This window comes from Stenotrophomonas sp. HITSZ_GD, from assembly GCF_029543105.1.
In the GTDB taxonomy this organism is placed as follows: Bacteria; Pseudomonadota; Gammaproteobacteria; order Xanthomonadales; family Xanthomonadaceae; genus Stenotrophomonas_A.
Genome location: NZ_JARQXB010000001.1, coordinates 219,785 through 277,455, shown reverse-complemented (window position 1 = coordinate 277,455; position 57,671 = coordinate 219,785). Strand labels below are relative to the sequence as shown.

The following is a 57,671-nucleotide window of genomic DNA, read 5'->3' as shown; positions in this document are numbered from 1 at the left end:
CGGCGCGGCGGTCTACGAGAACAAGGACTGAGCGCCGCTAGGCCGCGAAGTCCTCCACCGCCAGGCTATCCCACGGCGGCACGTCGCCCAGCTGCGCCAGCAGGTAATCGACGAACGCGCGCACGCGCGGCGGCTGTTGGCTGCGTGCGGGCATCACCGCGCTGATCTGCGATTCCGGCGGCGGCCAGCCCGGCAGCAGCACCTTGAGCCGGCCTGCGCGCAGGTCATCGGCGACATGCCACAGCGAATGCAGGGCAATGCCCTGCCCGGCCAGCACGGCCGCGCGCAGCAGTTCGCCGTGATTGCTCTCGAACCGGCTGTGCAGGCGCACGCGCAGCACCTCGCCGTCGGGCGCGACGAGCGGCCAGGTGTCCTGCCGCCCATCGCGGCCGACCAGCAGGATGCCGGCGTGGCCGGCCAGCCCATCCGGGTGCTGGGGCACGCCATGCGTGCGCAGGTAGTCCGGCGAAGCCACCAGGACGCGCCGGTTGCTGGCCAGGCGCCGGGCCACGAGCCCGGAGTCCACGAGCGGGCCGATGCGGATCGCCAGGTCGTAGCCATCCTTGACCAGGTCGACGAGGTGGTCGCTCAGGTGCGCGCTCACCGCCACCTGCGGATGCAGCCGCTGGAAACCGGGCAGCCAGCCGGAGACGTATTGCAGGCCGAACGAGGCCGGCAGCGTCATGCGCAGCGTGCCGGCCACCGCCTGGGCGCTTTCGCGCAGGCCATCGGCCAGGGCTTCCAGGTCCTGCACCAGGATGCGGCCGCGCTCGGCCAGCGCCTGGCCTTCGGGGGTGGGATGCAGGCGGCGCGTGGTCCGGTGCAGCAGGCGCACGCCCAGCGCGCGTTCCAGCCGTTGCAGGCGCTGGCTGGCTACCGCCACCGACAGGTCCAGGCTGCGCGCGGCCGCGGAAATGGAGCCTTGGTCGAGCACCCGCAGGAACAACGCGATGTCGCCCAGCCGATCCATCATTCTCAACCGAATCTTGAAGATGATTCAGGATAGCAAGGGTTTCCGCGCGAATGTGGCGGGCGCAGCCTAGGCGCCTTCCCCACACCGGAGCTGGCCATGTCGCCCGCTGCTTCCGCGTCGCGCACGCCCGTGGCGCTGTACGCCCTGACCGTCGGTGCCTTCGGCATCGGCACCACCGAGTTCGTCATCATGGGCCTGCTGCAACAGGTCGCCGCCGACCTGCACGTCTCCATTCCCGCCGCCGGCCTGCTGATCAGCGGCTATGCGCTGGGCGTGTTCGTCGGTGCGCCCGTGCTCACGCTGCTCAGCGCGCGCTGGCCGCGCAAGGCCGTGCTGGTCGCGCTGATGGTGATCTTCACCCTGGGCAACATCGCCTGCGCGCTGGCGCCGGGCTACGCCAGCCTGATGGCCGCGCGCGTGCTGACCTCGCTGGCGCACGGCACCTTCTTCGGCGTGGGCGCGGTGGTGGCGACCTCGCTGGTGGCGCCCGAACGCCGTGCCTCGGCGATCTCGTTGATGTTCGCCGGCCTGACCGTGGCAACCCTGCTCGGCGTGCCCGCCGGCGCGTGGCTCGGCCTGCACCTGGGCTGGCGCGCGACGTTCTGGGCGGTGGCGGTGGTCGGCGTGATCGCCTCGCTGGCGGTAGCCGCGTGGGTGCCGGCCAACGTACGCGGCGGCGAGCCGGCGCCGTGGCGCGAGGAAGTCGCGGTGCTGGCGCGGCCCCAGGTGCTGCTGGCGTTGCTGATGACCGTGCTTGGCTTCGGCGGCGTGTTCGCGGTGTTCACCTACATCCAGCCGCTGCTGGTGGAGGTCACCGGTTTCAGCCAGGCGGCGGTGTCGCCGATCCTGCTGCTGTTCGGCGCGGGAATGATCGCCGGCAACCTGCTGGGAGGCCGGCTGGCCGATCGTCGCCCGGTCGCGGCGTTGCTGGGCACCCTCGCCGCGCTGGCCGTGGCTTGCGTCGTCCTCGCGCTGTCGGTGCATGCGCCGGTCGCGATGGGCGTGTCCGTGGGCCTGCTCGGCGTGGGCGCCTTCGCCACGGTGGCGCCGCTCCAGCTGCGGGTGCTGCAGGAGGCGCGCGGCGGGCAGAACCTGGCATCGAGCCTGAACATCGCCGCGTTCAATCTCGGCAACGCGTTCGGCGCGTGGCTGGGCGGTGTGGTGGTCGCCAGTGGCGCGGGCCTGCCGGCCACCCCTTGGGTGGCGGCCGGCGTGACGCTGTCGGGTCTGGCGGTGGCGGCGTGGAGCGTGCGTTTGGCGCAGCGCGATCGCACCCCGGTGGCCTGCGCGCAGGCCGGTTGAGCAGAGGAGATGACATCATGGAAACCCGACTGCTGGGCCGCTCCGGCTTCAAGGTCCCCGTGCTCGGCTTCGGTGCCGGCACGTTTGGCGGCAAGGGGCCGCTGTTTTCCGCATGGGGCGACACCGGCGTGGCGCAAGCCCGGCGAATGATCGACCTGTGCCTGGACGCCGGCGTGAACCTGTTCGACACCGCCGACGTGTATTCCGATGGCGCCTCGGAGGAGATCCTCGGCGCCGCGCTGCAGGGCCGGCGCGATGCCGTGATCCTCTCCACCAAGACCGGCCTGCGCCTGGGCGAAGGCCCCAACGATGCCGGCGCCTCGCGCTGGCGCTTGTTGCGCGCGGTGGAGGCCTCGCTGCGCCGCCTGCGCACCGACTACATCGACCTGCTGCAGCTGCACGCCTTCGATGCCCTCACCCCGCTGGAAGAAACCCTCTCCACGCTCGACGACCTCGTGCGCGCGGGCAAGGTGCGCTATATCGGCGCGTCCAACTTCGCGGGCTGGCAGTTGATGAAGGCGCTGTCGATCAGCCGGGCGCAGGGTTGGCAGCGGTTCGTCGCCCACCAGGCGTACTACTCGCTGGCCGGGCGGGACTACGAGTGGGAGCTGATGCCGCTCGGGCAGGACCAGGGCGTGGGCGCGGTGGTGTGGAGCCCGCTGGCCTGGGGCCGGCTCACCGGCAAGTTGCGCCGCGGCCATCCGCTGCCAGAGCGCAGCCGGCTGCACGACACCGCGTCGGTCGGGCCGGCGATCGACGAGGGGCGGCTCTACGACATCGTCGACGTCCTGCTGGAGATCGCCGGGGAAACCGGCCGCAGCGTGCCGCAGGTGGCGATCAACTGGTTGCTGCAGCGCCCCACCGTCAGCACAGTGCTGATCGGGGCGCGGGACGAGCAGCAGCTGCTCCAGAACCTGGGCGCAGTGGGCTGGTCGCTCGATACCGGGCAGATGGCGCGGCTGGACGAGGTGAGCCGGGTGGATCCGCCCTACCCCTACTACCCCTATTGGCGAGGCCAGTTCTCGGAACGGGCGCCGGTGATCGCGGATCGAGGCCGATAAATCGTGACATGCCTGCCGATTCCGCAGTGCGCGCGCCGGCATCGCGCCGGCGCGCCTGCGCGGCTCAGGCCTTCGCTTCGTCGAAGGCGAGGTGGTACTTCACCGCCTCGGTGACTTCCTGCTTGGACCCCAGGAACACCGGTACGCGCTGGTGCAGGCCGTCGGGGTGGATGCCGAGGATCGGCGTGCGGCCCGTGCTGGCCAGGCCACCGGCCTGCTCGACCAGCATGCCCATCGGGTTGGCCTCGTACATCAGCCGCAGCTTGCCGGCCTTGGACGGATCCTTGCGGTCCCACGGGTAGATGAAGATGCCGCCGCGCGTGAGGATGCGATGCACGTCGGCCACCATGCTGGCGATCCAGCGCATGTTGAAGTCCTTGCCGCGCGGGCCTTCCTTGCCGGCGAGCAGATCGGCTACGTAGGCCTGCATCGGCGCCTCCCAGTGCCGCTGGTTGGACATGTTGATGGCGAACTCCTTGGTTTCCTCCGGAATGCGCATGTCCGACTGGGTCAGCAGGAACGAACCTTCTTCCCGCTCCAGCGTGAAGGCGTGCGTGCCGTGGCCCAGCGTAAGGACCAGCATCGTGCTCGGCCCGTAGATGCAGTAACCGGCGGCGACCTGCGCGCTGCCCGGCTGCAGGAAGTGCTCGTCGCCGGGCTTGTCCACGCCGGGCGGGCAGCGCAACACCGAGAAGATCGTGCCGACCGAGACGTTGACGTCGATGTTGGAGCTGCCATCGAGCGGATCGAACAGCAGCAGGAAGTCGCCGCTCGGGTAACGGTCCGGCACCGGCGTGCTGTGCTCCATCTCCTCCGACGCGCAGGCCGCCAGGTGGCCGCCCCATGCATTGGCTTCCAGCAGGATGTCGTTGCTCAGTACGTCGAGCTTCTTCTGCGCCTCACCCTGGATATTGCCGGTGCCGGCATCGCCCAGCACGCCCCCGAGGGCTCCCTTGCTCACCGCGATGGAGATGCGCTTGCACGCCCGCGAGACGATGGTGACGAGCTGGCGCAATTCCGGGCCGATGCGGCCGGCTTGCTGTTCTTCGATCAGGAATCGGGTCAGCGAGGTTCGCGACATGGAGCGGACAGCCTTGCGTAGGAAGTGAGTCGCCATTGTCTCATCCCGTTGCCGCGACAGGACAGGCGCGTCATCGGGCGATGTATCGGCGAGTCATTGACCGCGCTGTCATGTCACAGGGTTTTCAGCGGCCGACGCGCGCAGGCACAATGAGCGCCCTCCGCAGGACAGGAAGGACACACGAATGGAAGCATCGAAATCGCATCGCGCGCTGTGTGGGGCTCTGCTCGCGCTCGCGTTCGTGGCACCGCATGCGGGCCCGTTGCATGCGCAGCAGGCGCCCGCCGACCCCGCCGTTGCCGCACCTGCCGCCGCCGGGCGCGTCGTGCAGGCGCTGTATGTGGAAATCCCTTCGGGCAGCGCGCTGACCAACGCGATGATGGCACCGGCAATCGGCACCAGCCCGGCGGTGAAGCAGCTGATCCAGGTGATGGCGCTGGGCGAGAACGCCGACCTGCAGGTGGTGGTGTTCAGTGGCAGCGAAAAGCTCGCGCTCAAGGCCGCCGAAGCGGCGTTGAAGTCGTTCGAGGGCAAGCGCCTGGAGCATCTCACGCTCGGCGTCGTCGCCGAGGCCGGCAAGCTGGAGGCGCTGCGCCCGCTCGCCGAGCCGCTCGGCGTGACGCTGGTGGCCGCCAAGCCGCTGCGCTGAAAAGCAAAAGCCTCCGGTGTCGCCACCGGAGGCCCGCGTGTACCGCATCGCGCGAGGCGTCAGCCCTTGGCGACGGTGGCCACCGCATTGGCCACGTAGTCCAGGTTCTTCTGGCTCAGCGCAGCCACGCAGATGCGGCCGGTGCCCACGGCGTAGATCGCGAACTCATCGCGCAGGCGGTCCACCTGCGCCCGGCTCAGGCCCGAGTAGGAGAACATGCCGGCCTGGCGCTCGATGAAGGAGAAATCCCCCGCGCCCAGCGCATTGAGCTTGCCGACCAGGCCGGCGCGCAGCGCATGGATGCGCTCGCGCATCTCGGTCAGTTCCTCTTCCCAGGTCTTGCGCAGCTCCGGGCTGTTGAGCACGCCGGCCACCAACGCGGCGCCGTGCGTGGACGGGCTCGAATAGATCGTGCGGATGATGCGCTTGACCTGCGACTGCACGGCTTTGGCCTGCTTCGCATCGGCCGACACCACCGACAGCGCGCCCACGCGCTCGCCGTACAGCGAGAACGACTTGGAGTACGAACTGGCGACGACGAAATCCATCTCCATGCCCGCCAGCAGGCGGATCGCGTAGACATCTTCCTCGATGCCCTTGTCGAAGCCCTGGTAGGCGATGTCGATGAACGGGAACAGGCCGCGCTCCTTGAGCAGTTCGGCGACGACGCGCCACTGTTCATGGGTCAGGTCCGCGCCGGTCGGGTTGTGGCAGCACGCGTGCAGCAGCACGACGCTGCCGGGCGCCAGCTGGCGCAGGTCGGCGAGCATGCCCTCGAAATCCAGCCCATGGCGCGCGGCATCGAAATAGGTGTAGTCGACGACCTCGAAGCCGGCCGCGCTGAACACCGCGCGGTGGTTTTCCCAGCTCGGGTTGCTGATGGCCACGGTGCGCGTGTCGAGCAGCTTGATCAGCAGGTCCGCGCCCACGCGCAGCGCGCCGCTGCCGCCGATGGTCTGCGAGGTGCTGACGCGGCCGGCTTCCAGCAGCGGCGATTGCGCGCCGAACAGCAGCTTCTGGGTGGCCTGGTCGTAGGCGGCCAGGCCGTCGATCGGCAGATAGCCGCGCGGCTTGGCGTCCAGCGCGAGCTGCTGTTCGATCTGGTACACGGCGCGCAGCAGCGGAATGCGGCCGTTTTCGTCGTAATAGATGCCCACGCCCAGGTTGACCTTGTTGGGCCGGGCGTCGGCGTTGTAAGCCTCGGTCAGGCCGAGGATCGGATCGCCCGGGACCTGTTCGACATTTGCAAAGAAAGACACGGCGGTACTCGCTGGAGACGGAATGAGGGGGTGCTTCCGGATCGCTTCGCGCGCGGCGCGGCAAAGCGGCTCATCGTAACAAAGCGCCGCCCCGGCCGGGGGCGTGAACGGCGCGGGATGGGCCTGCGGACAGGCTTGGGCCACAATCGCCGCATGCCCCCATCGTGTCGATTGAAACCGCTGGCTGCCGCGCGCGGCAGCCTCGGCCTGCCGCTTCTCATCACCCTGCTTCCCGCACAGGCCGCCGCGCCTGCCGTGGCCGAGCTGCCGGCCGTGCAGGTCGAGGCGGCGCGCGTACGCGGGGTGGATCCATTCGACCTGCCCGCATCGTTCAGCCAGGTGGATGCCGGCGACGCCGCAGACCGGCGCGGCGCGCAGGCGTCCGAGCTGCTCGGGGGCCTGCCCGGCGTGGTGGCGCGCGACCGCCAGAACTACGCGCAGGACACCCAGCTCTCGATCCGCGGCTTTGGCGCGCGTTCCACCTTCGGCGTGCGCGGCGTGCGCCTGTACGTGGACGGGGTGCCGGCGACGATGCCGGACGGGCAAGGCCAGCTCTCGCACTTCAACGTGATGGGCGCCGAGCGCGTGGAGGTGCTGCGCGGGCCGTTCTCGGCGCTGTACGGCAACGCCTCCGGCGGCGTGGTGCAGTGGTGGAGCGGGGCGGGCGCCGCGGACGACCCCTGGCGGCTGCGCGCCACCTGGGGCAGCGAAGCGACTTCCACCGTCGGCGCCCAGCTGCGCGGCGCGCGGGGGCCGTTCGACTACAACCTCGCCGCCAGCCATTTCCAGACCGACGGATGGCGCGAGCACAGCCGCGCCCGCCGCGAATCGCTTAACGGCCGCCTCGGCTGGACGCTGGGCGAGGGGCGCACGCTGTCGCTGGTGGTGAACGCCTTCGATGCGCCCGACGCGCAGGATCCCCTCGGCCTGACCCGCGCCCAGTTCCAGGCCGATCCGCGCCAGGCCACCGCGGTCGCCACGCAGTTCAACACGCGCAAATCGGTGCGCCAGTCGCAGGCCGGCCTGGTCTACGAGCAGCAGGCCGGTGCCGGCAGCCTGCGCGTGATGGCCTACGGCGGCACGCGCGCGGTCGAGCAGTACCTGGCGGTGCCGGTGGCCGTGCAGGCCAACCCGCTGCACGCCGGCGGCGTGGTGGACCTGGACGGCGATTACGGCGGCGTGGACGCGCGGTGGTCGTGGCAGGGCGAATGGGCCGGGCGCCCGTTCGATGTCACGGTGGGGGCGAACGCCGACCGCCAGCGCCAGGACCGTACCGGCTACGAGAACTTCGCCGGCGGCCAGCTCGGGGTGAAGGGCGCCCTGCGCAGGGACCAGCGCGACACCGTGTCCAACCTCGACCAGTTCGCCCAGGCTTGGTGGCAGTGGAGTGCGCGCTGGTCGGCGCTGCTGGGCGTGCGGCACAGCGAAGTGCGCTTCCGCTCGGCCGACCACTACATCACCCCGCGCAACCCCGACGACAGCGGCCGCACCGACTATTCGGCCACCACCCCGGTGGCCGGCGTGGTGTTCCGCGCCAGCGAGCACGTGCGCCTGCACGCCTCGCTCGGCCGCGGCTTCGAAACGCCCACCTTCAACGAGCTCGGCTATCGTGCCGATGGCGGCGCCGGCCTGGCGCTGGACTTGCGGCCGGCCAAGAGCCGCAACTACGAAGTGGGGCTGAAATGGCGCGGCGACGCGCAGGCCGCGCTCGCGCTGGCGGTGTTCCGCGCCGATACCGACGACGAACTGGCCGTAGCCAGCAATACCAACGGCCGCAGCACCTACCGCAACATCGGCCGCACCCGCCGCGAGGGCGTGGAGGCCAGCTGGACCCAGCCGCTGGCCGCGCGCAGCGAGCTGGCGCTGGCGTATACCTGGCTGGAGGCCACGGTGCGGCAGGGCTACCTCGTCTGCGCCGCCAGCGGTTGCGCCACGCCGGATACCTGGGTGGCGCCCGGCACCGCGTTGCCGGGCGTGCCGCGCCAGCAGTTTTCGGCGAAGTGGTCGTGGTATCCGGCGCCGTGGCGTTTGGCCGCCGAGGTCGAGGCCGCCGACCGCACGCCCGTGAACGACCTCGGCCGCGAGGCGGCGCCGGGCTACGCGCTGCTGGCCTTCGAAGCTTCCCGCGAATGGGCGCTGGCCAGCGGCGCCTTGCGTGCCTTCGCCCGCGTGGACAACGTGTTCGACCGCGCCTACGTCGGCTCGGTCATCGTCAACGACGGCAACGGCCGCTATTACGAACCGGGCCCGGGGCGGGCTTACCTGGCCGGCGTGGAGTGGCATTTCCGGCCCTGAGCGGGAGGGGGCGCGGCGATTGACCGAGATCAAGGCCGCGTCACCCGCGCCGGCGCATCCTCACCGCTCCCCCGTGAGGAGACCCGGCATGGACAAGACGATGAAGGCAGCGGTGGTGCGCGCGTTCGGGCAGCCGCTGGTGATCGAGGAAGTGACCGTCCCGCGGCCTGGCGCCGGCGAGATCCTGGTCAAGATCGAGGCGTGCGGCGTGTGCCATACCGACCTGCACGCCGCCGAGGGCGACTGGCCGGTCAAGCCGAACCCGCCTTTCATTCCCGGCCATGAAGGCGTGGGCCACGTGGTGGCCGTGGGCGCCAACGTGGATTACGTGAAGGAAGGCGACCGCGTCGGCATTCCGTGGCTGTATTCGGCCTGCGGGCATTGCGAGCATTGCCTGGGCGGCTGGGAAACCCTGTGCGAGACGCAGAAGAACACCGGCTATTCGGTCAATGGGGGCTTCGCCGAATACGCCTTGGCCGATGCGCGCTACGTCGGCCACCTGCCGAAGAACGTCGGTTTCGTGGAAGTCGCGCCGGTGCTGTGCGCGGGTGTCACCGTCTACAAGGGCCTGAAGGTGACCGACACCCGGCCCGGCGAATGGGTGGTGATCTCCGGCGTCGGCGGCCTGGGCCACATGGCGGTGCAGTACGCCCGCGCCATGGGCCTGAACGTGGCGGCGGTGGATATCGACGAGGACAAGCTGGCGCTGGCGCGCAAGCTCGGCGCCAGCGTGACGGTGAACGCCGCCCAGCAGGACCCGGCCGCCTACCTGAAGAAGGAAATCGGCGGTGCGCACGGCGTGCTGGTCACGGCCGTCTCGCCCAAGGCGTTTTCCCAGGCACTGGGGATGGTTCGCCGCGGGGGCACGGTTTCGCTCAATGGCCTGCCGCCGGGCGACTTCCCGCTGGATATCTTCGGCATGGTGCTCAATGGCGTGACCGTGCGCGGCTCCATCGTGGGGACGCGGCTGGATCTCCAGGAATCGCTGGATTTCGCCGCGCAGGGCAAGGTGGCCGCCACCGTGCATACCGACCGGCTGGAGAACATCAACGACATCTTCGCGCGCATGCACGCCGGCAAGATCGAAGGCCGCGTGGTCCTCGACCTGGCCGCCTAGGCCTCGTGTCAGCCCGGCGGCTGTCCCGGCAGCCGCGCGGGCGATTCCGCATCGCCGGGGATCAGCTCGTCGGGCCGCTCGCCCGCACCGCGGTCCTCCATCTCCTGGCTGTCGTGCTTGCCGCGCTGCTCGCCGGGCACCGGCGGCGTGTTCTCGCGCAGGGGGTCTCGGGTCATGGCCAGGCTCCGGAAAGGGGGAACCCGAGTTCACCGCGCACGCCGTGAAGGGCAGGGCAAGCGGCCGCTCACGCCTGTCTAACGGCAGCGGCGTTACTGCTGTGCGCCCTCCCCGCCGATGCCGGAGCCGCGCCGTGCGCCCCTTCGAACGTCGTCCCGACCGCCGCCTATTCGCCCCGCCGCTGGACCCGCAGCTTCCGGCGATGTTGCCGCCGCTGGAGCACGGCATCGCGCAGGACTACCGCCACTACAGCCTGGTGGACTACCAGCGCCGCCGCCGCCGCGGCGGGCCGACCTGGCGCGATCTTTACCCCGCCTACGAATTCGCCCGGCGCACCCACGCCGCCGACTGGCCCCGCGCGCCGGACATCGACGATGCCCTGGCCGCGCAGTGGGAGCAGATGCGCGGTGCCTCGCGACTGAGCTGGCGCCGCGCACGCGCCATCGTCGAGGACGCGTGGCGCGCGCTGGACCACATGCCCGAAGCCGCTGTCCATGGAGTCGCTCACTGATGGCCCGTCCTATCTGGTCCGGTACGTTGTCCTTCGGCTTGTTGAACGTGCCGGTTGCGTTGATGTCGGGCGAGCGCAGGACCGACCTGCACTTCCGCATGCTCGATTCGCGCGACAAGAAGCCGATCCGCTTCGAGCGCGTCAATGCCGACACCGGCGAGGAAGTGCCATGGAAGGAGATCGTCAAGGCGTTCGAGTACGACAAGGGCAGTTACGTCGTGCTGGAGGAAGCGGATATCCGCTCGGCCGCGCCGGAGACGCACGAGACGGTGGAGGTCGAGACCTTCGTCGATGCCGCCGACATCGACCCGCGCTACTACGAGAAGCCCTACATCCTCGTGCCGGGCAAGAAAGCCGAGAAGGGCTACGTATTGCTGCGCGAAACGCTGCGCGCGACCGGCAAGGTCGGCATCGCGCGGGTGGTGATCCGCACGCGCGAATACCTCTCGGCGGTGGTGCCCGAAGGCGACGCGCTGGTACTGCTGCTGCTGCGCTACCACCAGGAGCTGGTGGACCCCGAGGAATACAAGCTGCCTACCGGATCGGCCAAGGATTACCGCATCAACCCGCGCGAGCAGGAAATGGCCACGCAGCTGATCGAGTCCATGGCCGGCGAATGGAAGCCGCAGGATTTCCACGATGAATTCCGTGCACGCCTCGAAGCGGTGCTGAAGAAGCGCATCAAGGCCAAGGGCGGCACGACCCGCATCGAGGACACCCCGGCCGCGCACGAGGAAGAGACCACCAACGTGGTCGATTTCATGTCGCTGCTGCAGAAGAGCCTGCAGGCCAACAAGCGCACTCCGGCCAAGAAGACGGCCGCCAAGAAGGCCCCGGCGCGCAAGACGGCGGCGAAGAAGGCGACCAAGGCCGCCAAGAAGGCGCCGGCCAGGCGCAAGGCGGGCTGAGCCATGTCGCCAGCGCGGGCGGCGGGCGAGGTGGCGATCACGCATCCGGAGCGGGTGGTGTATCCCGCCTCCGGATTGACCAAGGCCGACGTGGCCGACTATTACCGCGCCGTCTCGCGATGGCTGCTGCCGGAGGTGGTGCGCCGGCCGCTGTCGCTGCTGCGCTGCCCCGATGGCGTCGGCGCCGAATGCTTCTTCCAGAAGCACCTGGGCCGGGGATTGGGCGCGCATGTGCACGAGGTGCCGCTGAAGCAAAAGAGCGGCGTGGAAGACTACCTCTACATCGAGGACCTGGCCGGCCTGCTGGAGCTGGTGCAGATGAATTCGCTCGAGCTGCACCCCTGGGGCGCGACCGTGGACGACCCCGAGCATCCGGACCAACTGGTGTTCGACCTGGACCCGGGCGAGGGCGTGGGCTGGCGCGAGGTGAAGCTGGGCGCGCGGCACATCCGTGCCGAGCTGCGGCATTTCGGGCTGGAGAGCTTCGTGCGCCTGTCCGGCGGCAAGGGATTGCACGTGGTGGCACCGCTGCGCCCGCGCGCGGGCTGGGACGCCGCGCGCGAATTCGCTGACCTGCTGGCGCACCGCCTGGCCGAGCGCCACCCGGATCGCTACGTCGCCACGATGAGCAAGGCCAAGCGTGAAGGCGTGATCTTCATCGACTGGCTGCGCAACGCGCGCGGGGCCACCAGCGTGTGCTCCTGGTCGCTGCGGGCGCGCGAGCACGCGGCGGTGGCCATGCCGCTGCGCTGGGAGGAACTGTCCCGTATCGCCTCGCCGCAGGCCTTTCCGCTGCCCAAGGCCCGGCAGCGCGCGGCGCGGCTGAAGGTCCATCCCTGGGGCGACTGGCGCAAGCTCAAACAGGCCCTGCCTGAACGCTGAGGCGCCAACACGGCGCGGCCAGCGCGGCCGCGCCGTGTAAAATCGCCTTCTTTTTGGCTGGAATAATGGCGGAAAGCACGACAAGGGCGCTGGTCTCGGCCCCGCCATTCATTCGCCTGCTCGCCGGCCTGGGGCAAGCCGACGCAGGCCGCTCGCCGCCCGTGCTGACCGAGCGCCTGGAGCAGTGGATCGACTGGAACCACGCCGTATCGCTGGCCCGCGCGCTGGACCAACCGCCGCCGCCCGCCCCCGAGTCCGTCGAGGACGCCGTAGGCGAGGCCGATTGCGCCCGCGCCCGCGAGGCGCTGGTGCAGTCGATCAACCAAGAACCCTTGCTGGCCCGCCGCCCGCCGCCGGGCAGCCTCGCCACCCGGGATTTCGCGCCCTACCAGGAACGTTGCCTCTCCCTGCAGCGCGCCATGCACAGCGCCACCGGCCGCCTGCGCGGCCTGCTGCGTGACCGCCTGGCCGCCGGCCCCGAGCCATTGGCGCGGCTGGCCGAGGTGGATGCCCTGATGGAACAGGTCCTCAGCCCGCGCGAGCAACGTTGGCTGGCCGCCGTGCCCTCGTTGCTGGCCGAGCGCTTCGCGCGCCTGCGCCCGGGGGCCGACGACGCGGCCGCGGGCCCACCTTCCCTTTCAGACGACGCACTGGACGCCTTCCGGCAGGAAATGCGCGACGTGCTGCTCGCCGAACTCGACTTCCGTTTCCAACCGCTGGAGGCGCTGCTGGCAGCGCTTCGCGCCTGAATGACCACCATGCTCAGAAATCCGCTCAACCTCGTTGTCTTCCTCCTCGGCCTGCTGGCCATCGGCTGGACCGGTGCCGGCTATGTCCTGACCCATCCGCTGGCGGCGCTGGTCGCCGCGGTGATCGGCGCGTGCTACCTCGCCGGCGTGCTGGAGCTGTCGCGTTACCAGCGCGCCACCGTGGGGCTGCGCGATGCGCTGGCCGATGTCGATGCCGCGCGCGAGGACCTGGGCGCCTGGCTGGCCCGCGTTCCGGCCTCGCTGCGCCATGCGGTGCAGCTGCGCATCGAAGGCGAGCGGGTACCGCTGCCGGCGCCGGGCATGACGCCGTATCTGGTCGGCCTGCTCGTCCTGCTGGGCATGCTCGGCACGCTGCTGGGCATGATGGCGACGCTGCGCGGCACCGGCTTCGCGCTGGAGAGCGCGGCCGACCTGCAATCGATCCGTGATTCGCTGGCCGCGCCAGTCAAGGGCCTCGGCTTCGCGTTCGGTACCTCGATCGCCGGCGTGGCCAGCTCGGCGATGCTGGGCCTGCTGTCGGCGCTGTGCCGGCGCGAGCGCGTGCAGGTCGTGGAGCAGCTCGATGCCTGCATCGGCACCTCGTTGCAGATGCATTCGCGCGCGCACGAACAACGCCAGACCTTCCAATGGCTGCAACAGCAAGCCGCGCTGATGCCGGTGCTGGTGGAGCGGCTGCAGGCCATGGCCGAGGGCCTGGCGCAGCGCGCCGCCGCCGACAGCGAGCGCCAGCGCGCGCACCAGGAGGCGTTCCAGCAACAGGCAGAAGTGGCCCAGGCGGCGCTTTCGGCCACGCTCGAACGTGCGCTGCGCAACGCGGTGGCCGAGGGCGCCAGCGCCATCGGCGCGGGCCTGCAGCCGGTGGTGGACACCACGCTGGCCGGATTGGCGCGCGAGGGCGCGGCCACGCAGGCGAGCGTGGCGCAGGCGGCGCAGCAGCATTTCGACGCGCTGTCGGCGGGATTTGCCGCTGCAGGCGATACCGCGGCCGCCGCCTGGCGCACGGCCATCGACGAACAGCGCCAGTCCAACGCCGCGCTGGCCACGGCCCTGGAAGGCGCGTTGTCGCGGTTCAACGACGATTTCGCGCAGCGCAGCGCCGGCGTGGTCGAAGGCGTGTCCACGCGCCTGGAAACCGCCACGCAGGGCATGGCCGACGCATGGCGGCAGGCGCTGTCGCACCAAGAGGCCACGCACGCCGCGCTGACCGAGGCACAGGCGCAGGCGTTGTCCGCGGCCGCCGATACGCTCGAGCGGCATTCGGTCGCGTGGGTAGCGCGTGCGGGCGAAGCGCAGGCGGCGTTGCACGGCGAACTGGTCGCGCGCGACGAGCAGCGCCTGGCGCAGTGGCGCGACACGCTCACCGCCGCCGGTTCCACGCTGCGCGAGGATTGGCTGCAGGCCGGTGCCGAAGCCGCGCAGCGCCAGCACGACAGCTGCGAGGCGCTGCGGCGCACCGGCGAGGCGCTCGCGCACGCCACGCAGGCGCAGGCCAATGCGACCATCGAGGAAGTGGCCCGGCTGGTGCAGACCGCTGCCGCCGCGCCGCAGGCCGCCGCCGAAGTCATCGCCGGGCTGCGCCAGACGCTCTCGGAAAGCATGGCGCGCGACAACGACATGCTGGCCGAGCGCAGCCAGATGCTGGCCACGCTGGATACGCTGCTGGACGCGGTCAACCACGCCTCCACCGAGCAGCGGGCGGCCATCGATGCGCTGGTGGCCACGTCGGCCGACCTGCTCGACCGCGTCGGCAGCCGGTTCGCCGAACGCGTGGAGGCGCAAGGCGAACGCATCGACGCGGCCGCCGCGCAGCTCGCCGCCGGTGCCACCGAAGTCGCGAGCCTCGGGGATGCGTTCGGCGGCACGCTGCAATCCTTCGCCGCCGTCAACGACGCGCTGGCCGAACGCCTGCAGGGCATCGAGCAGGCGCTGGTGCAGTCGCTCGCGCGCAGCGATGAACAGCTCGCCTATTACGTGGCCCAGGCCCGCGAAGTGGTGGACCTGAGCATGCTGGCGCAGCGCCAGATCGTCGAGGAACTGCGCCAGGCCACGGGCGCGGCGGCGGCATGAGCGTCGAGTTCGAGGCCGAGGAGGGCGGCACCGCCCCCGTGTGGGCGGCATTCGGCGACCTGATGTCGGTGCTGCTCGGGGCGTTCGTGCTGATCCTGGTGGGCGTGATCGCCGTGCAGCAGCAGCTCTCCAGCCGGCTGGAGGAAGAGATGCGCCAGCACCAGCGCGAAGTCCAGCAGCGCAAGGCGCTGGAGCAGGCGCTGGCCGCGCCGCTGGCCGCCGGTCGCGTGACGTTCGTCGATGGCCGCATCGGCATCGGCGGCAACGTGCTGTTCGCGCTCAATTCGGACCAGCTGCAGCCGGAAGGGCGCGAAGTGCTGCGCAGCCTTGCCGCGCCATTGAAGACCTACCTGCAGGGGCGCGACGAGATCCTGATGGTCAGCGGCTTCACCGACGATGCGCAGGTGCACGAAGGCAACCGGCGCTTCGCCGACAACTGGGCGCTGTCGGCCGAGCGCGCGCTGACGGTGACGCGCGCGCTGATCGAAGAGGGCGTGCCGGCCTCGTCGGTGTTCGCCGCCGCGTTCGGCGCGCAGCAACCGGTGGATTCGAACGCCAGCGAGGCAGGCCGCGCGCGCAACCGGCGCGTGGAGCTGGCGCCGGTCCCGCGCCAGGGCAAGGCCGGCGCGCATGCGCGCTGAGGACCGGGACATCCAGGCCCGGCTGGCCGCATGGCGTGCCTGCGGCGCGGACCGGTTCGATGGCACGCGCTTTCGCTTCATCGAGGCGCTGGCCGCCCGCGCGGCGCGCCACGACGGCCGTGCCCGCACGCTGATCCAGGCCCGCCTCGCCGAACTGATGGAAGCCTATGACGAAGCCCTCGCGCGGGCAGGGGCATTCGAACGCCCGGACGCGCGCGCGCAGGCTTCCGCCGGTGGCCCGCTCGCGCCGCTGCTGGGCCGGTTGGCCGCCGCGCGCCGCGCGCAGGGGGCGGAGGACACGGAAGCGATGCCGCCGCTGCCGGCGTTGGCCGAATTCCGGCGCCTGTGGGGCGAACTGCTCGGCGAGCGCCGCCTGCGCCAGTCGCTGGCACCGCAGCCGGCCGATGCGGGGCCGCTCAACTCCGGCGTGCTGGTGCACCGCGCGATTGCGCATATGCGCGCGACCAGCCCGGAGTACCTGCGCCACTTTCTCGCCTACGCCGACCACCTGTGCTGGCTCGAACGCTTCCAGGCACGCGGGGCGGGTGTGCCGCAGCCGGCGGCTGCGCGTCGTACCGCGTCGCGCAAGCGGCGCGGCTGATCCGCGCGCGGCCTATTGCGGCGTCTGTGCCCAACCTTCGCGGCGCGGGGTCTGCCCGATGCCCGGGTTGAAGGCGTTGCACGGGTCCAACTGGCGGTAGTGCGCTTCCAGCGCCGGCTTGGCGCGGTAGAGGTGGCCCACGTTGTGTTCGGCCGGATACTCCGCCCCGCGCCGGTCCAGCCCGGCCCACATCGCATGCTCGATGGCGAGCGGGTCGTGGCCCTTGCGCACGATGTAGTCCTGGTGGAAGACGTGGCACAGGAAGTGGCCGTAGTACAGCCTGTGCAGCAGCGTCGCCTCGATATCCGGCGGCAGCGTCTCCACCCACGCGGTGTCGTTGCGGCGCAGCGCCACGTCCAGCGCCACGATGTCCTCCACCGTATCGCGATGCGCCTGCCGGTAGCGCACCGCCGCGCCAGCTACCGCGAAGCGGTGCAGGAACGCCTTGCGTCCTTCTGCCTCGTCGCAACGGAAGAAGCTCCCGCTCTTGCTGGCGTTGAAGTGCTGTTTGAGGAACAGCTCCACTTCCGGTACCTGCGCGCGCCCCACCCGCAGCAGCAGGTGGTGTTCGTAGCGGTCGCGGAAGTCGTACATGCGCGCGGGCAGGTGGCGTGGCAGGATGCCCATCACGGCCTGGATCAATCGGTCCGCCGCGCCGGGCAGCCCGATCGCCTCGCACCAGCCGTCGATGCGGCTCTTCAACGCGAACGCACGCGGCACGCGCGCGGTGCCGAGGTGCTCGATCAGCAGGAAGCTGTCCTTGCCGTACTTCTCGCCGATGTCGAATGCGTCGCGATGCAGGTATTCGCCGGCAATCGGCAGGGTGTCGAACTGGGTCAGCAGGTAGCGGCGCACGGCGGTGAAGTCCTCCGGCGCGTTGGTGCCCAGATAGAACACGCTGCTTTCCTCGCGCGGGAAGGTATCCAGCCGCACGGCGAACACCGCCAGCCGGCCCGCCGAACCGGACGCCTCGAACAGCCGCACCGGATCGGCGTTGAAGCGCGCGGGCGTGGTCGCATCCACATCACGCACGTGCTGGCCGTAGTGGGGGTCGGAGGCCGCGCGCGAAGGGTCGTCGACGATGTCGCCCTCCGTGTACTCGCCCGCCTCCAGACGACGCAGGATGTCTTCCGGTGCATCGCCCAGCGCGATGCCCAGGTGGTTCACCAACCGCAGCTGCCCGTCCTCGCCGAGCTGTGCGTACAGCGCCAGCTCGGTATAGGCCGGTCCGCGGCGCACCAGCGCGCCGCCGGAGTTGTTGCACACCCCGCCCATCACCGAGGCGCCGATGCACGACGAGCCGATCACCGAGTGCGGCTCGCGGTGCAAGGGCAGCAGGGCCTGCTCCAGTTGGTCCAGCGTGGCGCCGGGCAGGCAGACCACCTGGCGGCCCTCGCGGATCAGGCGGATGCCGCGCAGCCGCTGCGTGCTGACCAGCACCACCGGGCGGTCGTAGTCGTCGCCATCGGGCGTGGAGCCGCCGGTCAGCCCGGTGTTGGCCGCCTGCAGGATCACGATGCAGCGCGCCGCCACGCAGGCCTGCAGCACCCGCCACATCTCCACCAGGCTCCCGGGCCGCACCACCGCCAGCACGGGGCCATCGCCGAAGCGGTAGCCCTTGCGATAGCGGCGCGTGGCGCGCTCGCCGGTCAGCACATGCGCATCGCCCACCGTGGCGCGCAGGCGCGCGGTGAGCTCGACGGTGGGCGAGGTATCGGCCATGTCAGGCGTCCCGTACCAACAGGCGGCGGTCGATATCGGCGATCGACTTGGCACCGGTGAGGATCATCGCCACGCGCATCTCCTTCTCGATCAGGTCCAGCAGGTTGGCCACGCCGGCCTCGCCCGCCGCGGCCAGCGCGTAGACGAATGCACGGCCCAGCAGCACGCCATCGGCGCCCAGTGCCAGCATACGCACGACATCCAGCCCGTTGCGGATACCCGAGTCGGCCAGGATGCGCAGCTCGCCCTGCACGGCATCGGCGATGGCCGGCAGCGCGCGCGCCGTGGAAGGTACGCCGTCGAGCTGGCGTCCGCCATGGTTGGACACCACGATGCCGTCGGCGCCGAACCGCACCGCTTCGTGCGCGTCCTGCGGGTCGAGGATGCCCTTGATCACCATCGGCCCTTCCCAGAACTCGCGGATCCACTCCAGGTCCTTCCACGAGATCGAATGGTCGAAGTTGCTGGCGAGCCAGCCGATGTAATCGGCCAGTCCGGTTGGGTGGCCACGGTAGGTGGAGATGTTGCCCAGGTCGTGCGGGCGCCCGCGCACGCCCACATCCCACGCCCAGCGCGGATGCGTGGCTGCCTGCAGCATGCGCCGCCACGCGGCGTTGGGCCCGCTCATGCCCGAATGCGCATCGCGGTAGCGCGCGCCGGGGGTGGGCATGTCCACCGTGAACACCAGCGTGGTGACCCCGGCGGCGCGGGCCCGTTCGAGCGCATTGCGCATGAAGCCACGGTCGCGCAGCACGTAGAGCTGGAACCACATGGGCCGCGCGATGGCCGGCGCGACTTCCTCGATCGGGCACACCGACACCGTGGACAGGGTGAACGGCACCCCTTTGCGGGCCGCCGCGCGCGCCGCCTGTACCTCGCCGCGCCGGGCATACATGCCGGTCAGGCCGACCGGCGCCAGCGCCACCGGCAGCGACAGACGCTCGCCGAACAGCTCGGTGTCCAGGCTCACCCCGCTCATGTCCTGCAGCACGCGCTGGCGCAGGGCGACATCGGCCAGGTCCTGCACGTTGCGTTGCAGTGTGCGCTCGGCGTAGGCACCGCCGTCGATGTAATGGAACAGGAAGGGCGGCAGGCGCGATTGCGCCGCGGCGCGGTAGTCGGTCGAGGCGGAAATGATCATGGACGGCGGGCGACGGGCAAGGGCAGGCGAGAGGCGCGATCGCGGCGCGCCGCGTTGTCGTCGAGCGCGCGCAGCGCCTCGTGGACGAAGGCGAGGTGGTCTTCGGCCGCTTCGCGCGCGGCCGGGGCGTCGCCGGCGAGGATGGCGTCGCATAGCGCCCGGTGCTGCCGCGCCAGCGCCGGGGCGGTGCGGGGGTCGCGGTACAGCGCCTGCCGGGTCTGCGAGATGTTGGCCTGCAGCAGCGCGAACAGGCCGCGCATCACCTGCACCAGCACCAGGTTGTGCGAGGCCTCGGCGATGGCGAGGTGGAAGCGGGCGTCGGCCAGGGCTTCGGCGGCTGCGTCTTCCTGTGCGTGCGCCGCCCCCATCGCTTCGAACGCGTCGCGGATGCGCGCGCGGTCCTCGTCGGTGGCGCGCAGGGCGGCATGCCAGGCGGTCGCCGCTTCCAGCGCATGGCGTGTCTCCAGCACGTCGAAGCGGTACTCGGGGTCGGCCTCCAGCACCTCCCGGAAATGGGACAACGGTTCGACCACGGCGTGGACCGGCGCGGCGGCCGCCTGCACGTAGGTGCCCCCGCCGGCGCGGGTCGCCAGCATGCCGAGGCTGGCCAACTGCTGGATCGCCTCGCGCACGACGCTGCGCGATACGCCCAGCTCCAGCGCCAGCACGCGCTCGGCCGGCAGGCGCTGGCCCGGCTGCAGGTTGCGCTCGACGATGAGCCGGCGCAGCCGCGTGGCGGTGCGATCGGAGAGCCTGTCACTCTCCTGTATTGGTCCGACCGGATGCGGGGGTGATATCGCCATGGGCGCCATTAGGCGCCCATGGCCTTGACGGGATCAAGCAAACACCGCGTTCCCGCGACGAATATTGGTCAGACCAGGCGCCATGGCAGCAGCCGGCCGGTCTGCGCGGCATAGGCGGCATAGGCTTGCGGGAACGCCTCGCGCAGCGCCTGCTCCTCGACCCGGATACGCCGCGCGAACGCAAAGCCGACCGGCACGAGCAGCAGCGGCAGGGCGAGCGCATTGCCCAGGCCCACGCCCAGGCCCAGGAAGCACAGCAGGGCGCCGGTGTAGGAGGGGTGGCGGATCCAGCGATACGGACCACGACGCACCAGTTCGTGCCCCTGCTGCACGCTGACATCGACGGTGAAGAAGCGTGCCAGCACATGGATCGACCAGATCCGCAGCACGAGCCCCGAAGCGATCAGCGCGCAGCCGGCCCAACGCATCGGCACGTGCCAGGACGCCGGCAGGTGGCCGTAACCGGTGAGGGTGACGCCGACCGCGGCGAAGATCCCGAGCATCAGCACGCGCCACAGCAGGCCGAGCGTGCCGGCATCGCGCGCACCGCCATCGGCAGCGCGGCGGCGCAGGCCCAGCCAGACCTCGTGGGCGGCCCAGACCAGGTTGAGGGCCAGGAACAGCAGCTGCGGCTGCACGGGTACGGCATGGGCGGCGATGGCGATCATGGGACGGCCTCCTCTGGGATGTGGTCAGTCTCCGCGTCGCCCGCGGGTGCGTCAGGGGCCGATCGTCACCGAAGCTGCCTGCCGGAAGTCACTTTCTGCGCCGGGCCCATTGCCGCCGCGCCGTCCGGACTGCCAGCATCGGCCCATGCCCCGCTTCCTGCGCGATCTCTTCAAGCCCCTGACCCTCGCCGGCCTGCTGACCCTGGCGGCGATCGGGCTGTCGTTCACGCTGACCGACTCGCCCTACGGGCCGTGGCGCTGGATCGCGCTGGCGGTGTTCGTGGCCGGCTTCCTCGCGCAGCGCGAGGTGCCGCGCCGCATCGACCACGCGCTGCTCGTGCTGCAGGCGCTGCTCGCGCTGGCGCTGGTATGGATGGAAATCCGCACCGGCACCACGCCGGTGCTCACCGTCATCGTCGTGGCGATGGCCGCGCGCCACTGGCCGCGCATCGCCGTGTGGGGCCTGACGCTGGCGATGGACGTGGCGATCTACGTGATGCTGGCGCACGTGGCCGATTTCGGAAAGCCCTGGCTGGTGGTCTCGCTCTACGGCGGCTTCCAGGCCTTTGCCGCGCTGACCACCCACTACGCGATGGAGGCCAGCCGCACGCGCGATGCCCTCATGCACGTCAACGCCGACCTGCTCGCCACCCGCGCGCTGCTCGCCGACAGCGCGCGCGATGCCGAGCGCCTGCGCCTGGCACGCGAGCTGCACGACATCGCCGGCCACAAGCTCACTGCCATGCGGCTCAACCTGCGCCGGCTCTCCGGCGACCCGGCGCTGGCCGGGCATGCGGAGCTGGCCCTGGTCGAGCAGCTCTCGTCCGAGTTGCTGGGCGATATCCGCAACGTCGTGCGCTCGATGCGCGACGACCCAGGCCTGAGCCTGGAGACCGCGCTGCGCGCGCTCGCCGCGCCGTTCCCCCGCCCGGCGTTTTCGGTGCGCATCGACCCGCAGGTACGCATCCGCGACCCGCATGTCGCCGAGGTGGTGCTGCGCATGGCGCAGGAGTCGCTGACCAATGCCGCGCGCCATGCCGATGCCGACCATGTGCGCCTGCACCTGTCGCAACACGACGACACCTTGTGCGTGGATATCGAGGACGATGGCGCCGCGCCGGCGAAGCTGTGCGAGGGCAACGGCATCGCCGGCATGCGCGAGCGCCTGGCCGCGCTGCGCGGCGAACTGGAGCTGGGCCGCGGCGCACGCGGCGGCCTGCGATTGACTGCGAGACTGCCCGCATGACGACTCCCACGCTTCGCCTTGCATTGGCCGACGACCAGATCCTCGTGCGCGCCGGGCTGCGCGCGCTGCTGCAGGACCAGGGCCTGACCGTGGCGGTGGAGGCCGACGACGGCGTCTCGCTGCTGCAGCAGTTGCGGCCCGGCGCGGTGGACGTGGTGCTCAGCGATATCCGCATGCCCGGCATGGACGGCATCGAGGCGCTGCGCCAGCTGCGCGCGCGCGGCGACCAGGTGCCGGTGCTGTTGTTGACCACCTTCGACGACGCCGACCTGCTGCTGCAGGCGCGCGAAGCCGGCGCGCAGGGCTTCCTGCTCAAGGACGCCGCGCCGGAGGACCTGCGCGAGGCGATCATCCGCGTCGCCGCGGGCGAGACGCTGCTGCAGCCGGTGAGTACCGATCCGGTCCGCGCGCGCTACCGCTATCGCGACGACGCGCCGCCCACCGACACGTTCGGCGAGCGCGAGGTGGCCATCCTGCGCCTGCTGGCCGGTGGTTACTCGAACAAGGAAATCGCGCGCACCCTGTTCCTGGCCGAAGGAACGGTGAAGAACTACGTGTCCAACATCCTGGACAAACTCGGCACGCGCGACCGCACGCGCGCGGTGCTCAAGGCGATCACGCTGCGGGTGATCTGAAGCGCCGGGCTGGCCTCAGCGCCTCACGTCCAGGCGCCCTTCGCCGAGCAGCGCATCCACTTCCGCCGCCGACACCGGGTTGAAGTCGCCGGGGATCGTGTGTTTCAGGCACGCGGCCGCCAGGCCGAAGCGCACGGCGCCTTCCGCGCCGCGGCCGTCGATCAGGCCGTGCAGCACGCCGGCGGCGAAGGCATCGCCGCCGCCGATGCGATCGACGATGCCGGTCACCGATTCGGCCGGCGCCAGCGCTTCGGTGCCGTCGCGGCCAAGCAGCATGGCGCCCAGGCTGTGGTGGTCCACGCTCAGCGTCGCGCGCTGCGTGCAGGCCATCCACCGCAGCTGCGGGAACGCCGCGAATGCCTGCGCGGCCGCCGCGCGCACGCGCTCGCGTACGTCCTCCTGCGGAAACTCGCCGCCCAGCACCACGCCGATGTCGCGGTAGTCGGCGAAGACGATATCGGCGCAGGCAAACAGCTCGCGCAGCACGCCGGAGGCGTCGCCCTGCCAGCGCTGCCACAGCTTCGGGCGGAAATTGCCATCGAAGGACACGCGCACGCCCAGTTCGCGCGCGCAACGCGCCGCCTCGACCGTGGCCTGCGCGGCCTCGGCACCCAGCGCCGGGCTCACGCCGGACAGGTGCAGCCAGTCCGCACCGGCGAGCAGGGTGCGCCAGTCGTAATCCCCCGGCGTGGCGAGCGCGAACGCGGAATCCGCGCGGTCATACACCACCTCGCTGGCGCGATGTCCGGCGCCGGTGGTGAGGAAGTACAGGCCCATGCGCCCGGGCACCGCGCGCACGGCCGAGGTATCCACGCCATGCCGGCGCAACTCGCCCGTCGCCGCGGCGCCCAGCGGGTTGTCCGCCACCGTGCCGAGCATCGCCACCTCGTGGCCGAAATGCGCCAGCGAGACGGCCACGTTTGCCTCCGCGCCGCCGATGTGCACGTCCAGGCGCGGCGACTGCAACAGCAGTTCGCGTCCCGGCGCGCCGAGGCGCAGCAGCAGTTCTCCGAAACACACCACGCGGGTACGACGCATTCGGCTTTTCCTTGGACGAGAGGACCGCATGGCCAGTGTGAAACTGACCAGCGGTGTCATTCTAGCGGCGGCATCGAAACCCTCGCCACCCGTGCTGTGGCCCGGCCTTTTCGCCCCGCCGCCGAGACAATACCCATGCATGTGCCCGTATTGGGCGCAAAACGGCGACAAAGCTTGCTGCGCTGCAAGATGTGACCGTGTGAAACAGCTGCTAACGTCTTTTTGACCAGCGGTGTCATCCGCTGGAACAGCCACTGGAAAACCACGTAGTTCATGTACCCTTGGGAGGGGAGGACATGCAATCTCGTATTCCTAGCCGGAAGACACCGGTTACCTTGCTCGCGTTTTCGATCGGGCTGGCGTTGCACGCCGGCACCGCCTTTGCCCAGTCCGCCGAAACCGCGGACCCGACCGGCCATCAGGCGCAGGAAGCGATCGGCGCGGAGCAGTCCCAGGGGGCGGTCAACCTGGATACCGTGACCGTCACCGGCTACCGCGCCTCGGTCGAAAAGGCGCTGGACATCAAGCGCGGCGAGACCGGCATGGTCGATGCCATCGTGGCCGAGGACATCGCCAACTTCCCGGACACCAACCTGGCCGAGTCGCTGCAGCGCATCCCGGGCGTAGTCATCACCCGCGACGCCGGCGAAGGCCGCAACATCTCGGTGCGCGGCCTCGGGCCGGATTTCACCCGCGTGCGCATCAACGGCATGGAGGCGCTGACCACCGTCGGCGGTTCCGACCAGTCCGGCGGTTCCAACCGCTCGCGCGGCTTCGATTTCAACGTCTTCGCCTCGGACCTGTTCACCCAGCTGATCGTCCGCAAGACCGCCTCGGCCGATGTCGAGGAAGGCTCGCTCGGCGCCACGGTCGACCTGCGCACCGCGCATCCGTTCGACTACGACGGCTTCACGCTGGCCGGCAGCGCGCAGGCGGCGTACAACGACATGGCCGAGAAGGCCGATCCGCGCGTCGCGGGCCTGATCGCCAACACCTGGGCCGACGGCACCTTCGGTGCGCTGTTCTCCTTCGCCTACTCCGAGCGCCAGCTGCTGGAAGAAGGCAGCAACTCCGGCCGCTGGGCCGGCGGCACCGCCAACAACGGCTTCAACCCGGCCTCGCCGTTCCAGGCCGCGCGCAGCGCCACGGTGTGGAGCCCGCGCTTTCCGCGCTACACGCTGATGGAGCACGACCAGAAGCGCACCGGCCTGACCGGTTCGCTGCAGTGGAAGCCGGGCGAGAACACCGAGTTCACCCTCGACGGCATGTACTCCAAGATCGACGCCAAGCGCACCGAGAAGTACATCGAAGCGATCTCCTTCTCGCGTGGCGCCTCGCAGGGCGGCAAGCCGGAGATGCTGGTCAACGATGGCTACATCGACCCGAAGACCGGCGCGCTGCTGTACGGGCAGTTCGACAACGTGGACATCCGCTCCGAGCAGCGCTACGACGAGTGGAACACCACCTTCAAGCAGCTCTCGCTCGCCGGCGAGCACCGCTTCAGCGATACGTTCAAGATCAACGGCCAGGTCGGTACCTCGAGCTCCAAGCACGAGAACCCGATCCAGACCACGATCATCATGGACAAGCTCAACGTCGACGGCTACAGCTACGACTACCGTGGCAACAGCCGCTCGCCGGTGTTCAACTACGGCATCGACCCGACCGACGGCACCGGCTGGACACTGGCCGAGGTGCGCCTGCGCCCGCAGTACGTGGATAACGACTACGACATCGCCGACCTCGACTTCACCTGGAACATGGCGGCGAGCTTCACCCTGAAGGGCGGCGTCCAGTACAAGGACTACACCTTCAAGACCCGCGAGCTGCGCCGCGCGTCCGAAGTGTCGGTGCCGAACTTCGCCACGGGTAACAAGATCGTGCCGGTCGATTTCACCGAGCTGGCGAGCCTGGGCGGCATCAACGGCTCGCCCGGCACCTGGGTGATCCCGAACCTGGATGCCATCGCCGACGCGCTGGACATCTACAGCAACAGCGGCACGTTCGCCCTGGCCGAGCGCGCGGTCAACACCCGCAGCGTCGAGGAGAAGGACACCGGCTTCTGGTTGATGGGCGACTTCGGCTTCGACATCGGTAACGTACCCTTCAGCGGCAACATCGGCGGGCGCTACGTCAAGACCAAGCAGTCCTCCACGGGCTATGCGACGGTCGGCAGTGCACTGGTGAACACCACGGTGGACCGCGAGTACAACGATTTCCTGCCGTCGATGAACCTGGTCGCCAACATCACCCCGGACTTCCTGATCCGTTTCGGCGCGGCCAAGGTCATGTCGCGTCCGGGCCTGGGTAGCCTGACGCCGGGCGTGACGGTCAACGTGTCCGGCGGTGCGCGCACCGTCAGCGGCGGCAACCCGAACCTCGACCCGATCCGCGCCAAGACCGCCGACCTGGGCTTCGAGTGGTACTTCGACGAAGGCGCGATGCTCGGCCTGGCGCTGTTCTACAAGGACATCGAAAGCTTCGTGCAGACCGCCCGCACCGTGATGCCGTACTCGGCCAGCGGCTTGCCGGTGAGCCTGCTCGACGGCACCGGCGCGGCCGCCACCGACGACTTCACCTTCAGCGTGCCGCTCAACACCCCCGGCGGCGACCTGAAGGGTGCCGAGTTCAACTACACGCAGCCGTTCACCTTCCTGCCGGGCAAGTGGTCCAACTTCGGCGTGCAGGTGAACTACACCTACGTGGATTCGAAGATCCAGTACCTCACCACGACCGGCGCCAACTCGCTGGAAACCGACCTGACCGGCCTGTCGAAGAACTCCTATAACGGCACGCTGTTCTACGAAGGCGAGAAGTTCAGCGGGCGCGTGTCCTACACGCACCGCGACGACTACCTCACCCAGGTACCGGCGACGGAAGCGGGCTTCGATGTGCACGGCATGACCGCGGTGAACACGGTGGACGCTTCGCTGAGCTACCAGGTCGACGACCACCTGCAGTTCACGCTCGAGGGCATCAACCTCACCAACGAGGCGTCCGACGAGTGGGTGGGCTCGGCCTGGAAGCTGCCGCTGCAGTACAGCGAGACCGGCCGGCAGTTCATGCTGGGCGTGCGCTACAAGTTCTGAAGCAGATGAACCCGTCTCCCCGGCCAGCCCGGGGAGATGGCTTTGATGGTGCGGTGCAGGATGTCGCCTGGCGGCGGGATCGTTAGCTTGGCCCGCCTCCGTGGCCTTCGGGTTGCGGCGGCGCGGGACCGCGCCGGCCGCGCTCGTGGAGCCCGGCCTGGATCCATAGCCGGGGATAGCGTGTTGATGGCCTGCCATTCTTCGTTCCGTATGCGTATGTCGGCGCCGCGCGCCGTGCTGCTGGCCTGCCTGGCCGCGTGCTTGCCGCTCTCGGCGCTGGCGGCAGAACCGCAGCTGCTGTTCCGCGTGTCGGCCGACCGCGGCTTCGACGCCGACGTCGCGGCCGGCGATCCGGTGCCCAACTTCCGCGACAAGGTCGAGCGCGTGCCCACCGGTGTGAAGGGCGACGCCATCGAGTGGGCCGACGATGGCGTGCTGTCGTGGAATGCGCCCGGCAACCTCTACGCCGAGCGCGGCACGCTCGCGTTCTTCTGGCGTTCGCGCTATCCCGTGGGCCAAGCGCCCTTCGTGATCTTCCGCGTCGGCTATGCCGACCACACCAGCTGGGACATGGCCTGGCTGCGCATCGACTGGAACGGGCACGGCTTCGACGCATTCGTCACCGATGCCAACCTGGCGCGCACGCGGGTGTCCTTCCGCATGCCGACGCCGCCGGCGGCCAGCGACTGGACGCATATCGCCTTCAGCTGGGACGAGACGCGCGGCGTGCGCCTGTACGTGGCAGGCCGCGAGGTCGAGCGGGTGGACACCACCGCCGACTACGACGCTGCCCTGGACCAGTTCGGCCTGGCGGGCCGGGTGATGTCGCCACACCAGGTGCAGAGCCGCTACAACTTCCTGCGCGGCAGCGACTTCGACGAGATCCGCGTCTACGACCGCATGCTGGATGCGGCGGGCATCGCCGCGCTGGCGCAGGCGCGCGAGCCGGTGCCCACGAATGGGGAGGGGGAGGGTCGCGCGCAAGCCTGGCGGCATCGCTACGGGTTCGACGGTGCGGCGCCACCGGTGCTGGAGGATGCGGTCACGCGCATTCGCAAGGTGGAGTTCGCCGACACGCGCGACATGAAGGCCTGGATGTGGAAAGCCACCGACGGCATCGCCGAAACCACCTGGCCCGGCGTCTACAACCGTTCGCGCCTGCCCGGCCGCGACGATTACTTCCAGCTGCCGGACTGGAATGTCTATGTCGAAGGCGGCAAGGCACTGACCCTGACGTTGCCGGACGAACCGTTCAACCGCATCGAGATCCGCGGGGCCGCGTACGGGCAGGCCGACTACGCCGCGCCCGGCCAGCCGGCGCAGCCGTTGTTCCAGCGCAAGCAGGGCGTCGTGCGCAGCGTCGACGCCTTTCCGCAGCGCCGGGGCGGCACGCTGCGCTTCACCAACACCGCGCAGGAAACGCCGATCCAGGAAATCTGGGCCTATGACGTGACCCCGGGCGAGGTGCCCGCCGGGACCACCACGCTGCGTTACACCGTGCGCAGTGACATCGCGCCCGACTACGACAACCTGGCGCCGTTGCGCCAGTACATCGCCGGCCGCCATCCGGTCGACGAGCGCGACACCGTGGTCGCCCTGCCCGCGAAGGCACCGGCGCGCAAGCGTACCGACACGCCGCCGGAAGGGCGCCGCCCACTGGTGCACGTGCTGGTGCCGTCCACGCTCGGCCAGCCGCCTTCCGACCAGCCGCTGATGCGCAGCTGGGCCTATGGTTGGGAAAACATGCACGACGGCCTGGACGGCATCGCGCTGGACCTGCCCGCGCTGGACCTGCCCGCGGGCGCCGATGGCCTGATCCCGCTCAATATCCGGGTGAAGGACCCGTTGTGGCCGGCGCGCGACATGATGGACGTGTCGGTGTCGGTGCGTCCGAAGCAGGCGCGCACCCTGTGGCTGGACCTGCGCGATCGCCTGCTCACCGACGACAGCCTGATGATCGATATCGCATCGGCCAACCCGCGCTTCGACGGTCGCGCGCTCGATGGCATGGGCGTGCGGCTGGTGTTTAAGCCGCGCGAGGCGGCCAAGGCCGAACACGTCGCCGACCGATTCAACCAGGTCAAGGATAACTGGGGCTTCCTGGTCGAGGAGCACACCACCTCGCAGCGGCAGCTGCTGTACCGCCGCCTGCACCGCGACATCAGCGACCTGCTGCGCGTGGCGCCGGAGCATGCCCTGGGCCGCGAGTACTGGAACGACATCAGCTACGGCAACCAGTCGCCGTTGCCGGTGGACCTGCCGGAGGTACCGAAGGGTGTGCCGGCCTGGGCGTTCTGGCAACTGGAGAACCTCAAGGCCACCCGCCGCTACATCCACTGGTGGATCGACCAGCGGCAGGTGCCGTATGGCGATTTCGGCGGCGGCATCTCCGACGATACCGACCTCACCCAGCAATGGCCCGGCATGGCGCTGATGGGCGTGGACCCGGAGGCGTTGAACGCCTCGATGACCGCGTTGTCGGACGCGAACTACCGCAACGGCATGTTCACCGACGGGTTGTCCACCATCGAGACCGATGAGCTGCACAGCTACGAGGAAGGCATCAACCTTAACAGCCAGATGCTCTACCTCAACTGGGGCGACCCGCTGACCGTCGAGCGGCTGATGACCACGGTGAAGGCGTTCGAGCGCATCATCCAGGTCAATCCGCAGGGCCACCTGCTGTTCGCCAGCAACTGGTTCGGCGGGCGCAAGGTGTACCGCGAGCCGAACTGGCAGTGGCAAAAGCCCTATTCGTTCCCGATCCTGCACCCGGCCCTGCTGATGGGCGTCTACAACGCCGATGCCGAGAGCCGCCGGATCGTCACCGGGCTCGCCGACGGTTACCTGGCCTACGCCTACACCAACGACCAGGGCCAGTGGGCCCTGCCCAACGAGATCAACTGGGCGACCGGGAAAACACGCGGCGGCGAGCTGTTCGAAGGCAGCGGCGGTCCGGACGTGCTGCACACCTTCTGGGCGGCATGGCGTTTCTCCGGTGGCCAGGCGCGCTACCTGCAGCCGCTGGACTACCGCGTGCGCCGCGCCGGCCCAGAAGGCCTGTCCCTGCTCAACGAGAACTTCCTGGATGCGCTGGACAAGCGCGGCACGTGGGGCGCCGAGCTGGCCCGCGCGGCGGACAAGCCGGACACCGTGCCGGACTTCGCCCATTACGTGGCATGGGAAAACAGCGGCGACAAGCGCTACCTGGAAACGTTGTACCGCCAGGAAACGCGCGAGAAGCTGCAAAACTTCTACATGAACACCGAGGGGCACTGGTGGTCGGACCGGGTCGAATCCCCCACGGTCAACCTGCAGCGCGCCCGCCTGGGCGGCGTGGCGCTTAAGCGTAACCAGACCTATCCCGGCAACACGGTGAGCTGGCGCTTCGAGGACCCCGAAGGCGCCGTGCAGGTGGCGTTGCTGCTGCCGCAGCCGCGGCCGGATCGCTTCAAGGTCATCGCCTGGAATGCCAGTGCCCAGCCGCAGCGGGCAACGATGACCGGGTGGAACGTCACGGCGGGCCAATGGCGCATGCGCAGCGGCACCGATCGCGACGGCGACGACGCCATCGACGGCAAGGCGCAGGTACGCGAGCTGGTGCTCGAACGCAGCGCGCCGGTCGATATCGTCTTTGCGCGCGGCGCGACGGTCATGGAGTTCGAACTGGTGCAGGCCAGCGATCCGGTGGAACTGCGCGCCGACGTGGGCATCGGCCGCGGCGACCTGCGCCGCGACGGCGACACGCTGGTGGCCACGGTACACAGCCTGGGGCATGCGGACGCACCCGCGGGCGTGGCGGTGCTGCTGGACGCGCGCGGGCGGGAACTGGCGCGCGCCGCGTTCGGGCCAATGCCGGCGCCTCGCGACCTGCTGCCGAAGACGCAGGAGGTTCGGCTGGCGGTGCCGTCGAAGGCAGACCTGCGCGGTGCGAAGGTCCGGCTGTCGCTGGAAGGCGAGGTGGCGGAGGTGACGCGCATGAACAACGAGGTGGCCTTGCCGGCGTTCTAGCGCGCACGCTCAGGGGGGATCAACCAGCTGGATCTCCGGTTCGTCCATCAGCAAGCGACGCAGCAGCAGGTCCAGCTCGCGCAAGGCGGCGTCGGCGTCATGCCGGCGCCAACCCATTCGCCACCACGGCGGCCGCTCGCAGGCGGCGTGGCAGTGCCACAGCACGGCATCCCCACGCACCCGCGCAGGCGGCGTCTGCGCTTCGTCCATCAGCGTGCCGCCACAGCCCACCCACAGGCAGCACGGCTTGCGCGCCACCACGATGCACCAACCCCACGGCGCGGGATACAGCCGGGCGCCCCGATGGCCGGCGGCGACGAGGCCATCGCGCAACCAGTGCGCCAGCACGCGGCCGTAGATGCCCGGACCGGTGTCCAGCGCCTCATCGGGCAACACCGGAAACCGGGTGCCCCGAAACCAGTAACACGTGGGTGCGTAGCCTTCCATTTGCCTGCCGTCTCCTTGCCGCGGGCGAATGTTCGCAAGGTGGAACAGCGCGGCGTAAGCGAGCCACGCCGCGCCGTGGCGTCAGAAAGTGCCCCGTTGGATGAAGGGAACTTGCCCAAACAGGCGTCGTTCGCCGCCGCGCGGATCGTCGGCAAGCGTCGGCGTGCTGTCGAACCGCAGCGTCTGGCGCCGGTCGAGGTCGTAGCGTTCCCAGCGCGGCAGGCGGGCGTGGTTCGGGTCGCCGTGGCGCGCGAAGGCGATCAGTGCCTCGCTCATCCGCGACGCCATCGCCTTCGCATCCTCCCCTTGGCCGGTACGGGCTTCGGCGCGGTGGACGTTGTCGAACACCAGCGGGATATCCAGCGTGTGGTAAGCGCCCAGTTGCGGTTGCAGCGGCGAGGCCCAGTCGAGCTGGTAGGCCCAGGTCGGCGCCCGCTGGCGCGCGCGCGCTTCCAGTTCCTCCACCGCGCCGCGCCAGGAACGGCCGGCGGTGGTGGCGGCGAAGAAGACGTCCGAGGGCGAGTAGTGCGGGTACAGCCGCCGGTACTCGGCCATCACGACCTGTGGGGAGAGGTCCACGTATTGCTGCTTCTCCAGGCGGGCGGGCAGTTCGTCCCAGGTGAGGGAGAAGTTGCGCGGGTCGTGGCCGAGGAAGGCGCGCGTCTCGTCGTGCGTGTTGCCGATCACCATCGGGATGTCCGCCGACTGCGGCGGCGCATCCGGCCAGAACGGGTGGCGCGGCAGGCTGCGCGAGTCGAGCACCGGGCCAAGGTAGAGCGCGGTGTCTTCCGCGCGCGAGGGGTCGCGCACCTGCGCGGCGGCGATCAGCTCGGCCGGTGGCAGCGTGCGCAGGCGGTCCACCTGCGCCGGGGTGAGCTTGAGCGCATCCAGCACCAGCGCCGCGCGTTGTGCCGCGGCGCGCGGCCCGCACGCGGTAACCTGCTGCCCGCTCATCGTCCATGCGCGATGGAACAGCCCGCGCGCGGCCGGCATCGCCATCAGCGTGGCGATCTTCGCGCCGCCACCGGATTGCCCGAACACCGTGACATTGCCCGCGTCGCCGCCAAATTCCGCGGCGTGCTCGCGCACCCATTGCAGCGCCTGCACCAGGTCCAACTGGCCGACATTGCCCGAATCGGCGAACTCGGGCCCGCCGAAGGGCGCCAGGTAGAGATAGCCGAAGGCGTTGAGCCGGTGGTTGACCGTCACCACCACCACGTCGCCGCGACGGCACAGCGCGGTTCCGTCATAGAGCGGGCTGCTGCCCGAGCCATTGTTGTAGGCGCCACCGTGGATGTAGAACAGGATCGGCCGCCGGCCGCCGTCGCGCAGGCCGGGGGTCCAGACGTTGAGGCGCAGGCAATCCTCGTCGCTCGTTTCGTCGGCCTTGGGCTGTGGGCTGGCGGGCCCGTAGGCGAGCGCCTCGCGCACGCCCTGCCAGGGCGGCTCGATGCGCGGTGGCGCGAAGCGATGGGCCGAGGTGTCCGCCCCGTAGGGAATGCCTTTGAACACCGCCACGCCGTGGTCGCGGTAGCCGCGGAGCTTTCCGCCGCGCACCTGCGCGAGCGGCGCGGCGGCGGCGCCAGCCGAAGCGCTCCATACCGGCAACGCACTGGCGATCACGCCGGCGGCCGCGTGGCGCAGGAAATCGCGGCGGCCTGGGTCGCGGGCGCTCATGGCGACACCTCGCGCTGCGTGTCGATCCATGCCAGGGCCAGCGTCGGCCATGCCTCGGCGGTCAGTCCGTTCGTGCCGCGAACACCGAAGCCGTGGCCGCCGCGCGGGAACAGGTGCATCTCCACCGGAACATCGGCCGCGCGTAGCGCGTCGTACATCGACAAGCTGTTCTGCACCGGCACGACGTCGTCGTCCTGCGCGTGGACCAGGAAGGCCGGCGGCGTGCGCGCATCCACGTGCCGCTGGGGCGAATAGGCCATGGCGCGCTCAGGCGCTGGCGCGTCGCCCAGCAGCTGTCGCCGCGAGCCGGCATGGGCGTCGGGTCCGGCCATGTCGATCACCGGGTAGACCAGCAATTGGAAATCCGGCCGCGCCGATGCGCGGTCGATGGCATCGACGGGGGCGTGCAGCGCGTCGCCGTACCGCGTGGCGAGGCTGGCGGCGAGATGCCCACCGGCGGAGAACCCCATCACCCCGATCCGGTGCGGATCGAGGCCCCATTGCCGGGCCTGGGCGCGGATTACCCGCAGGGCGCGCTGCGCATCGGCCAGGGGGGCGTCGGCGCCGTCGGCATGGCCTTCGCCGGGCAAGCGGTAGCGCAGCACGAACAAGGTGATCCCGCCGCGCCCGGCGAACGCCGGCGCCAGCGCGGTGCCTTCCTTGTCCAGCACGATGCGCGCGTAGCCGCCGCCGGGAATCACCAGCAAGGCGGCGCCGTTCGGATGGGCCGGCCGCTGCACCACCAGGTAGGGCCGGCCGACACGATCGACGTAGCGGTCGGGCACGACCGGATCGCGGCTGCGTTCGAAAACGCGCTGCGCGTCGGCCAGCGGCCGGTCGCCCGGGGCCAGGCCATCGCCGGGCCAGAGCGCGATGCGCGCCTGCTGCTCGGCGCGGGTTTCCTGCGAGGGCCAGGCGGGCGGTTGGGCGGCGTGTGCCGCCGCGGACAGGACCAGCCAGGCGGCGGCCCCCCAAGGATTCAAGGGGCGCGGCGGACGCGCGGCCCCGACAACACGCTGGTGCATCGGCCCCTCCCAAGGCTTGGAGGGCAACGGCTCGCGGTTATGCCGCACTGCACATTGCCCATGACACCGGTTTACCATATACATCGTTCCGTGCCACTGTCGATGGGCAGTGCAACATCGTTTCTACCGGAGGTCACCCTTGAGCCCACAAGCCGGCCAGCAGGACGCGCAGGCGCTGTCCGCCATCGCCCAGTCCTTCGTGGAGGCCCGCCAGCACGGCCGTTCGTTGCCGGCGTTCCCCGGCGAGATCCCGCCGGACCTGGTGACGGCCTATGCCGTGCAAGACCTGGCGATCGCCCAGTGGCCGGACCGCATCGTCGGCTGGAAGGTCGGCTACATCGCCGCCGAGCGTCGTGACGCCTCCGGCGACGACCGCCTGCTCGGCCCGATCTGGTCCCGCGCACTCTGGAATGCCACCGGTAGCATCAACGAGTTCCCGATCTATGCCGGCGGCTTCGGCGCGGTCGAGGCCGAATACGTGCTGCGCCTGGAGCAGGACGCGCCGGAAGACAAGCTGGCGTGGACGCCCGAGGAGGCCGCCGCGCTGCCGGCGCGCCTGTTCATCGGCGTGGAGATCGCCAGCAGCCCGCTGGCCACGATCAACCAGCTCGGCCCGCGCGTGGTCATTTCCGATTTCGGCAACAACAACGGGCTGATCCTGGGCCCGGAAGTCACCGATTGGCAGGCGCGCGCGGAAGCCGAACTCAAGGCCGAGACGCTGATCGAAGGGCAGCGCGTCGGCCTCGGCGGCGCGACCCTGCTGCCGGGCGGGCTGCGGGCCGCCTATGCGTTCGCGCTGGGCCGCTCGGCGCGGCGTGGCCGGCCGCTCAAGCGCGGCGACCTGATCGCCACCGGCAACGCCACCGGCATCCATGACATCGCGGTGGGCCAGCAGGCCACCGTGCGTTTCGAAGGCATCGGCGAGATCCGCTGCAGGGCCATCGCCGCCGGTTAACGTGCACCCACCCCAGTGAACTGAGCGCGGGAGGGCGCGGATGATCACACGTAGAGGTTTCATTGGCGCCAGCCTCGGCGCCGCGCTGGCCGCGCCGCTGGGTGCGGCACGGGCGATCACGCAGGTGCCCGGCGGGCAGTTGCTCACCGCCACCGATGTCCACGTATCGGACTACCCGACCGTGGAAGCGGTGCGCTGGATCGGCCAGCAGCTCGAACGCGAGACCGCCGGGCGCCTCAAGCTGCGCCTGTACCACTCCGGCCAACTGGGCCGCGAGGCGGAGGCGATCGACATGGCCCGCTTCGGCGCCATCGACATCACCCGCGTGTATTCCGGCGCGCTCAACAACGCCTTCCCCCTGACCCAGGCGCTGTGCCTGCCGTATACCTTCGACTCGGTCGCGCACCTGCGCCGCGCGCTGGATGGCGACGTGGGCGAGGCCGTGCTGCGCGGGTTCGAGGCGCGGGGGCTGGTGGGGCTGGCGATCTACGATTCCGGCGCGCGCTGCTTCTACAACACCAAGCATCCGATCGTCTCGCCGCGCGACCTGCATGGCCTGAAGCTGCGCGTGGCCAACTCGGACATCTTCATCCAGCTGATGCGCCTGCTCGGCGCCAACCCCACGCCGATGTCACTGGGCGAGACGTTCTCGGCGATGGAGACGCACATGATCGACGGCGCGGAGAACAACATGCGCAGCTTCCAGTCCAGCCGCCATTTCGAGGCGGCGCGGTACTGGTCGCAGAGCGACCACTCCTATGCGCCGGACATCCTGGTGATGTCGCGCGCGAGCTTCGAGGCCTTGGCGCCGGCGGACCGCGAGCGCCTGGTGCGCCTTGCCCGCGAATCGGTGCCGGTCATGCGCCAGCTGTGGGACACCAGCGAAGCCACCGCCCGGCGGGACGTGGCCGCGCACGGCATCCGCTTCAACGAGGTGGACATGCCCGCGTTCCGGCAGGCGGCCGCCCCGCTGCTGGCCGAATACCACCGGCGCCCGGACATCGAGGCGCTGGTCAAACGCATCCGCGCAATGGCGTGAGGCAGGCGATGACCGACAGTACCTATTCCCGCAGTCTTCCGCCGGTGCAACGCGCGCTGGATCGCCTGGCCGACGTGGCCATCTGGACCGCCGCCGGCGCGTTGCTCGGGCTGGTGGTCGTGCAGGGCTGGCAGGTGTTCACCCGCTACGTGCTCAACGATTCGCCCAGCTGGACCGAGCCGGTCACGCTGCTGCTGCTGAGCACGGCGATGAGCCTGGGCGCGGCCGCCGGTGTGCATACCAACCGTCACTTCGGCTTCTTCCTGCTTGCCGAGCGCTTTCCCGACGCCGGCCGCCGCGCGCTGGAAGCGCTGCGCGCGGCGGTGATGGCGGCGATCGGTGCGGTGCTGGCGTGGTGGAGCAGCGTGCTGCTGCTCGACGGGTTGGACATCAAGATCGCCGGCGCCTCGATGCCGCAGAGCATCAACTATCTGCCATTGGCCATCGGCGGTGCGCTGATGGTGGTGTTCGCGCTGTACCGCGTGTGGCGCGCGTTGCATCCGCTGCAAATCGAAGGGGAGTACTGAGCCATGGCCATCACGATCCTGCTGGGCCTGTTCGTGCTGTTGATGGCCATCGGCGTGCCGGTTGCCTATGCGTTGGGCGTGGCCGCGCTGGCGACCCTGTTCTACCTCGACCTGCCCAGCGTGGTGCTGGTGCAGCAGATTTCCGCCGGCTCCGGCTCGGCATCGCTGATTGCCATTCCGCTGTTCATCTTCGCCGGCGAACTGATGCTGCGCGGGGGCATTTCCGAGCGCTTGATCGCGCTGGCGGCCTCGCTCGTCGGCCGCCTGCGCGGCGGCCTGGGGCAAGTGAGTGTGCTGTCCTCGCTGTTCTTCGGCGGCGTGTCCGGCTCGGCGATCGCCGACGTCTCGGCGGTGGGCGGCACGATGATTCCGCAGATGGTTCAGCGCGGCTACGACCGCGACTACGCGGTCAACGTGAGCATCACCGCCGCCCTGGTGGCGCTGCTCGTGCCGCCTTCGCACAACCTGATCCTGTTCTCGGCCGCGGCCGGTGGCGGCATCTCGATCGCGGACCTGTTCGCCGCCGGCATCGTGCCCGCGTTGCTGATGACCGTGGCGATGATGGTCACCGGTTATCTGGTGGCCCGCCACCGCGGCTACGGCACCGAGCCGTTCCCCGGCTGGCGCGCCGTGCTGCTGCGCCTGGTCGGCGCGCTGCCCGGCCTGGGCCTGGTGCTGCTGATCTTCGTCGGCATTCGCGCGGGCATCTTCACCGCGGTGGAGAGCGCGGCGATCGCCGTGGTCTATGCGCTGCTGGTCACCGCGCTGCTGTACCGGCAGCTCAAGTGGGGCGAGTTCTTCGCCGCGGTCACCCATGCCGCGCGCACCACCGGCGTGATCCTGTTCGTGATCGCCACCGCGGCGGTCTTCGGCTGGCTGCTGGCCTACCTGCAGGTGCCCACCGCGGCGGTGAACTTCCTGCAGTCCTTCGCCGACAGCCAGCGCACCGTGCTGCTGATGATCGTGGTGATCCTCCTGGTGCTGGGCATGTTCATGGACCTGGCACCGAAGATCCTCATCTGCACGCCGATCTTCCTGCCCGTGGTGAAGGCCTACGGCGTGGACCCGATCCACTTCGCGCTGGTGATGGTGCTGGCCGGCGGCATCGGGCTGGTGACCCCGCCGGTAGGCTCGGTGCTCTTCATCGGCACGGCCATCGGCAAGATCAGCATCACCGACAGCATGCGCACCATCTGGCCGTTCTGGCTGTCGGCGCTGGGCGTGCTGCTGATCGTGGCGTTCTTCCCGCAGGTGTCGCTGTGGTTGCCGGCAATGTTGCGGGCGAGCTGAGCCGTTTCGAGCACGTCAGGTTGCAAGGCACGACACGGGAGAGCATCGGGATGCGCAAGGGCTTGGCGTGGCTGTGGATCGTGGCGCTGCTGTGCGGCAATGCGCAGGCGGCGGAGTGGCGGCGCGGGATCGAACATCAGCGCATCGCCGATCTCGGCGACGGCACCTACCTCAACCCCGTGCTGGCGGGGGATCATCCCGACCCCTCCGTGCTCAAGGATGGGGAGGATTACTACCTCACGCTGTCCTCGTTCGATGCCTATCCCGGCCTGCCACTCTGGCATTCGCGCGACCTGGTGAACTGGCAGCCCCTGGGCCATGCGATCACCACGCAGGTCGGCGCGATCTGGGCGCCGGACCTGGTCAAGCATGGCGGCCGCTACTACATCTATTTCCCGGCGCGGCGCGGGGACAACGGCACGCGCAGCAACTTCGTGGTGTGGGCCGACGACATCCGTGGCCCGTGGAGCGAGCCGGTGGACCTGGGCCTGGGCAAGTACATCGACCCGGGCCACGCGGTCGGCGAGGACGGCAAGCGCTATCTGTTCCTCAGCGGCGGCGACTACGTACAGCTCTCCGAGGACGGCCTGAAGGTGGTCGGCACGCCGCGCCACGTGTACGACGGCTGGAAATACCCGGAAAGCTGGGACGTGGAGGCCTATGCGCAGGAAGGGCCGAAGATCACCCGGCACGGCGGCTGGTACTACATGACCACCGCGGTGGGCGGCACCGCCGGCCCGCCGACCGGCCACATGGTGATCACTGCGCGCTCGCGCTCGATCCACGGGCCCTGGGAGAACGCGCCGAACAACCCGATCACCCGCACCCGCTCGGCGAGCGAACCGTGGTGGTCGCGCGGCCACGCCACGCTGGTGGAGGGCACCGACGGCCGCTGGTGGATGATCTACCACGGCTACGAGAACGGCTTCTGGACGCTGGGCCGGCAGGCGCTGCTGGAGCCCATCGAATGGACGCCGGAGGGCTGGTTCGTCGCCAAGGGCGGCGACCTCGGCCAGCCGCTGCGCAAGCCCAGCGGACAGGCGCTGCCGCATGGCCTGCCGCTTTCGGACACCTTCAACGGCGAGCAGCTGGGCCCGCAGTGGTCGTTCTACGATCCCGGCCCGGACGAATACCGGCGCCTGACGTTCGGCCCCAACGGCATGACCCTGCGCGGCAAGGGCCAGGCACCGCGCGACAGCTCGCCCCTGACCGCGATCGCCACTGACCCGGCTTACGAATTCCAGGTGCGCATGCACATCGCGCCCGGCGCCATCGGCGGGGCGTTGCTGTTCTACAGCGACCGCCTCTACGCGGGCGTGGGCAGCAACGGCCAGGACTTCATCATGCATCGCTATGGCGAGGAACGTCCGAGGCAGCTGGCGGCAGGGCCCGGCGGCGAGCTGTGGATCCGGGTGCGTAACGATCGCCACATCGTGACTTTCCACACCAGCCGCGATGGCAAGACGTGGACCAAGTATCCCGTGCAGATGGAGGTGTCCGGCTATCACCACAACGTGGCCGGCAAGTTCCTCGCGCTCAAGCCGGCGCTGTATGCCGCCGGCGACGGCGCGGTGCGGCTGATCGACTTCCGCTACCGCGCACTGGACTGACCCGCGGCGGCGGAACTTTCCCGCCGGACGCCGGTCTTGGCCTGGGTGCCGGCACGGCGCGGCACGCCAGCCGCCGTTGCCGGAGCAAACCGCTAGAATCCCCCTACTTCCTACGATCCGCCGTCATGCCGCGCAAGAAAGCCGAAGAAGCCATCGCCGGCCTGCCCAAGGGCAAGGTGGCGACCATCAACGATATCGCCCGGCTTTCCGGGGTTTCCAAGAAAACCGTCTCGCGCATCATCAACAACTCGCCGCTGGTGCGGCAGGACACGCGCGAGAAGGTCGAGGCCCTGATGCGCGAGGTGGGCTACGCGCCCGATCCGCTCGCGCGCGGCCTGGCGTTCCGCCGCTCGTTCCTGATCGGCATGGTCTACGACAACCCGACCGCGCAATACATCGTGGACATGCAGTACGGCGCGCTGGACGCGCTGCGCGGTTCCAGCTTCGAACTGGTGGTGCATCCCTGCGATACGCGCAGCCCGGGCTACATCGAGGGCGTGCGCCGCTTCGTGCAGCAGCAAAAGCTGCATGGCGTGATCCTGGTGCCGCGTGCATCCGAAGACCAGGCGCTGGCCGACATGCTGGCCGAGATCGGCTGCCGCTATACGCGCATCGCCTCCGTCGCGCTGGATGCCACCTCGCAGACTGTCATCACCCACGACGCGGAAGGCGCCGCCGAGGCGGCCGATTACCTGCTCTCGCTGGGGCATCGCGACATCGCACTGGTGACCGGCCCGAGCAATTACCGCTCCTCCATCGAGCGCACCAGCGGTTTCGTGGGTGCGCTGCGGCGCCGTGGCATCGAGCTGCCGCCGGAGCGGGTGGTGGAGGCCGGCTACACCTTCGAATCCGGCGTGGCGGCGGCCGAAAAGCTGCTGCTCTCCAAGAAGCGGCCCACCGCGATCTTCACCGGTAACGACGAGATGGCCGCGGGTATCTACAAGGTGGCCCTGCGCGCCGGCATCAACATCCCCCGGCAGCTGTCCGTGATCGGCTACGACGACAGCTCGCTGGCTTCGCGCCTGTGGCCGCCGCTGACCTCGGTGCGCCGCCATACCCGCGATACCGGGCGTACCGCCGCGGCAATGCTGATCCAACCGGAAAGCCAGCCCACGCTGCCCACGGCCAGCGTGCGCCCGCACCTGATCGTGCGTGATTCCTGCCAACCGCCGGAAGATTGACCCGGCGCCGCACCGGCGCACCGCCCGCCGGCTGATTTCCTCGATAAAACCCGTGCCGGCCATCTTGCACTGCGGAATGACACCGGTGGTCATCATGGCTAGAATGCCCGGGCACCCATTCGACGCGAGGCCATGACGCCTCGCCGCCACCGGAGACGCCATGTACGCCAAGACCGTTTACGCCACCCACCCGCAGGCCATCCAGGGCGTCAGCAATGACGAGCTGCGCGACCTCTACCTGCTGGACGGCCTGTTCGCCGACGATGCGGTCGTCCTGAAGTACACGCACTACGAGCGTTTCGTGATCGGCGGCGCGGCCCCGGTGCAGCAAGCGGTGTCGCTGCCGAAGCAGACCGAGCCGGCCTCCGCCGCCGGGCACCCGTTCCTGGAGCGCCGCGAGCTGGGCGTGATCAACGTCGGCGCGGGCACCGGCACCGTCACCGTCGACGGTACCGCCTACACGCTGGCGCCGAAGGATGGCCTGTACGTGCCGATGGGCAGCGCCGAGGTGAGCTTCGCCTCGAACGATGCCGCCACCCCGGCCCGGTTCTACCTGGCGTCCACGCCGGCACATGCGCGCTTCGAAGCCAAGCACATCTCCATCAAGGACGCGGTGCCGCTGGAGCGCGGCGCGCTGGAAACCAGCAACGAACGCACCATCTACCAGTACATCGTGCCGGCCACGTGCCCGTCCTCGCAGCTGCTGCTGGGGCTGACCATCCTCAAGCCGGGCAGCGTGTGGAACACCATGCCCCCGCACCTGCACGACCGCCGCAGCGAGGTCTATTTCTACTTCGACCTAGGCGAGAAGGACCGCGTGTACCACTTCATGGGCGAGCCGGAAGCGCAGCGCCACATCGTCATCCAGAACAACGAGGCCGTGGTGTCGCCGCCGTGGTCGATCCACATGGGCGCCGGTACCGCCAACTACGCCTTCATCTGGGCAATGGGTGGCGAGAACCTCGACTACACCGACATGCACGTGCTGGACATCTGCCAGCTCAAGTAACCGCACACGCTTACGAGGGGAGCACGTAATGAGCCACAACCCGTTCAGTCTGGAAGGCAAGGTCGCGCTGATCACCGGCGCCAACACCGGTCTCGGCCAGGGCATCGCGCTTGCACTGGCCGCCGCCGGCGCGGACATCGCCGGCGCCGGCATCGTCCACGCTACCGACACCGAAGCGAAGGTGCAGGCCCTGGGCCGGCGCTTCCTCAACATCGAGGCCAACCTGATCACGGTCGAACCGATCCAGCGCGTGCTGGACGAAGCGCTCGCCGGCCTGGGCCGGGTGGATATCCTGGTCAACAACGCCGGGCTGATCCGCCGCGCTGACGCGGTGGAGTTCAGCGAGAAGGACTGGGATGACGTGATGAACGTCAACATCAAGTCCGCCTTCTTCATGAGCCAGGCGGTGGGCCGCCACTTCATCGCCAACGGCGGGGGCAAGATCATCAACATCGCCTCGATGCTCTCGTTCCAGGGTGGCATCCGCGTGCCGTCGTACACCGCGAGCAAGAGCGGCATCGCCGGCATCACCCGCCTGCTCGCCAACGAGTGGGCCGCACGCAACATCAACGTCAACGCGATCGCGCCCGGCTACATGGCCACCGACAACACCGCGCAGCTGCGCGCTGACGAAGACCGCAGCAAGGCGATCCTCGACCGCATCCCGGCGGGCCGCTGGGGCACGCCGGCCGACCTGGGCGGGGCGGCGGTGTTCCTGGCGTCCAGCGCGTCGGATTACGTGAACGGCGCGGTGCTGCCCGTCGACGGCGGCTGGCTGGCGCGCTGAGTGGCATCCCGGCGCGCGCGGCCCGCGCGCGCCGGTTCGATCTTCCCTCCCGGCACCGCCCGGCGCATCTCTCCCGCCGGGTCCCGGTGCCGGCCCTACGACGATGGCGGGCACTGCGATGAAACGTTCCTGCACGTGGGTGAGCCTGCTGCTGGCCGCCACGATCTCCCTCGCCCTTCCCGCGCTGGCGAAGACGCCGGCCCACCGCATCTTCATCGCCGGCGATTCCACCGCCGCCGAATATGGTCCGGAACGCGCGCCCCAGGCGGGCTGGGGGCAGATGCTGCAGAGCTGGTTCGACTCGGCCGAATGGGAAGTGCGCAACCACGCCAAGGGCGGGCGCAGCGCGCGCAGCTTCATCGAGGAAGGGCGGCTGGACGCCATCGACGCGGCGCTGCGCCCGGGCGACGTGCTGCTCATCCAGTTCGGCCACAACGACGCCAAGCGCGAGGACCCGACGCGCTACAACGATCCGGCGCAGGCCTATCCGCAGTATCTGGCGCGCTACCTCGACGTGGCGGTAAAGCGCGGCGCCACGCCCATCCTCGTCACGCCCGTGGCGCGCCTGCTCTACGATTTCGGTTCGCTGCTGGACACGCACGGCCTCTATACGCAGGCGATGAAGCAGCTGGCCGCGCAGCGCCAGGTCATGCTGATCGACCTCAATGCCAGCAGCAGCGATTGGCTCCGCGCGCTGGGCGAGGCGGCCGCCAAGCCCTATTTCATGTACGTGCCGGCGCAATCGAAGGCCGATGGCACGCACTTCAGCGGTGCCGGCGCCACCGCGGTGGCCTGCCTGCTGGTGCGGGACTGGGCGGTGCAGGTGCCGGCGCTGAAGGCGGGCCTGAAGCGCGACATCGACTGCGGCGCACCCGCCTCGGCCGCCGCGGACCGCGCCGCGCAGGCCTATCCGTCGCACGTCGTGCACGAGCGCGACATCGCCCGCGAACAGCCCGGCCCCCACGGCGGCGCGGGCCCGACCACGGCCTATTCGTTCTTCGCCGACGCGCCGGGCATGTCCTTCGTGCTGCGCAAGCGCGTGCTGCATCCGGGCGCCGGCATTGGCCTGCACCAGCACCACAAGGACGAGGTGTACTACGTGATGCGCGGCCGCGGCCTGTACGCGCTGGACGGCAAGCAGTACGAGGTGGGCCCGGGGGATGCGCTGCTGACCCGGGCCGGCAGCACGCACGCAATCCAGCAGACGGGCGACGAACCCCTGGAACTGATGCTCGCCTACCCGAAGGAGCCGTAGCCGGCGTGCAGGCCGGGTGACCCGGCGCGCGCGCTTCTTCGCTGCTGGCTAACGCAGGCGGGACAGAATCGGCGCATACGCCGCCGAGAGATGCCATGCCCGAAGGTCCGTCGATCCTGATCATGCGCGAGGATGCCGCGAAATTCCGCGGCAAGACCGTTCGCGAGGTCAGCGGCAACAGCAGCCTGGACCTTGGCCGCATGCAGGGGCGCCGCGTGATCGCCGTGCGTAGCTGGGGAAAGCACTTCCTGATCGCCTTCAGCGGCTTCAGCCTGCGCGCGCACTTGCTGATGTTCGGCAGCTACACCATCGACGAGCGCAAGGACCGCCCACCGCGCGTGTCGCTGCGCTTCGACAATGGCGAGCTCAACCTGTATTCCTGCTCGCTGCGCTACCTGGAAGGCGATCTGGACGATCACTACGACTGGCGCGCGGATGTGCTCAGCGATGCGTGGGACCCGAAGCTGGCGCGCCGGAAGCTCAAGGCGATGCCGCAGGCCTGGGTGACCGATGCCCTGCTGGACCAGGACGTGTTCGCCGGTGTCGGCAACATCATCAAGAACGAAGTGCTGTTCCGCATAGGCGTGCATCCGCTCAGCCAGGTCGGCGCGCTGCCGCCGCGCAAGCTCGGGCAGATGATCAAGGAAGCGCGGCAATACAGCTTCGATTTCCTGGAATGGAAACGCGCATTCGTGCTGCGCAAGCATTGGCTCGTCCACACGCGCCGCCAGTGTCCGCAGTGCGGCGGGCCGATCACCAAGGCCTATCTGGGCAAGACGAATCGCCGGACGTTCTTCTGCCCGACTTGCCAGGTGCGCTATGAGTGACGGGTGGGTGGTGCGGCGTGGGGTCTTTCACCCGATTCGCGTCCCGAGACAGGTCCAGGTGGCTTGCGAACCTGATGACGCGGAAGAGTAGCCACAGCCCCAGATACAGGCACGCGAGCGCAGCCGCTACCAGGGCAAGCTTGCGCAAGACGCGGAGCGGATCGACGAAGCCGGCGCTGCATAGATCGATCAACACGGAGGGGGCGAAGGCTGGGACCAGCCAAAGGTTTTTCAGATAGACCTTCCGCTACCTGCGGCCTGGTAAGCCAATGTTCTCCATCACTGTGTCCGTTGATACGCGAGGGCCCATCCCGCTAAGACCCCTATGGCTGCCCCACCGAGCGCACCCAATGGTCCGCCGAGCGAACCCACCATTGCGCCGATGCCCATTCCCGCTGGACCGCCGATGGCGTCGATTATGGACCCGGCCCGCAATTCCAAGCCTGCACCGGCAGCAGCTCCACCTAGCGCGCGATGCACCATGTGGCCCGCTCCGCCAATCTGCCTGCGGTTGCTAGCCGCGCTCCCGGAGACGAAGTCGATTTCCTGACTTGAGAGCTCTCGCATATGTTTTGATCGAGCTAGCTAAAAAGGCGCCCAAACCGTATAGCGCGAGCGAGGGATAAAACGGCCCTCGCCCACACCAAATCCTTTATGGAAGGATTGATCGCACTCATTTGTAGCAAGTCAGCTGCTCTGACCTCGTGGCGGCGGGTCCCCGCCCAGCCCTCGACCCCCTGCGACCTCAAGCAGCTTCGCCGTGCCATCACGGCGCTTCGGCACGATAGCGTCGAAGACACCGGGAAACTCCATGGCCCCCTCCTCCCCCCACATCCGCATCGGTACCGCGGCCTGGTCCATTCCGCGCGAATACGCGGACCAGTTCGGCGAGGGCGACTCGGTGCTCGCGCGCTATGCGACGCGCTTCGACACGGTGGAAATCAATTCCTCGTTCTATCGGCCGCACCGCGCCGCGACCTACGCGCGATGGGCCGCCAGCGTGCCGAAGGACTTCCGTTTCGCCGCCAAATTGCCGCAGGAGATTTCGCACGAACTCGCGCTGCGGCGCGCCGGCGCGGCGCTGGACCGCTTCCTGGACCAGGTCGCCGGCCTGGGCGACCGCCTGGGCTGCCTGCTGCTGCAACTGCCGCCGAGCCAGGCCTTCAGTGCGCGGGTCGCGGCCACCTTCTTCGGCATGCTGCGACGTCGAACCGCTGTCCCGACCACCTGCGAGCCTCGCCACGCCTCCTGGTTCACGCCCGCCGCGGACGCCCTGCTGAAGCGCCACGTGATCTCGCGCGCGGCCGCTGACCCAGCCCGCGTGCCCGAGGCGCGCGTGCCGGGTGGCGACCCGACCACGCCTTACTTCCGGTGGCACGGTTCGCCGCGCATCTACTACAGCGCGTACGAGCCGCCGGCGCTGGAATCGCTCGCCCGCGAAGTGCTTGCCGTCGCAGGCCCCCGCCGCGAGGCATGGGTGATCTTCGACAACACCGCGCACGGCTTCGCCACGCGCGACGCGCTCCAACTGCGCGCCCTGCTGGCACCCGCCGGTGCCGGTTCGCGCAGTCGCGCGGCTGCACGGCGTTAGTCACCCGCGTAACCAAAAGTGGCTGGTAACGCTTACAGCCCTGCGGCGAAGGGATGCCGCGGGCAGACATAAAAATTTTGTTGCAGCGCACGGTGACAAGCGCTGTCATGCGTGGTTTCTTAACCGCCGTTCAGTGATAGCGCTACCACGCGCCGCCCAACGGGGGCGGTTCAAGACAGGAAAGACGCAACAGGCATCACCGCTTCACCGGTATTCGAAAGCCGGGGAATCACTGAGGAACCGGCATGCAGTAAACGGGCGCCACCAAGGCGCCTGGAGTGTTCGCCGTGGGCCAAGGCCCGCGTTCTGCCCTGGGGGGGGCGACAACCTAAAGGATCGTAGGGGGCTTCATGAGAGGGTGCAGTTTCCATTTGCAGGCATACCGGACGGTGACGCCGACACGCGTGTCGCACGCCGCAACCGTAGTCGCAGGCCGTTCGAATTCTGACTTGAGGACACACTGATGAGTCGCAAGTTGAAGTCTTTGAAGTCTTTGAAGTCCCGGGCGATGTTCACCTTCGTTGGCGGCGTGCTGGTGGTGAATCCGGCATTCGCCCAGGACGCGCAGACGCAGGCGCCGCAGGCGCAAACCGCAACGCAGAGCGACGAGGCCAAGACGCTCGATACGGTGACCGTCACCGGTATCCGCAACAGCCTCAACCAGTCGATGAACATTCGCCGCGATTCGGCGGGCGTGGTCGACGCGATCAGCGCCGAGGACATCGGCAAGTTCCCGGACACCAACCTGGCCGAGTCCTTGCAGCGCATCACCGGCATCTCGATCGAGCGCCGCGATGGTGAAGGCGCGCAGGTCACCGCGCGCGGCTTCGGCCCGCAGTTCAACGTGGTCACGCTCAACGGCCGCCAGATCCCGGGCGCCGATGCGTTCGGTGCGCCGGGCCAGGTGCCGATCGGCGGCGTGGACGTGGGCACGCGCGCGTTCAACTTCGCCCAGCTCGCTTCCGAAGCGATCACGGGCATCCAGGTGTTCAAGACCAGCCGGGCCACCGCGCCCAGCGGCGGCATCGGCGCCACCATCGACATCCTGACCGACAAGCCGTTCAACCACGAAGGCATCGTGGCCAGCGCCGGCGCCAAGGCGATGTCGGACGAATCGCAGCCGTTCGGCAACAGCATCACGCCGGAAATGTCGGGCATCTTCAGCTACACCAGCGCCGACAAGGTCTGGGGCATCGGCCTGAGCGCCAGCTACCAGAAGCGTCACGGCGGTTCGGTGCAGTCCACCGAGAACACCTGGAATATCCAGCGCTGGACCGGCACCGACCCGGGCCTGCGCTCGGATGCGGTGGTGACCAACGCGCCTGAAATCGGCCAGCTGTACGGCATGCCGAACGACCTGCGCTACGCCTTCGCCGACTTCCAGCGCGAGCGCACCAATGGCCAGGCGGTGCTGCAGTTCGCCCCGACCGATTCCTTGACCCTGAGCCTGGATTACACCTACTCGGTCAACGAGATCGAGGAGAACCGCGGCGAGCAGGGCATCTGGCTGCAGCGCGCCAACTCCATCACCGACATCACCTTCGATACCGGGCAGACGGTGGCCACGCCGATCTACCTGCGTGACGTGCCGACCGGCTCCAAGGACTTCGGCATGGAGCAGCAGCGCAACATGCAGAAGTACAAGCTCGGGTCGATCGGCTTCAATGCCGACTGGCAGGCGAGCGACAACTTCCGCCTGACCTTCGACGGCCACGATTCGAAGACCCAGTCCCTGCCGAACGATCCGCTGACCGGTGGCAGCGCCACCTATTTCAGCCTCGCCGGCACCAACAACTGCACGGCCGGCCCGAGCTGCGGTGGCCAGTGGGGCCAGGAGCTGTACTTCAACACCGGCCTGCCGATCGGCGCGCGCACCTGGTACCCGACGGCCGCCGATTCCTATGCCGGCACCAACGGCGTGCTCAACCCGGACTTCCAGGCCAACAACATCGGCACGCAGGTCCTGCGCATCTACTACCAGAAGCAGGTCACCGAAATTAAGGAAGGCCGCGTCGACGGTACCTGGGATTTCGACAACGGCCGCTTCCAGTTCGGTGTGGATTCGTCCAAGACCACCATGCAACGCCAGACCAGCGACACCTATGCCGCGCTGGGCGACTGGGGCGTGACCGACGCCGGCAACGCGCCGGGCCTGATGGACCTGATCCGCCCGGTGAGCATCACCGGCCTGTTCGACGACTACAGCGCCGCGGGCGCGCCGCGGGGCGCGTGGCGGGGCAACGCCGACCAGCTCGCCCAGTGGGCCAGCGACGTGTATGGCGTGAGCACCGACCGCAACCAGAACCTCAGCTCGGACAACACGATCGAGGAGAAGACCAACGCGGCGTACATGCAGCTGGAACTGCAGGGTGAGCTGGGCGGCATGCCGACCAACACCCGCATCGGCGTGCGCTACGAGAAGACCGACCTGACCTCGGTCTCGCAGGTGGCCACCCCGACCGCGCTGGTCTGGCAGTCCAACAACGACTTCCAGCTGGCCCGCTCCACGGACATGCAGCCGTTCTCCGAGAAGCACAGCTACAGCTACGTGCTGCCCAACCTGGACTTCGACATCAGCTTCACCGACCAGTTGAAGGGTCGTGCGTCGTTCGGCCAGACCATCGCCCGTGCGCCGTACAACAACCTGATCGCCGGCCCGACCCCGGGCACGCCGACCGGTTCGATCCTTATCAACCCGTCCACCCGTGCCGCCGGCAACGCGCAGAACCCCGCGCTGGACCCGCTGGAATCGGACAACCTGGACCTGGCGCTGGAGTGGTACTTCGCCGATGCCAGCTACGTCTCGGTGACATTCTGGAACAAGCAGGTCAACAACTTCATCGGCAACACGGTCTCGCGCGAGACGATGTACGGCCTGCGTGACCCCACCTCCGGCCCGGATGCACAGGCGGCGCTGGCGTTCCTGCAGAGCCAGCAGTGCGTGACCCAGGTGACCGCGGCCGGCAACGACCCGGCGGCCTGCTCGGCCAACGACACCTCGCTGTTCGCCGCCACCACGATGCTGCGCAACGCCGCCACTGGCGGCCTGGCCGCCTACAACGGCAGCTCGGCGCAGAGCCTGGCGCTGGAAACCGCGTACGACCTGGTGGGCGAGGCCGATGACCCGCTGTACGAGTTCGACGTCAACAAGCCGATCAACCAGAACAAGGCCAAGATCCACGGCTGGGAACTGGGTGGCCAGTACTTCTTCGGCCAGACCGGCTTTGGCGTGTTCGCCAACTACACCATCGTCCAGGGCGACGTCGGCTTCGACAACAACGTGATCGACCGCGACCAGTTCGCGCTGCTCGGCCTCAGCGACACCGCCAACGTGATGCTGATGTACGAGAAGTACGGCTGGTCGGCCCGCCTGGCATGGAACTGGCGCGACGAGTACCTGATCGCCGCGAACATGGATGGCTCCAACCGCAACCCGTACTACGTGGAGCCGTACTACCAGTTCGACCTGAGCGTGGGCTACCAGTTCAACGACAACTGGTCCATCGGCTTCGAGGCCATCAACCTGACCGGCGAGGACGTGCGTTGGCACGGCCGCTCTGACAAGCAGGTCATCAAGCTGGTCGACCAGAGCCCGCGTTACACGCTGGGCGTGCGCTACAACTTCTGAGGTCGGCGGCACCCGGAAGCGGGTGCCCGCCATTCAGGGGATCGCCACTTCGGTGGCGATCCCCTGTCGTTGTGCGCGACCGGCGCGGGCGCCTTGCCGCTGCGGGGGTTTTCTGCAATGTTTCGCCGGGCCGGCACGCAGGGGAAGGGCCCCGGCACCGGATCCCGATGACCGCTGTTGGATCAGAAATGGCTCGATACGAAATCTTGAACAACGTCGCGCACAAGGACCTGCGCGTGACCCTGCGTTTTGGCAGCGAATTCGGCGACAACGTCGGCCTGGTGCCGGCCTTCCCGACCGAGTACGCCGAGATGCAGCGCGAATATCCGCTGTTCCTGCGCAAGGACGAAGCGAGCGGTGAGTTCACCTCGGTGGCGCTGCTGGGCTTCGACGGCCAGGAGAACCTGTTCCTCGAAGGCGACCGCTGGAACGCGACCTACCTGCCGGGCATCGTGGCCAAGGGCCCGTTCGCCATCGGCTTCCAGGAGCAGGACGTCGATGGCCAGCGCACCACCGTGCCGGTCATCCATGTCGACCTGGATCATCCGCGCATCAGCTTCACCGAAGGTGAGCGCGTGTTCCTGCCGCAGGGCGGCAACAGCCCCTACCTGGAGCACATCATCACCGTGCTGCGCGGCATCCGCGACGGCCATGAAGGCGGCAAGTCGCTGTTCGCCGCGCTCGACCAGGCTGGGCTGATCCAGCCGCTGAACATCAATGTGCAGCTGGACGAGAAGAACGGCGTCAACCTGACCGGCCTGTACGGCGTGGAGCGCGAGCGCATGGCCGCGCTGGATGGCGAGACCCTGCACAGGCTCAACCAGTCCGGCTACCTGGAGGGCGCGTTCCTGCTGCTGTCCTCGCAGCACAACATGCGCCGGCTGATGGCCGAGAAGCAGCGGCGCCTGCGCCAGTCCGAAGCGGCTGCCCAGCCTGCCTGATGACATGCCGGACCTGCCGCCCATCCGCGAGCGCTTCGGCTGCCGGCCGGACACCTTGCCGCTCGACGAACTGCTGGCCGACGGCCAGCCGGTGGTGCTGCGCGGGATAGCGCGCAGCTGGGAGCTGGTGGAGGCCGCGCAGGGCGACGCGGCCGGCGCGATGGCCTACCTGCGTGGCTTCGACAATGGCCGGCAGGTGCCTTATTCATACGGGCCGCCGGAGATCGGCGGCCGGCCGTACTACAACGAAGACCGCACCGCGCTGAACTTCGAGGTCCGGCGCGGGACCGTATCGCAGGTGCTCGACGAGATCACCGCGCACCTGGGCGACCCCGCCCCGCCCACGTATTACCTCGCCTCGCTGCTGGTCGACGAGAGCCTGCCGGGCCTGCGCGCGCGCAACGATCTGGATTTCGCCGCGCACGGGCTGCAGGTGCGCCCGAGCATCTGGATCGGCAACCGCGTGGTGGCCAGCTGCCACCACGACGTGCCCAACAACATCGCCTGCTGCGTGGTGGGCCGGCGCCGCTTCACGCTCTTCCCGCCGGAGCAGGTGGGCAACCTGTATCCCGGTCCGCTGGAGCTGACGCCCGGCGGGCAGGCGGTGAGCATGGTGGATCTTGCCGCGCCGGACCTGGCGCGCCATCCACGTTTCGCGCAGGCGCTGGCGCATGGCCAAAGCGCGGTGCTGGCGCCCGGCGATGCACTGTTCATTCCTTCCATGTGGTGGCACCACGTGGAGGGGCTGGAGCCCTTCAACGTGCTGGTCAACTACTGGTGGGGCAGCATGCCCGCGTGGGTGCCGGCACCGATGGCGGCGATGTACCACGCGATGTGGTCGATCCGCGATCGCCCGGAGAGCGAAAAGCAGGCCTGGCGCGCGATGTTCGACTACTACGTTTTCGGCGACGCGGCGCAGGCCGGAGCGCATCTACCGCCGCAGGCCCGGCAGGCGCTGGCGCCGATCGACGAGAACCTCGCCCGGCAGTTGCGCGCCATGCTTCTGGCGCGACTCAACCGCTGACGCGTCGCGACACTTACACAGCACAAGGGGAACCGCGTGGACAACAGGCGCATTCGCAAGGTGGTGATCGCCGGTGGCGGCACGGCCGGCTGGCTGGCGGGGTGCGCGTTGTCGCACCAGTTCGGCCCCGAGCTGGAGATCACCCTGGTCGAGTCCGAGCAGATCGGCACGGTGGGCGTGGGGGAATCCACGGTGCCGCCGATCCGCGCGTTCCACCATTTCCTCAACATCGACGAGCAGGAATTTCTGCGCGCGGTGGCGGGCACCTTCAAGCTCTCTATCTCCTTCGAGAACTGGCGCCGGCCTGGCGAGCGGTACATCCACCCGTTCGGCATGACCGGGCAGAACACCCTGGTGTGCCACTTCCACCATTACTGGCTGGACAGCCTGCGCCGTGGCATGGAATCGTCGCTGGGCGACTATTGCCTGGAAACCGTGGCCTCGCGCGATGACCGCTTCGCGCTGGGCACGCAGCCGCAGGTGAACTACGCCTATCACTTCGACGCCGGGCTGTATGCGCGCTTCCTGCGCGCCCGCGCCGAGAAGCAGGGGTTGGTGCGTGTGGAAGGCAAGATCCAGCAGGTGCACCAGGATCCGCACAGTGGCGATGTGGTCGCGCTGACGCTGGAAGACGGCCAGCGCCTGGAAGGCGACCTGTTCATCGACTGCACCGGCTTCCGCGGCTTGCTGACCGAGCAGACCCTGCACACCGGGTACGAGGATTGGAAACAATGGCTGCCGAGTGACCGCGCGGTCGCGGTGCAGACCGAATCGGTCGGCCCGCCAGTCCCCTACACCCGCGCCATCGCCCACGAAGCCGGTTGGCGCTGGCACATCGCCCTGCAGCACCGTGTCGGCTGCGGGCTGGTGTTCTCCAGCCAGCACATGTCCGATGACGAGGCGCGCGCCAAGTTGCTGCGCGATGTCGGCGCTCCGGCCATCAAGGAGCCGTGGCTGGTGCCGTTCCGCTCGGGCCGCCGGCTCAAGGCCTGGAACCACAACGTTGTGGCGCTGGGCCTGGCGAGCGGCTTCATCGAGCCGCTGGAATCCACCAGCATCCACCTCACCATCTCCGCGATCGTGCGCCTGCTGCAGCTGTTCCCTTCCGCCGGCAACGAGGATTCCCTGCGCGCGCTGTACAACGAGACCAGCCAGAAGGAGATGGAGCACGTACGCGACTTCATCATCCTCCACTACCACGCCACCCAGCGCGACGAACCGATGTGGAAGGCGACGCGCGAGATGGAGCTGCCGGAGTCGTTGGCGATTCGCCTGCGCGCATGGCGCGAGCGCGCGCATGCCTGGCAGGGCACGGATGAGCTGTTCCGTGTCGATTCGTGGACGCATGTGTTGCTGGGGCAGGGCATCCAGCCCGGCGCGCCGCATCCGCTGGCGCGCGCGCTGTCCGATACCGACCTTTCGCGCCTGCTCACAGCGGTGCGCCAGCCGCTCGGTCACGCCGTGGCGCAAATGCCCTCGCAGCAGGGCTTCATCGACCGCTACTGCAAGGCGCCGCCGGAAGTGTGGGGCGCGCGCAAGCCGGTGGCCTTCGCCTGAGCCCGCCCCGATGCTGATCCACCTGCACCCGCAGGTCCGCATCACGGCGTCGCGGATGGGCAGCGAAGGGGCGCCGCTGCTGGTCATCGACCAACTCGTCGCCGATCCCGAGCGGTTGGTGCGCAAGGCCGCGCGCCACGATTTCCAGCCGCAGGGCGCGATGTTTCCCGGCATTCGCGCACGCGCGCCGCTGGGCTACGAGCATTTCCTGGAAAGCGCGCTCAAGCCCTACCTCAGCGAATACTTCGGCCTGCCCGCCGGTCGCTTCGTTTTTCCGATGTGCCACTACTCGCTGGTCACCACGCCGCCGGGGCAACTCGCGTTCCTGCAGCGCGTGCCGCACATCGATTCGGTGCGCGGCGACGGGCTGGCGACGGTGCACTACCTGTTCCATGGCGATTGGGGCGGTACCGCGTTCTACCGGCATCGCCATACCGGCTATGAGTACATCGACGAGGCGCGGCGGGATGCCTACTTCCGCCGGCTGGAGCAGGAAAGCCAGGGACAGGACGCGCCCGCCACCGGATACATCGGCGAGGACACCCCGTTGTTCGAGAAGATCGGGCAGGTAGAGGGTGTGTTCAACCGCATGGTCGTGTACCGGCGCAACTCGCTGCATTCGGGAAGCATCGACAACGCGCGCGTGCCGCCGGCCGATCCGCTAAGCGGACGCTTGTCGATCAATTCCTTTATCGATATAGCGCCCTGAGCAATTGCACATAGCGGGACGGCCCCACTAGATTGGGTTTCTTTGCCGGTGCTCTCCCTTGACCGACACGAACCGACGCTCCCTGTTCAAAGCCCTCGCCGCAGGCGCGGTGGCGATGCCCCTGGCTGGTCGCGCGGGCGCTGCGTCCGGCACGGCCACGGCCACCGTTCGCATGAAGCCACCCGCACCGCGCTGGGCACGCGGCATCGAAGGCCAGCGACAGGCCGATCTCGGCGATGGCACCTATCTCAATCCCATCGTCGCCGGCGACCACCCGGACCCGACCATCCTCAAGGATGGCGACGATTACTACATGACGTTCTCGTCGTTCCAGTCCTACCCCGGCATCGTGATCTGGCATTCCACCGACCTGCTCAACTGGGCGCCGGTGGGGCCGGCGCTGCACCAGCAGATCGGCGTGATCTGGGCGGTGGACCTGTGCAAGGTCGGCAGCCGCTATTACATCTACCTGCCGGCGAACGCGGACGACCAAGGCTGGAAGATCTACGTCATCTGGGCCGACGACATCCGCGGACCCTGGAGCGCGCCGATCGACCTGAAGATCGACGGCTGCATCGACCCCGGCCACATCGTCGGCGAGGACGGCCGGCGCTATCTCTTCGTCAACGGCATCCGCCGCATCCGCCTCAGCGATGAGGGTCTCTCCACCGACGGCGCGCTGGCGCCGGCTTACCAGCCCTGGCGCTACCCCGAAGACTGGGTCACCGAGAACTTCGCACCCGAAGGTCCGAAGCTGCTTCGGCACGGCGACTGGTTCTATCTCGTCACGGCGGTCGGCGGCACTGCGGGTCCGGTCACCGGGCATATGGTGATCGCCGCGCGCTCGCGTTCGGTGCATGGGCCGTGGGAACACTGCCCGCACAACCCCTTGGTGCGCACGCAAGCGGTGGATGAGCCGTGGTGGTCACGCGGGCACGCCTCGCTGGTCGAAGGCCCGGCGGGCGACTGGTGGATGGTCTACCACGCCTATGAAAACGGCATGCGCACGCTGGGCCGGCAGACCTTGCTGGAGCCGATCGAGTGGACCCCCGATGGCTGGTTCCGCGCGCGCGGCGGCGATCTTTCCGAACCCCTCCCCAAGCCCGCGGGCGGCAAGCGCGGGCCCAACGGCGTGGCGCTGTCCGATGATTTCTCTCGTGATCGCTTCGGCGTGCAATGGGGCTTCCACGATCCGCGCCCGTCCGATGCCGCGCGCCTGCAACGCCATGACGGCGCGCTATGGCTGGTCGCGGCGGGTACCTCGCCGGTGGATAGCGCGCCGCTCACCTGCGGTGTCCCGGATCGCGCCTACGAAGTGGAGATCACGCTCGCGCCCGAAGCCGATGCCGAGGCGGGCCTGCTGCTGTTCTACAACCACAAGGCCTTCGTGGGCCTGGGTTTCACCGCCGACACGATCCGCACCTATCAGTACGCCGAGGAGCTGGTGTGGGCGCGCGCGCCGCGTCCCGCCGGCCCGGTGCGCGTGCGCATCGGCAACAACGAAAACGTCGTGACCTTCCACTACTCCTTCGACGGCGGACGCACCTGGCGGCTGCATGGCACGCGCATGGAAGTGTCGGGCCTTCACCACAACGTGTTCGGCGGCTTCCTCAGCCTCAAGGTCGGGCTGTTCGCGGCCGGTGCCGGGCAGGCCGCATTCCGCGATTTCCGCTACCGCGCGCTCGTCTGAGCGCGCTCAGACGTCGCCGTCGGTGGCCCAGCCTTCGCCGGTGCCGCGCTGGTGAACGCGATCGCCGTCCAGCACGCTGCCTGCCGCGTGCTGCGGCGCATCCCGCAGCTGGGCGTAGATCGGGGTGAAGTCCGGCGCGGTGGACTGCATCAGCTGCTCGAAGCTGTCGATGACGAAGTACGTCTTCTGGAAGGTATCGATGCGGTAGCGGGTCTGCATGATTCGCGCCAGGTCGAAGCCGATGCGATTGGGCGCGGCCGATTCCAGCGAGTGCAGCGATTCGCCCTTCGAGGACACGATGCCGGCGCCATAGATGCGCAGGCCCTGCGGCGTGTCGATCAGGCCGAACTCGACCGTGTACCAGTACAGCCGCGTCAGGTTCTGCAGGGCTTCGGGCCCGATGCCATGCGCCTTTACGCCACCGCGGCCATAGGCCTGCATGTAATCGGCGAATACCGGGTTCATCAGCAGCGGCACGTGGCCGAACAGGTCGTGGAAAAGATCGGGTTCGGCGATGTAGTCGATCTGTTCGGGGCGGCGGATCCACCACGTCACCGGGAAGCGGCGATGGGCGAGGTGATCGAAGAAGTCCAGCTCCGGCAGCAAGCCTTCCACGCCGACCAGCGTCCAGCCGGTCGCCGCGCCGAGTACCTCATTGAGTTGGTCGAAGCGCGGGATCTGGTGGTCGCCCATCCCCAGTTCGTCCTGCGCCTGCAGGAATTCGTCGCAGGCGCGGCCGACCAGCAGTTCGCGCTGTCGGCGATACAGCGTGCCCCAGGTCGTGTGGTCGTCGGCGCTGTAGGTTTCCCACGGCTGTTCAATCACGGCGGTCGTATAGACCGGGACGTAGCCCTTGTCCGTCTGTTGGTGTTCTACGCGGCGGGCGGTGGGCTGGGCGGACATGGGCAAACCTCGCGGGGGTCTGCCGGCATCGTATCGATGGCCGTGCGCAACAGGGTTGCAAAGTTGCGCTGAAACCCCTGGATGACGCAATCTTGTTGCGTCCACGAATGTTGCGAGGCAACAAATGACCGAATCCGTCGCCCTGGACCGCACGGATGTTCGCTTGCTGGCACTGCTTCAGCAGCAGGGGCGCCTGCCCAATTCGGAACTGGCCGCGCAGGTGAACCTTTCGCCTTCCGCGTGCCTGCGCCGCGTGCAGCGTCTGGAGGCGGCGGGGGTCATCAGCGGGTACGGGGCACGGCTGGACCCCCGCGCCCTGGGCCTCGGCCTTCAGGCGTTCGTGCGCGTGCAGTTGCAGAAGCACGGGCAGGAGAGCGTGGCGCACTTCGCCGACAGCGTGCAGGAGTGGGACGAAGTAGTGACCTGCCACGCGCTGACGGGCGACATGGACTACCTGCTGCACGTGATCGTGCGCGACCTCGAGCACTTCTCGCATTTCCTGCTTGATCGCCTGCTCAATGCGAGCGGCGTGGGCGACGTCAATTCGAGTTTCGTGCTGCGGACGGTCAAGGAACGGCACGGCTTGCCGCTGCGCTGATCGGTCGCGGCCTTGCCGCGGATTTGCGAATAATTTACATTTGCACGCCTTCGATGCCTTTGACCGGCATCCCGCCAGCCGCCCGCGGCCAGCCAACCCCTTCTGCCGGAAAGCTGGAAGCACGTTAGCTGGCGTGTTGTCCCCGTCCCGTGGCGCGCGCGGCTTTCCGGATCGTCCTTTTCATTGATCCGAGGTCGTCATGTCCATTGCTGTCTCCCCCTCATCCCGACGCCCGCTCGTGCTCGCCTTGGCGGCCGCGCTCGGCATGTCCGCCCTGCCGGCGTACGCCGCCGATGCCGCCAGCAGCGATGCCAAGACGCTCGACCGCGTCACCGTGAGCGGCGAGCGCCAGGAGCGCGACCCGTCCAGCACGACCCGCCTGCCGATCAGCGTACGCGAGACGCCGCAATCGATCAGCGTGATCGGCGTGCAGCAGCTGCAGGAACAATCGCTGTTCGACATCGACGAGGTGATGCGCAACACCGTTGGCGTCAACGTGTCCTTCTACGACACCCAGCGTCCGCTGTACTACGCGCGCGGCTTCCAGATCACCGATTTCCAGGTCGATGGCCTGCCCACCTACAGCGGCAACACCAACCAGGAATACGACACCGCCTTCTACGACCGCATCGAGGTCATCCGCGGCGCCAACGGCCTGCTGAGCGGTACCGGCGTGCCGTCGGCCATGGTGAACATGTTCCGCAAGCGCCCCGGCAAGGATTTCGATGCCTCGTTCTCGGCCACCGTGGGCCGC

Annotated in this window: 49 protein-coding genes and 1 pseudogene (2 of these 50 running past the window's edge); 36 read left to right on the top strand and 14 right to left on the bottom strand. The window is 69.1% G+C overall.

Features of this window, described 5'->3' with window-relative positions; all coding sequences use genetic code 11:
- Positions 1-31, top strand: partial view of an amidohydrolase gene (locus P6166_RS01375; RefSeq protein ID WP_277762740.1) — the 3' portion only. The gene continues 1,649 nt to the left of window position 1, outside the view; the window shows 31 of its 1,680 coding nt (coding positions 1,650-1,680); its start codon lies off the left edge, out of view; the stop codon is at positions 29-31.
- A gap of 6 nt (positions 32-37) precedes the next feature.
- Here P6166_RS01375 and P6166_RS01370 read toward each other — a convergent pair whose 3' ends face one another.
- Positions 38-970 carry a LysR family transcriptional regulator gene (locus P6166_RS01370; RefSeq protein WP_277762843.1) on the bottom strand — a complete coding sequence of 311 codons (933 nt, stop codon included), beginning with the start codon at positions 968-970 and terminating at the stop codon, positions 38-40.
- A gap of 93 nt (positions 971-1,063) precedes the next feature.
- Here P6166_RS01370 and P6166_RS01365 point away from each other — a divergent pair, with 93 nt between their 5' ends.
- Together P6166_RS01365 and P6166_RS01360 are read left to right on the top strand one after the other, a co-directional pair.
- Complete coding sequence (locus P6166_RS01365; protein WP_277762842.1) at positions 1,064-2,275, top strand: MFS transporter; 1,212 nt, start codon at positions 1,064-1,066, stop codon at positions 2,273-2,275.
- Between the two features lie 17 nt (positions 2,276-2,292).
- Complete coding sequence (locus P6166_RS01360; RefSeq protein ID WP_277762739.1) at positions 2,293-3,336, top strand: aldo/keto reductase; 1,044 nt, start codon at positions 2,293-2,295, stop codon at positions 3,334-3,336.
- Positions 3,337-3,400: 64 nt separating this feature from the next.
- Here the strand turns inward: P6166_RS01360 and P6166_RS01355 are convergent, their stop codons facing one another.
- Positions 3,401-4,417: a class 1 fructose-bisphosphatase gene (locus tag P6166_RS01355; RefSeq protein WP_277762738.1), complete on the bottom strand. Its 1,017-nt coding sequence runs from the start codon at positions 4,415-4,417 to the stop codon at positions 3,401-3,403.
- A 184-nt stretch (positions 4,418-4,601) separates the two neighbouring features.
- On the opposite strand from P6166_RS01355, the gene P6166_RS01350 reads away from it, so the two are divergent.
- The gene (locus P6166_RS01350) at positions 4,602-5,066 is read left to right on the top strand and encodes a hypothetical protein (protein ID WP_277762737.1); all 465 of its coding nucleotides are present in this window, start codon (positions 4,602-4,604) and stop codon (positions 5,064-5,066) included.
- A gap of 59 nt (positions 5,067-5,125) precedes the next feature.
- On the opposite strand, the gene P6166_RS01345 is transcribed toward P6166_RS01350, so the two are convergent.
- Positions 5,126-6,325: an amino acid aminotransferase gene (locus tag P6166_RS01345; RefSeq protein ID WP_277762736.1), complete on the bottom strand. Its 1,200-nt coding sequence runs from the start codon at positions 6,323-6,325 to the stop codon at positions 5,126-5,128.
- A 153-nt stretch (positions 6,326-6,478) separates the two neighbouring features.
- On the opposite strand from P6166_RS01345, the gene P6166_RS01340 reads away from it, so the two are divergent.
- Together P6166_RS01340 and adhP are read left to right on the top strand one after the other, a co-directional pair.
- Positions 6,479-8,620, top strand: a complete 2,142-nt coding sequence (locus P6166_RS01340; protein ID WP_277762735.1) for a TonB-dependent receptor — start codon at positions 6,479-6,481, stop codon at positions 8,618-8,620.
- 88 nt (positions 8,621-8,708) lie between these two features.
- Positions 8,709-9,737: an alcohol dehydrogenase AdhP gene (adhP, locus tag P6166_RS01335; protein WP_277762734.1), complete on the top strand. Its 1,029-nt coding sequence runs from the start codon at positions 8,709-8,711 to the stop codon at positions 9,735-9,737.
- 8 nt (positions 9,738-9,745) lie between these two features.
- On the opposite strand, the gene P6166_RS01330 is transcribed toward adhP, so the two are convergent.
- Positions 9,746-9,913: a hypothetical protein gene (locus P6166_RS01330; RefSeq protein ID WP_277762733.1), complete on the bottom strand. Its 168-nt coding sequence runs from the start codon at positions 9,911-9,913 to the stop codon at positions 9,746-9,748.
- A gap of 203 nt (positions 9,914-10,116) precedes the next feature.
- Between P6166_RS01330 and P6166_RS01325 the strand changes: the two genes are divergently transcribed.
- From P6166_RS01325 to P6166_RS01295, 7 genes are read left to right on the top strand one after another with little or no spacing between them, the layout of a single operon-like run.
- A complete protein-coding gene (locus P6166_RS01325; protein ID WP_277762841.1) occupies positions 10,117-10,425 on the top strand; it encodes a hypothetical protein in 309 nt (102 codons plus the stop codon).
- Positions 10,425-11,333 (top strand): Ku protein, encoded by a 909-nt coding sequence (locus tag P6166_RS01320; protein WP_277762732.1) that lies wholly within the window; start codon positions 10,425-10,427, stop codon positions 11,331-11,333. Before P6166_RS01325 ends, P6166_RS01320 begins: the two co-directional genes overlap by 1 nt.
- Positions 11,334-11,336: 3 nt before the next feature.
- A complete protein-coding gene (gene ligD / locus P6166_RS01315) occupies positions 11,337-12,215 on the top strand; it encodes a non-homologous end-joining DNA ligase (protein WP_277762731.1) in 879 nt (292 codons plus the stop codon).
- Positions 12,216-12,268: 53 nt separating this feature from the next.
- A complete protein-coding gene (locus tag P6166_RS01310) occupies positions 12,269-12,964 on the top strand; it encodes a DUF3348 family protein (RefSeq protein WP_277762730.1) in 696 nt (231 codons plus the stop codon).
- Between the two features lie 9 nt (positions 12,965-12,973).
- Entirely contained in the window at positions 12,974-15,052 is a 2,079-nt protein-coding gene (locus P6166_RS01305; protein WP_277762729.1) for a DUF802 domain-containing protein, read from the top strand.
- Positions 15,049-15,693 (top strand): OmpA family protein, encoded by a 645-nt coding sequence (locus P6166_RS01300; RefSeq protein ID WP_277762728.1) that lies wholly within the window; start codon positions 15,049-15,051, stop codon positions 15,691-15,693. The genes P6166_RS01305 and P6166_RS01300 overlap by 4 nt, the downstream gene beginning before the upstream one ends.
- Positions 15,683-16,294: a DUF2894 domain-containing protein gene (locus P6166_RS01295; RefSeq protein WP_277762727.1), complete on the top strand. Its 612-nt coding sequence runs from the start codon at positions 15,683-15,685 to the stop codon at positions 16,292-16,294. Before P6166_RS01300 ends, P6166_RS01295 begins: the two co-directional genes overlap by 11 nt.
- Positions 16,295-16,306: 12 nt before the next feature.
- On the opposite strand, the gene dld is transcribed toward P6166_RS01295, so the two are convergent.
- From dld to P6166_RS01275, 4 genes are all read right to left on the bottom strand, one after another.
- Entirely contained in the window at positions 16,307-18,016 is a 1,710-nt protein-coding gene (gene dld / locus P6166_RS01290; protein ID WP_277762726.1) for a D-lactate dehydrogenase, read from the bottom strand.
- Between the two features lies 1 nt (position 18,017).
- On the bottom strand, positions 18,018-19,157 hold the full coding sequence (lldD, locus tag P6166_RS01285) for an FMN-dependent L-lactate dehydrogenase LldD (RefSeq protein WP_277762725.1): 1,140 nt from the start codon (positions 19,155-19,157) through the stop codon (positions 18,018-18,020).
- Positions 19,154-19,960 carry a transcriptional regulator LldR gene (lldR, locus tag P6166_RS01280; RefSeq protein WP_277762724.1) on the bottom strand — a complete coding sequence of 269 codons (807 nt, stop codon included), beginning with the start codon at positions 19,958-19,960 and terminating at the stop codon, positions 19,154-19,156. The genes lldD and lldR overlap by 4 nt, the downstream gene beginning before the upstream one ends.
- Before the next feature lie 68 nt (positions 19,961-20,028).
- A complete protein-coding gene (locus P6166_RS01275) occupies positions 20,029-20,628 on the bottom strand; it encodes an isoprenylcysteine carboxylmethyltransferase family protein (protein WP_277762723.1) in 600 nt (199 codons plus the stop codon).
- A gap of 18 nt (positions 20,629-20,646) precedes the next feature.
- Here P6166_RS01275 and P6166_RS01270 point away from each other — a divergent pair.
- Both P6166_RS01270 and P6166_RS01265 read left to right on the top strand, forming a co-directional pair.
- Positions 20,647-21,874: pseudogene (locus tag P6166_RS01270) on the top strand (sensor histidine kinase).
- Positions 21,871-22,509, top strand: a complete 639-nt coding sequence (locus P6166_RS01265) for a response regulator transcription factor (RefSeq protein ID WP_277762721.1) — start codon at positions 21,871-21,873, stop codon at positions 22,507-22,509. The pseudogene P6166_RS01270 and the gene P6166_RS01265 overlap by 4 nt, the downstream one beginning before the upstream one ends.
- Positions 22,510-22,524: 15 nt before the next feature.
- Here P6166_RS01265 and P6166_RS01260 read toward each other — a convergent pair whose 3' ends face one another.
- Together P6166_RS01260 and P6166_RS01255 are read right to left on the bottom strand one after the other, a co-directional pair.
- Positions 22,525-23,547 (bottom strand): sugar kinase, encoded by a 1,023-nt coding sequence (locus tag P6166_RS01260; protein ID WP_277762720.1) that lies wholly within the window; start codon positions 23,545-23,547, stop codon positions 22,525-22,527.
- 56 nt (positions 23,548-23,603) lie between these two features.
- Positions 23,604-23,822 (bottom strand): hypothetical protein, encoded by a 219-nt coding sequence (locus P6166_RS01255; protein ID WP_277762719.1) that lies wholly within the window; start codon positions 23,820-23,822, stop codon positions 23,604-23,606.
- A 21-nt stretch (positions 23,823-23,843) separates the two neighbouring features.
- Here P6166_RS01255 and P6166_RS01250 point away from each other — a divergent pair, with 21 nt between their 5' ends.
- Positions 23,844-26,636 (top strand): TonB-dependent receptor, encoded by a 2,793-nt coding sequence (locus P6166_RS01250; protein WP_277762718.1) that lies wholly within the window; start codon positions 23,844-23,846, stop codon positions 26,634-26,636.
- Between the two features lie 210 nt (positions 26,637-26,846).
- Positions 26,847-30,647: a LamG-like jellyroll fold domain-containing protein gene (locus P6166_RS01245; protein WP_277762840.1), complete on the top strand. Its 3,801-nt coding sequence runs from the start codon at positions 26,847-26,849 to the stop codon at positions 30,645-30,647.
- A 9-nt stretch (positions 30,648-30,656) separates the two neighbouring features.
- Here the strand turns inward: P6166_RS01245 and P6166_RS01240 are convergent, their stop codons facing one another.
- The 3 genes from P6166_RS01240 to P6166_RS01230 form a co-directional block, all read right to left on the bottom strand.
- Entirely contained in the window at positions 30,657-31,094 is a 438-nt protein-coding gene (locus P6166_RS01240; protein ID WP_277762717.1) for a hypothetical protein, read from the bottom strand.
- An 81-nt stretch (positions 31,095-31,175) separates the two neighbouring features.
- A complete protein-coding gene (locus P6166_RS01235; RefSeq protein ID WP_277762716.1) occupies positions 31,176-32,771 on the bottom strand; it encodes a carboxylesterase/lipase family protein in 1,596 nt (531 codons plus the stop codon).
- Positions 32,768-33,727 carry an alpha/beta hydrolase gene (locus P6166_RS01230; protein WP_277762839.1) on the bottom strand — a complete coding sequence of 320 codons (960 nt, stop codon included), beginning with the start codon at positions 33,725-33,727 and terminating at the stop codon, positions 32,768-32,770. The genes P6166_RS01235 and P6166_RS01230 overlap by 4 nt, the downstream gene beginning before the upstream one ends.
- 208 nt (positions 33,728-33,935) lie before the next feature.
- Here P6166_RS01230 and P6166_RS01225 point away from each other — a divergent pair, with 208 nt between their 5' ends.
- The 17 genes from P6166_RS01225 (at position 33,936) to P6166_RS01145 (ending at position 55,416) form a co-directional block, all read left to right on the top strand.
- A complete protein-coding gene (locus P6166_RS01225; protein WP_277762715.1) occupies positions 33,936-34,751 on the top strand; it encodes a 2-keto-4-pentenoate hydratase in 816 nt (271 codons plus the stop codon).
- A 40-nt stretch (positions 34,752-34,791) separates the two neighbouring features.
- On the top strand, positions 34,792-35,790 hold the full coding sequence (locus tag P6166_RS01220; RefSeq protein ID WP_277762714.1) for a TRAP transporter substrate-binding protein: 999 nt from the start codon (positions 34,792-34,794) through the stop codon (positions 35,788-35,790).
- Positions 35,791-35,798: 8 nt separating this feature from the next.
- Complete coding sequence (locus P6166_RS01215) at positions 35,799-36,317, top strand: TRAP transporter small permease (RefSeq protein ID WP_277762713.1); 519 nt, start codon at positions 35,799-35,801, stop codon at positions 36,315-36,317.
- Positions 36,318-36,320: 3 nt separating this feature from the next.
- Positions 36,321-37,607: a TRAP transporter large permease gene (locus P6166_RS01210; RefSeq protein ID WP_277762712.1), complete on the top strand. Its 1,287-nt coding sequence runs from the start codon at positions 36,321-36,323 to the stop codon at positions 37,605-37,607.
- Positions 37,608-37,657: 50 nt separating this feature from the next.
- Complete coding sequence (locus P6166_RS01205) at positions 37,658-39,217, top strand: family 43 glycosylhydrolase (RefSeq protein ID WP_277762711.1); 1,560 nt, start codon at positions 37,658-37,660, stop codon at positions 39,215-39,217.
- A gap of 125 nt (positions 39,218-39,342) precedes the next feature.
- On the top strand, positions 39,343-40,398 hold the full coding sequence (locus P6166_RS01200) for a LacI family DNA-binding transcriptional regulator (RefSeq protein ID WP_277762710.1): 1,056 nt from the start codon (positions 39,343-39,345) through the stop codon (positions 40,396-40,398).
- Between the two features lie 160 nt (positions 40,399-40,558).
- Complete coding sequence (kduI, locus tag P6166_RS01195; RefSeq protein ID WP_277762709.1) at positions 40,559-41,407, top strand: 5-dehydro-4-deoxy-D-glucuronate isomerase; 849 nt, start codon at positions 40,559-40,561, stop codon at positions 41,405-41,407.
- A gap of 28 nt (positions 41,408-41,435) precedes the next feature.
- Positions 41,436-42,194: a 2-dehydro-3-deoxy-D-gluconate 5-dehydrogenase KduD gene (gene kduD / locus P6166_RS01190; RefSeq protein ID WP_277762708.1), complete on the top strand. Its 759-nt coding sequence runs from the start codon at positions 41,436-41,438 to the stop codon at positions 42,192-42,194.
- A gap of 118 nt (positions 42,195-42,312) precedes the next feature.
- A complete protein-coding gene (locus tag P6166_RS01185; RefSeq protein ID WP_277762707.1) occupies positions 42,313-43,449 on the top strand; it encodes a cupin domain-containing protein in 1,137 nt (378 codons plus the stop codon).
- A gap of 95 nt (positions 43,450-43,544) precedes the next feature.
- Complete coding sequence (locus tag P6166_RS01180; protein WP_277762706.1) at positions 43,545-44,276, top strand: DNA-formamidopyrimidine glycosylase family protein; 732 nt, start codon at positions 43,545-43,547, stop codon at positions 44,274-44,276.
- An 811-nt stretch (positions 44,277-45,087) separates the two neighbouring features.
- The gene (locus P6166_RS01175) at positions 45,088-45,867 is read left to right on the top strand and encodes a DUF72 domain-containing protein (protein ID WP_277762705.1); all 780 of its coding nucleotides are present in this window, start codon (positions 45,088-45,090) and stop codon (positions 45,865-45,867) included.
- A gap of 463 nt (positions 45,868-46,330) precedes the next feature.
- Entirely contained in the window at positions 46,331-49,495 is a 3,165-nt protein-coding gene (locus tag P6166_RS01170) for a TonB-dependent receptor (protein WP_277762704.1), read from the top strand.
- A gap of 188 nt (positions 49,496-49,683) precedes the next feature.
- On the top strand, positions 49,684-50,436 hold the full coding sequence (locus P6166_RS01165; protein WP_277762703.1) for a SapC family protein: 753 nt from the start codon (positions 49,684-49,686) through the stop codon (positions 50,434-50,436).
- A 4-nt stretch (positions 50,437-50,440) separates the two neighbouring features.
- Positions 50,441-51,460: a cupin-like domain-containing protein gene (locus P6166_RS01160; protein ID WP_277762702.1), complete on the top strand. Its 1,020-nt coding sequence runs from the start codon at positions 50,441-50,443 to the stop codon at positions 51,458-51,460.
- Between the two features lie 36 nt (positions 51,461-51,496).
- Complete coding sequence (locus P6166_RS01155) at positions 51,497-53,017, top strand: tryptophan halogenase family protein (protein WP_277762701.1); 1,521 nt, start codon at positions 51,497-51,499, stop codon at positions 53,015-53,017.
- A gap of 10 nt (positions 53,018-53,027) precedes the next feature.
- Positions 53,028-53,726, top strand: coding sequence for a DUF6445 family protein (locus tag P6166_RS01150; RefSeq protein WP_277762700.1), 699 nt, complete (start codon positions 53,028-53,030; stop codon positions 53,724-53,726).
- Between the two features lie 58 nt (positions 53,727-53,784).
- Positions 53,785-55,416 (top strand): family 43 glycosylhydrolase, encoded by a 1,632-nt coding sequence (locus P6166_RS01145; protein ID WP_277762699.1) that lies wholly within the window; start codon positions 53,785-53,787, stop codon positions 55,414-55,416.
- 6 nt (positions 55,417-55,422) lie between these two features.
- On the opposite strand, the gene phhA is transcribed toward P6166_RS01145, so the two are convergent.
- Complete coding sequence (gene phhA, locus P6166_RS01140) at positions 55,423-56,319, bottom strand: phenylalanine 4-monooxygenase (RefSeq protein WP_277762698.1); 897 nt, start codon at positions 56,317-56,319, stop codon at positions 55,423-55,425.
- Between the two features lie 124 nt (positions 56,320-56,443).
- On the opposite strand from phhA, the gene P6166_RS01135 reads away from it, so the two are divergent.
- Positions 56,444-56,917, top strand: a complete 474-nt coding sequence (locus P6166_RS01135; protein WP_277762697.1) for an Lrp/AsnC family transcriptional regulator — start codon at positions 56,444-56,446, stop codon at positions 56,915-56,917.
- Between the two features lie 199 nt (positions 56,918-57,116).
- Positions 57,117-57,671, top strand: the start of a protein-coding gene (locus P6166_RS01130) for a TonB-dependent siderophore receptor (RefSeq protein ID WP_277762696.1). 1,632 nt of this gene lie beyond the right edge of the window; only the first 555 of its 2,187 coding nucleotides appear in the window; it begins with the start codon at positions 57,117-57,119; the stop codon falls past the right edge of the window.

Excerpts from the sequence above, each read along its gene's own strand:
- P6166_RS01370 (WP_277762843.1), bottom strand. The coding sequence starts at position 970 with ATGGATCGGCTGGGCGACATCGCGTTGTTCCTGCGGGTGCTCGACCAA.
- P6166_RS01265 (WP_277762721.1), top strand. The coding sequence starts at position 21,871 with ATGACGACTCCCACGCTTCGCCTTGCATTGGCCGACGACCAGATCCTC.
- P6166_RS01260 (WP_277762720.1), bottom strand. The coding sequence starts at position 23,547 with ATGCGTCGTACCCGCGTGGTGTGTTTCGGAGAACTGCTGCTGCGCCTC.
- P6166_RS01215 (WP_277762713.1), top strand. The coding sequence starts at position 35,799 with ATGACCGACAGTACCTATTCCCGCAGTCTTCCGCCGGTGCAACGCGCG.
- P6166_RS01255 (WP_277762719.1), bottom strand. The coding sequence starts at position 23,822 with ATGAACTACGTGGTTTTCCAGTGGCTGTTCCAGCGGATGACACCGCTG.
- P6166_RS01300 (WP_277762728.1), top strand. The coding sequence starts at position 15,049 with ATGAGCGTCGAGTTCGAGGCCGAGGAGGGCGGCACCGCCCCCGTGTGG.
- P6166_RS01305 (WP_277762729.1), top strand. The coding sequence starts at position 12,974 with ATGCTCAGAAATCCGCTCAACCTCGTTGTCTTCCTCCTCGGCCTGCTG.
- P6166_RS01150 (WP_277762700.1), top strand. The coding sequence starts at position 53,028 with ATGCTGATCCACCTGCACCCGCAGGTCCGCATCACGGCGTCGCGGATG.
- lldD (WP_277762725.1), bottom strand. The coding sequence starts at position 19,157 with ATGATCATTTCCGCCTCGACCGACTACCGCGCCGCGGCGCAATCGCGC.
- P6166_RS01240 (WP_277762717.1), bottom strand. The coding sequence starts at position 31,094 with ATGGAAGGCTACGCACCCACGTGTTACTGGTTTCGGGGCACCCGGTTT.
- kduI (WP_277762709.1), top strand. The coding sequence starts at position 40,559 with ATGTACGCCAAGACCGTTTACGCCACCCACCCGCAGGCCATCCAGGGC.
- P6166_RS01210 (WP_277762712.1), top strand. The coding sequence starts at position 36,321 with ATGGCCATCACGATCCTGCTGGGCCTGTTCGTGCTGTTGATGGCCATC.
- P6166_RS01350 (WP_277762737.1), top strand. The coding sequence starts at position 4,602 with ATGGAAGCATCGAAATCGCATCGCGCGCTGTGTGGGGCTCTGCTCGCG.
- adhP (WP_277762734.1), top strand. The coding sequence starts at position 8,709 with ATGGACAAGACGATGAAGGCAGCGGTGGTGCGCGCGTTCGGGCAGCCG.
- P6166_RS01320 (WP_277762732.1), top strand. The coding sequence starts at position 10,425 with ATGGCCCGTCCTATCTGGTCCGGTACGTTGTCCTTCGGCTTGTTGAAC.
- P6166_RS01180 (WP_277762706.1), top strand. The coding sequence starts at position 43,545 with ATGCCCGAAGGTCCGTCGATCCTGATCATGCGCGAGGATGCCGCGAAA.
- P6166_RS01245 (WP_277762840.1), top strand. The coding sequence starts at position 26,847 with ATGCGTATGTCGGCGCCGCGCGCCGTGCTGCTGGCCTGCCTGGCCGCG.
- kduD (WP_277762708.1), top strand. The coding sequence starts at position 41,436 with ATGAGCCACAACCCGTTCAGTCTGGAAGGCAAGGTCGCGCTGATCACC.
- P6166_RS01355 (WP_277762738.1), bottom strand. The coding sequence starts at position 4,417 with ATGTCGCGAACCTCGCTGACCCGATTCCTGATCGAAGAACAGCAAGCC.
- P6166_RS01165 (WP_277762703.1), top strand. The coding sequence starts at position 49,684 with ATGGCTCGATACGAAATCTTGAACAACGTCGCGCACAAGGACCTGCGC.
- P6166_RS01360 (WP_277762739.1), top strand. The coding sequence starts at position 2,293 with ATGGAAACCCGACTGCTGGGCCGCTCCGGCTTCAAGGTCCCCGTGCTC.
- lldR (WP_277762724.1), bottom strand. The coding sequence starts at position 19,960 with ATGGCGATATCACCCCCGCATCCGGTCGGACCAATACAGGAGAGTGAC.
- phhA (WP_277762698.1), bottom strand. The coding sequence starts at position 56,319 with ATGTCCGCCCAGCCCACCGCCCGCCGCGTAGAACACCAACAGACGGAC.
- P6166_RS01235 (WP_277762716.1), bottom strand. The coding sequence starts at position 32,771 with ATGAGCGCCCGCGACCCAGGCCGCCGCGATTTCCTGCGCCACGCGGCC.
- ligD (WP_277762731.1), top strand. The coding sequence starts at position 11,337 with ATGTCGCCAGCGCGGGCGGCGGGCGAGGTGGCGATCACGCATCCGGAG.
- P6166_RS01185 (WP_277762707.1), top strand. The coding sequence starts at position 42,313 with ATGAAACGTTCCTGCACGTGGGTGAGCCTGCTGCTGGCCGCCACGATC.
- P6166_RS01200 (WP_277762710.1), top strand. The coding sequence starts at position 39,343 with ATGCCGCGCAAGAAAGCCGAAGAAGCCATCGCCGGCCTGCCCAAGGGC.
- P6166_RS01295 (WP_277762727.1), top strand. The coding sequence starts at position 15,683 with ATGCGCGCTGAGGACCGGGACATCCAGGCCCGGCTGGCCGCATGGCGT.
- P6166_RS01275 (WP_277762723.1), bottom strand. The coding sequence starts at position 20,628 with ATGATCGCCATCGCCGCCCATGCCGTACCCGTGCAGCCGCAGCTGCTG.
- P6166_RS01330 (WP_277762733.1), bottom strand. The coding sequence starts at position 9,913 with ATGACCCGAGACCCCCTGCGCGAGAACACGCCGCCGGTGCCCGGCGAG.
- P6166_RS01175 (WP_277762705.1), top strand. The coding sequence starts at position 45,088 with ATGGCCCCCTCCTCCCCCCACATCCGCATCGGTACCGCGGCCTGGTCC.
- P6166_RS01340 (WP_277762735.1), top strand. The coding sequence starts at position 6,479 with ATGCCCCCATCGTGTCGATTGAAACCGCTGGCTGCCGCGCGCGGCAGC.
- P6166_RS01325 (WP_277762841.1), top strand. The coding sequence starts at position 10,117 with ATGTTGCCGCCGCTGGAGCACGGCATCGCGCAGGACTACCGCCACTAC.
- P6166_RS01220 (WP_277762714.1), top strand. The coding sequence starts at position 34,792 with ATGATCACACGTAGAGGTTTCATTGGCGCCAGCCTCGGCGCCGCGCTG.
- P6166_RS01170 (WP_277762704.1), top strand. The coding sequence starts at position 46,331 with ATGAGTCGCAAGTTGAAGTCTTTGAAGTCTTTGAAGTCCCGGGCGATG.
- dld (WP_277762726.1), bottom strand. The coding sequence starts at position 18,016 with ATGGCCGATACCTCGCCCACCGTCGAGCTCACCGCGCGCCTGCGCGCC.
- P6166_RS01205 (WP_277762711.1), top strand. The coding sequence starts at position 37,658 with ATGCGCAAGGGCTTGGCGTGGCTGTGGATCGTGGCGCTGCTGTGCGGC.
- P6166_RS01135 (WP_277762697.1), top strand. The coding sequence starts at position 56,444 with ATGACCGAATCCGTCGCCCTGGACCGCACGGATGTTCGCTTGCTGGCA.
- P6166_RS01160 (WP_277762702.1), top strand. The coding sequence starts at position 50,441 with ATGCCGGACCTGCCGCCCATCCGCGAGCGCTTCGGCTGCCGGCCGGAC.
- P6166_RS01250 (WP_277762718.1), top strand. The coding sequence starts at position 23,844 with ATGCAATCTCGTATTCCTAGCCGGAAGACACCGGTTACCTTGCTCGCG.